Source organism: Kitasatospora sp. NPDC088548, from assembly GCF_044753005.1.
In the GTDB taxonomy this organism is placed as follows: Bacteria; Actinomycetota; Actinomycetes; order Streptomycetales; family Streptomycetaceae; genus Kitasatospora.
This window is the reverse complement of sequence record NZ_JBIVMI010000019.1, coordinates 1-57,671: the sequence shown is the minus strand read 5'-3', so window position 1 is coordinate 57,671 and position 57,671 is coordinate 1. Positions and strand designations below refer to the sequence as shown.

General features: G+C 72.4%; 48 protein-coding genes and 2 tRNA genes (1 of these 50 running past the window's edge). 30 read left to right on the top strand and 20 right to left on the bottom strand.

The window, feature by feature from the left end; all coding sequences use genetic code 11:
- Positions 1-1,586, top strand: partial view of a hypothetical protein gene (locus ACIP82_RS23550; RefSeq protein WP_400655856.1) — the 3' portion only. It extends 346 nt beyond the left edge of the window; 1,586 of the gene's 1,932 nt are visible here — the last part of the coding sequence; the start codon falls outside the window, past its left edge; the stop codon is at positions 1,584-1,586.
- Positions 1,587-1,856: 270 nt separating this feature from the next.
- On the opposite strand, the gene ACIP82_RS23545 is transcribed toward ACIP82_RS23550, so the two are convergent.
- Positions 1,857-2,909, bottom strand: coding sequence for an alpha/beta hydrolase (locus ACIP82_RS23545; RefSeq protein ID WP_400655853.1), 1,053 nt, complete (start codon positions 2,907-2,909; stop codon positions 1,857-1,859).
- Positions 2,910-3,021: 112 nt separating this feature from the next.
- On the opposite strand from ACIP82_RS23545, the gene ACIP82_RS23540 reads away from it, so the two are divergent.
- Together ACIP82_RS23540 and ACIP82_RS23535 are read left to right on the top strand one after the other, a co-directional pair.
- Entirely contained in the window at positions 3,022-3,648 is a 627-nt protein-coding gene (locus ACIP82_RS23540; protein WP_400655850.1) for a TetR/AcrR family transcriptional regulator C-terminal ligand-binding domain-containing protein, read from the top strand.
- A 144-nt stretch (positions 3,649-3,792) separates the two neighbouring features.
- Positions 3,793-5,127, top strand: a complete 1,335-nt coding sequence (locus ACIP82_RS23535) for an NAD(P)/FAD-dependent oxidoreductase (protein ID WP_400655848.1) — start codon at positions 3,793-3,795, stop codon at positions 5,125-5,127.
- 184 nt (positions 5,128-5,311) lie between these two features.
- Here ACIP82_RS23535 and ACIP82_RS23530 read toward each other — a convergent pair.
- Positions 5,312-5,395 (bottom strand) — tRNA-Leu (locus ACIP82_RS23530).
- A 62-nt stretch (positions 5,396-5,457) separates the two neighbouring features.
- Positions 5,458-6,792 (bottom strand): hypothetical protein, encoded by a 1,335-nt coding sequence (locus ACIP82_RS23525; RefSeq protein WP_400655845.1) that lies wholly within the window; start codon positions 6,790-6,792, stop codon positions 5,458-5,460.
- A gap of 396 nt (positions 6,793-7,188) precedes the next feature.
- Between ACIP82_RS23525 and ACIP82_RS23520 the strand changes: the two genes are divergently transcribed.
- Positions 7,189-8,958, top strand: coding sequence for an amidohydrolase (locus ACIP82_RS23520; RefSeq protein WP_400655842.1), 1,770 nt, complete (start codon positions 7,189-7,191; stop codon positions 8,956-8,958).
- A 130-nt stretch (positions 8,959-9,088) separates the two neighbouring features.
- Here ACIP82_RS23520 and ACIP82_RS23515 read toward each other — a convergent pair whose 3' ends face one another.
- Positions 9,089-9,439 carry a hypothetical protein gene (locus ACIP82_RS23515; RefSeq protein WP_400655839.1) on the bottom strand — a complete coding sequence of 117 codons (351 nt, stop codon included), beginning with the start codon at positions 9,437-9,439 and terminating at the stop codon, positions 9,089-9,091.
- Between the two features lie 133 nt (positions 9,440-9,572).
- On the opposite strand from ACIP82_RS23515, the gene ACIP82_RS23510 reads away from it, so the two are divergent.
- Entirely contained in the window at positions 9,573-10,082 is a 510-nt protein-coding gene (locus tag ACIP82_RS23510; protein ID WP_400655837.1) for a hypothetical protein, read from the top strand.
- Here ACIP82_RS23510 and ACIP82_RS23505 read toward each other — a convergent pair.
- The gene (locus ACIP82_RS23505; protein ID WP_400655834.1) at positions 10,079-11,044 is read right to left on the bottom strand and encodes a GlxA family transcriptional regulator; all 966 of its coding nucleotides are present in this window, start codon (positions 11,042-11,044) and stop codon (positions 10,079-10,081) included. The genes ACIP82_RS23510 and ACIP82_RS23505 overlap by 4 nt on opposite strands.
- Before the next feature lie 150 nt (positions 11,045-11,194).
- Here ACIP82_RS23505 and ACIP82_RS23500 point away from each other — a divergent pair, with 150 nt between their 5' ends.
- Both ACIP82_RS23500 and ACIP82_RS23495 read left to right on the top strand, forming a co-directional pair.
- Positions 11,195-11,806 (top strand): cysteine hydrolase family protein, encoded by a 612-nt coding sequence (locus ACIP82_RS23500; RefSeq protein ID WP_363608067.1) that lies wholly within the window; start codon positions 11,195-11,197, stop codon positions 11,804-11,806.
- 904 nt (positions 11,807-12,710) lie between these two features.
- Positions 12,711-13,628, top strand: a complete 918-nt coding sequence (locus ACIP82_RS23495) for a helix-turn-helix transcriptional regulator (RefSeq protein WP_400655830.1) — start codon at positions 12,711-12,713, stop codon at positions 13,626-13,628.
- A gap of 56 nt (positions 13,629-13,684) precedes the next feature.
- Here ACIP82_RS23495 and ACIP82_RS23490 read toward each other — a convergent pair whose 3' ends face one another.
- Positions 13,685-14,203, bottom strand: coding sequence for a DinB family protein (locus ACIP82_RS23490; RefSeq protein ID WP_400655828.1), 519 nt, complete (start codon positions 14,201-14,203; stop codon positions 13,685-13,687).
- 32 nt (positions 14,204-14,235) lie between these two features.
- Positions 14,236-14,811, bottom strand: coding sequence for a nucleosidase (locus tag ACIP82_RS23485; RefSeq protein ID WP_363608070.1), 576 nt, complete (start codon positions 14,809-14,811; stop codon positions 14,236-14,238).
- A 304-nt stretch (positions 14,812-15,115) separates the two neighbouring features.
- Between ACIP82_RS23485 and ACIP82_RS23480 the strand changes: the two genes are divergently transcribed.
- From ACIP82_RS23480 to ACIP82_RS23435, 10 genes are all read left to right on the top strand, one after another.
- Positions 15,116-16,483 carry a hypothetical protein gene (locus tag ACIP82_RS23480; RefSeq protein ID WP_363608071.1) on the top strand — a complete coding sequence of 456 codons (1,368 nt, stop codon included), beginning with the start codon at positions 15,116-15,118 and terminating at the stop codon, positions 16,481-16,483.
- 16 nt (positions 16,484-16,499) lie between these two features.
- Entirely contained in the window at positions 16,500-17,459 is a 960-nt protein-coding gene (locus tag ACIP82_RS23475) for a glutamate ABC transporter substrate-binding protein (RefSeq protein WP_363608072.1), read from the top strand.
- 220 nt (positions 17,460-17,679) lie between these two features.
- Positions 17,680-19,095: a hypothetical protein gene (locus ACIP82_RS23470; RefSeq protein WP_363608073.1), complete on the top strand. Its 1,416-nt coding sequence runs from the start codon at positions 17,680-17,682 to the stop codon at positions 19,093-19,095.
- A 5-nt stretch (positions 19,096-19,100) separates the two neighbouring features.
- Positions 19,101-21,638, top strand: coding sequence for a tetratricopeptide repeat protein (locus ACIP82_RS23465; RefSeq protein WP_400655824.1), 2,538 nt, complete (start codon positions 19,101-19,103; stop codon positions 21,636-21,638).
- Positions 21,639-21,641: 3 nt separating this feature from the next.
- Positions 21,642-22,937 carry a PP2C family serine/threonine-protein phosphatase gene (locus ACIP82_RS23460; RefSeq protein WP_363608075.1) on the top strand — a complete coding sequence of 432 codons (1,296 nt, stop codon included), beginning with the start codon at positions 21,642-21,644 and terminating at the stop codon, positions 22,935-22,937.
- A gap of 77 nt (positions 22,938-23,014) precedes the next feature.
- Entirely contained in the window at positions 23,015-24,370 is a 1,356-nt protein-coding gene (locus ACIP82_RS23455) for a VWA domain-containing protein (protein ID WP_400655822.1), read from the top strand.
- Positions 24,371-24,442: 72 nt separating this feature from the next.
- Positions 24,443-25,771: an FHA domain-containing protein gene (locus ACIP82_RS23450; protein WP_400655820.1), complete on the top strand. Its 1,329-nt coding sequence runs from the start codon at positions 24,443-24,445 to the stop codon at positions 25,769-25,771.
- Between the two features lie 131 nt (positions 25,772-25,902).
- On the top strand, positions 25,903-26,820 hold the full coding sequence (locus ACIP82_RS23445) for an ABC transporter ATP-binding protein (protein ID WP_363608078.1): 918 nt from the start codon (positions 25,903-25,905) through the stop codon (positions 26,818-26,820).
- Positions 26,817-27,977, top strand: coding sequence for an ABC transporter permease (locus ACIP82_RS23440; RefSeq protein WP_363608079.1), 1,161 nt, complete (start codon positions 26,817-26,819; stop codon positions 27,975-27,977). The genes ACIP82_RS23445 and ACIP82_RS23440 overlap by 4 nt, the downstream gene beginning before the upstream one ends.
- Positions 27,978-28,065: 88 nt before the next feature.
- Entirely contained in the window at positions 28,066-28,470 is a 405-nt protein-coding gene (locus tag ACIP82_RS23435; RefSeq protein WP_400655816.1) for a globin, read from the top strand.
- A gap of 54 nt (positions 28,471-28,524) precedes the next feature.
- Here ACIP82_RS23435 and ACIP82_RS23430 read toward each other — a convergent pair whose 3' ends face one another.
- From ACIP82_RS23430 to ACIP82_RS23410, 5 genes are all read right to left on the bottom strand, one after another.
- Positions 28,525-29,217 (bottom strand): hypothetical protein, encoded by a 693-nt coding sequence (locus ACIP82_RS23430; RefSeq protein ID WP_363608081.1) that lies wholly within the window; start codon positions 29,215-29,217, stop codon positions 28,525-28,527.
- Between the two features lie 46 nt (positions 29,218-29,263).
- Positions 29,264-29,737: a thioesterase family protein gene (locus tag ACIP82_RS23425; protein ID WP_363608082.1), complete on the bottom strand. Its 474-nt coding sequence runs from the start codon at positions 29,735-29,737 to the stop codon at positions 29,264-29,266.
- 109 nt (positions 29,738-29,846) lie between these two features.
- A complete protein-coding gene (gene ettA, locus ACIP82_RS23420) occupies positions 29,847-31,511 on the bottom strand; it encodes an energy-dependent translational throttle protein EttA (protein WP_363608083.1) in 1,665 nt (554 codons plus the stop codon).
- A 342-nt stretch (positions 31,512-31,853) separates the two neighbouring features.
- Entirely contained in the window at positions 31,854-33,209 is a 1,356-nt protein-coding gene (locus tag ACIP82_RS23415) for a Cys-Gln thioester bond-forming surface protein (RefSeq protein WP_400655813.1), read from the bottom strand.
- Positions 33,210-33,661: 452 nt separating this feature from the next.
- Positions 33,662-34,336 carry a single-stranded DNA-binding protein gene (locus ACIP82_RS23410; protein WP_363608085.1) on the bottom strand — a complete coding sequence of 225 codons (675 nt, stop codon included), beginning with the start codon at positions 34,334-34,336 and terminating at the stop codon, positions 33,662-33,664.
- Between the two features lie 502 nt (positions 34,337-34,838).
- Here ACIP82_RS23410 and ACIP82_RS23405 point away from each other — a divergent pair.
- Positions 34,839-34,911, top strand: a tRNA-Arg gene (locus ACIP82_RS23405).
- Between the two features lie 491 nt (positions 34,912-35,402).
- Here ACIP82_RS23405 and ACIP82_RS23400 read toward each other — a convergent pair.
- The gene (locus ACIP82_RS23400; protein WP_400655810.1) at positions 35,403-36,050 is read right to left on the bottom strand and encodes a TetR/AcrR family transcriptional regulator; all 648 of its coding nucleotides are present in this window, start codon (positions 36,048-36,050) and stop codon (positions 35,403-35,405) included.
- Positions 36,051-36,146: 96 nt separating this feature from the next.
- Here ACIP82_RS23400 and ACIP82_RS23395 point away from each other — a divergent pair, with 96 nt between their 5' ends.
- The 4 genes from ACIP82_RS23395 (at position 36,147) to ACIP82_RS23380 (ending at position 38,455) form a co-directional block, all read left to right on the top strand.
- A complete protein-coding gene (locus ACIP82_RS23395; RefSeq protein ID WP_363608087.1) occupies positions 36,147-36,695 on the top strand; it encodes a GNAT family protein in 549 nt (182 codons plus the stop codon).
- A 22-nt stretch (positions 36,696-36,717) separates the two neighbouring features.
- Positions 36,718-36,876: a hypothetical protein gene (locus ACIP82_RS23390; protein ID WP_400655807.1), complete on the top strand. Its 159-nt coding sequence runs from the start codon at positions 36,718-36,720 to the stop codon at positions 36,874-36,876.
- A gap of 36 nt (positions 36,877-36,912) precedes the next feature.
- Positions 36,913-37,722, top strand: a complete 810-nt coding sequence (locus tag ACIP82_RS23385; protein WP_363608089.1) for an enoyl-CoA hydratase/isomerase family protein — start codon at positions 36,913-36,915, stop codon at positions 37,720-37,722.
- A 133-nt stretch (positions 37,723-37,855) separates the two neighbouring features.
- On the top strand, positions 37,856-38,455 hold the full coding sequence (locus ACIP82_RS23380; protein ID WP_363608090.1) for a phosphatase PAP2 family protein: 600 nt from the start codon (positions 37,856-37,858) through the stop codon (positions 38,453-38,455).
- A gap of 98 nt (positions 38,456-38,553) precedes the next feature.
- Here ACIP82_RS23380 and ACIP82_RS23375 read toward each other — a convergent pair whose 3' ends face one another.
- Positions 38,554-39,777: an acyl-CoA dehydrogenase family protein gene (locus ACIP82_RS23375; RefSeq protein WP_363608091.1), complete on the bottom strand. Its 1,224-nt coding sequence runs from the start codon at positions 39,775-39,777 to the stop codon at positions 38,554-38,556.
- 220 nt (positions 39,778-39,997) lie between these two features.
- On the opposite strand from ACIP82_RS23375, the gene ACIP82_RS23370 reads away from it, so the two are divergent.
- The gene (locus ACIP82_RS23370; protein ID WP_363608092.1) at positions 39,998-40,663 is read left to right on the top strand and encodes a TetR family transcriptional regulator; all 666 of its coding nucleotides are present in this window, start codon (positions 39,998-40,000) and stop codon (positions 40,661-40,663) included.
- Positions 40,664-40,731: 68 nt separating this feature from the next.
- Here ACIP82_RS23370 and ACIP82_RS23365 read toward each other — a convergent pair whose 3' ends face one another.
- Positions 40,732-42,756: a M3 family metallopeptidase gene (locus tag ACIP82_RS23365; RefSeq protein ID WP_400655802.1), complete on the bottom strand. Its 2,025-nt coding sequence runs from the start codon at positions 42,754-42,756 to the stop codon at positions 40,732-40,734.
- Positions 42,757-42,881: 125 nt separating this feature from the next.
- On the opposite strand from ACIP82_RS23365, the gene ACIP82_RS23360 reads away from it, so the two are divergent.
- Positions 42,882-44,597, top strand: coding sequence for a bifunctional 3'-5' exonuclease/DNA polymerase (locus ACIP82_RS23360; protein ID WP_400655799.1), 1,716 nt, complete (start codon positions 42,882-42,884; stop codon positions 44,595-44,597).
- A 50-nt stretch (positions 44,598-44,647) separates the two neighbouring features.
- Here ACIP82_RS23360 and dhaM read toward each other — a convergent pair whose 3' ends face one another.
- Entirely contained in the window at positions 44,648-45,040 is a 393-nt protein-coding gene (dhaM, locus tag ACIP82_RS23355) for a dihydroxyacetone kinase phosphoryl donor subunit DhaM (RefSeq protein ID WP_400655796.1), read from the bottom strand.
- 139 nt (positions 45,041-45,179) lie between these two features.
- Here dhaM and dhaK point away from each other — a divergent pair, with 139 nt between their 5' ends.
- Both dhaK and dhaL read left to right on the top strand, forming a co-directional pair.
- Entirely contained in the window at positions 45,180-46,175 is a 996-nt protein-coding gene (gene dhaK, locus ACIP82_RS23350; protein WP_363608096.1) for a dihydroxyacetone kinase subunit DhaK, read from the top strand.
- A gap of 22 nt (positions 46,176-46,197) precedes the next feature.
- Positions 46,198-46,890, top strand: a complete 693-nt coding sequence (gene dhaL, locus ACIP82_RS23345; RefSeq protein WP_400655792.1) for a dihydroxyacetone kinase subunit DhaL — start codon at positions 46,198-46,200, stop codon at positions 46,888-46,890.
- Between the two features lie 22 nt (positions 46,891-46,912).
- Here dhaL and ACIP82_RS23340 read toward each other — a convergent pair whose 3' ends face one another.
- Entirely contained in the window at positions 46,913-48,085 is a 1,173-nt protein-coding gene (locus tag ACIP82_RS23340) for a PP2C family protein-serine/threonine phosphatase (protein WP_363608098.1), read from the bottom strand.
- Positions 48,086-48,328: 243 nt separating this feature from the next.
- Here ACIP82_RS23340 and ACIP82_RS23335 point away from each other — a divergent pair, with 243 nt between their 5' ends.
- Both ACIP82_RS23335 and ACIP82_RS23330 read left to right on the top strand, forming a co-directional pair.
- On the top strand, positions 48,329-48,547 hold the full coding sequence (locus tag ACIP82_RS23335; RefSeq protein ID WP_363608099.1) for a cation transporter: 219 nt from the start codon (positions 48,329-48,331) through the stop codon (positions 48,545-48,547).
- 79 nt (positions 48,548-48,626) lie between these two features.
- Positions 48,627-50,942: a heavy metal translocating P-type ATPase gene (locus tag ACIP82_RS23330; RefSeq protein ID WP_400655788.1), complete on the top strand. Its 2,316-nt coding sequence runs from the start codon at positions 48,627-48,629 to the stop codon at positions 50,940-50,942.
- Between the two features lie 72 nt (positions 50,943-51,014).
- Here ACIP82_RS23330 and ACIP82_RS23325 read toward each other — a convergent pair whose 3' ends face one another.
- The 3 genes from ACIP82_RS23325 to ACIP82_RS23315 form a co-directional block, all read right to left on the bottom strand.
- Positions 51,015-51,734, bottom strand: coding sequence for an SDR family oxidoreductase (locus tag ACIP82_RS23325; protein ID WP_363608101.1), 720 nt, complete (start codon positions 51,732-51,734; stop codon positions 51,015-51,017).
- 523 nt (positions 51,735-52,257) lie between these two features.
- Positions 52,258-53,547, bottom strand: a complete 1,290-nt coding sequence (locus ACIP82_RS23320; protein ID WP_363608102.1) for a citrate synthase — start codon at positions 53,545-53,547, stop codon at positions 52,258-52,260.
- A gap of 224 nt (positions 53,548-53,771) precedes the next feature.
- Positions 53,772-56,009, bottom strand: coding sequence for an ATP-dependent RecD-like DNA helicase (locus ACIP82_RS23315; protein ID WP_363608103.1), 2,238 nt, complete (start codon positions 56,007-56,009; stop codon positions 53,772-53,774).
- Positions 56,010-56,189: 180 nt separating this feature from the next.
- Here ACIP82_RS23315 and ACIP82_RS23310 point away from each other — a divergent pair, with 180 nt between their 5' ends.
- Both ACIP82_RS23310 and ACIP82_RS23305 read left to right on the top strand, forming a co-directional pair.
- On the top strand, positions 56,190-56,981 hold the full coding sequence (locus ACIP82_RS23310) for a VOC family protein (protein WP_363608104.1): 792 nt from the start codon (positions 56,190-56,192) through the stop codon (positions 56,979-56,981).
- 146 nt (positions 56,982-57,127) lie between these two features.
- Entirely contained in the window at positions 57,128-57,580 is a 453-nt protein-coding gene (locus ACIP82_RS23305; RefSeq protein WP_400655984.1) for a GNAT family N-acetyltransferase, read from the top strand.
- Positions 57,581-57,671 lie beyond the last annotated feature (91 nt).

The window sequence follows — 57,671 nt, the reverse complement described above, 5'->3', positions numbered from 1 at the left end:
ACACCATGACGGGTGCCGACGTCCCGTTCAAAGGGTCGTCCATCGGCCCGACCGTGTGGTTCCACACCTCCCCGCCGCTCCGGGTGCGGGTCCTGGGGCTGCGCTACACCATGGCCACCGCCGGGAACCCCCCGGTCACCTACACCCCGCGGGACATGGACCACACCTTCCTGATCAGCTGGCTCAGGCGCGCCTACCCGGTGGCCGACGTCGTCGAAGCACCACACGCCGTCATCGACGTCACGGCCACCCCGCCGTTCCAGTGCACCGACACCAACGCCCAGATCGCCGCCATCCGCGCGCTCGACATCAGCGCCGGCGGTGACCGGCGCACCCACTACATCGGCCAGGCGGCCGACGGCGGGTTCTTCATGCGCGGATGCGCCTCCGGGGTGCCCGACACACCCGATCCCACCACCGTCGCCTCGTCGCCGTGCGGTGCGGCCACCTGGGGCTGGGACTTCGACGGCACGTACGCCGACTGGTACGGCGGGCACGAACTCGGCCACACCTACGGCCGCAAGCACCCGGGATTCTGCGGTGAATCGAAGGACGACCTGCAGAACTACCCGTTCCAGAACGGACAGCTGGCCGACGACGCGAACAGCTTCGCCGGATTCGACGTGGGCGACCCCCAGCTGAATCTGCCGATGGCCGCCAAGCCAGGGGTGCCCTGGCACGATGTCATGACCTACTGCAACCTCCAGTGGCCCTGCAGCTACACCTACGAGGGCATCCGCCGGCGCCTGCTGGCCGAGGACTCCCTCGCAGCCGGCGCCCCGGCGCCCACCCCGGTGGCTCCGCTCCGCGAGGCCGCCCACGAACTGAGAGTCACCACGCGGAGCGGTGGCCGCCCCGACGACCGGTTCCCGCAACTCTCGGTGACCACCGCGCCGGCCCCGATACCGGCGGCCGACGAAGCGGCACGGGGAGCGGCACCCGACGCCGGGCAACTCGTCAGCGTGGTCGGGACGGTCAACCTCACCCAGCGTGCCGGTGCCATCCGCTTCGTCAACCCGGTGTCGGCGGCGGCCCAGCAACCGGCCCGGCCGGCCCCGGCCGGACAGGCCGAACAGCCGGACGGCACCGGCCCGGACGGAGGGGTCCCGGTGGTCCTGCGGATCCAGCAGGCCGGCGGCGCACCGCCGCAGGACTTCCCGGTCACGGTCAAGCTGTCGTCGGACCCGGAACCGGGGCAGGATCGCACCGGCCTGGTCGACGCGGTCCTCCCGGTGGGGACCGACCCGGCGTCCGTCGAACTGCTCGTCGGCGGACAGGTCGTGGACACCTTCCGCCCCGGAGCCCCGCCCCCGGTCCTGCGCGGCGCCCGTCCGACGACGGCACAGGACGGGAACGTCGGGCTGGATCTGGACTTCGGCCCGGTACCGCAGGACGGTCAGACCTTTGCGACCCAGGTCAGCACTGATGGGGGACGGACCTGGCAGACCGTCGGGGTCGGCCTGAAGAACCCGACGATCACGATCGACCGAAGCCAGTTCTCTCCGGGGACACAGGTTCAGGTGAGGGTCATTTCGACCAACGGCTTCACGAGCTCGACATCGGACATCCAGAGCTTCCAGGTGTGAAGAGAAGGAGTTGCAGGAAGCGACGGAAAACAACGAGGCCGGTCAACCGTGGGGTTGACCGGCCTCATCTGTTCGTGGCCAACCGACGCAATCCTCCACCAGCAGCAATCCACCGGCGCTCCCGTCTGCGTTCCCGGCCGGATGGAGATCATTTCCCGGACGCCGCTCACCGTTCGGACGCTCACCCGCGGCTGGCTGCTCGCCCGGAGCAGCCCCTTCGCTCTCCTGAGCCGGCCGCCGCGGTGAGCTTCCCGTGGCAGAAGCGCCGAATCAGCCGGTCAGGGTGTCCTTCAGCCAGGGGGCGATCACGGCCATCGCCTCGTCGAAGCGCGAGATGGCGCAGTGGCCGGTGTCCGGGATCAGTTCGACCCGGGTGTCCCGGCGGCCCTCGAACACCAGGGTGTCGTCCTGGGGGACGTGGACGTCCTCGGCGCCGTTGACCACCAGCATCGGCCCGTTGGCGTCCTGGTCCAGCAGCGGGCGCAGGTCGAATGCCGCGAAGGCCTCGTCGAGCTCAGCCCTGGTCGGCACGGCGTCGAAGCCCAGGGCGTTGCCGACGATGCCGTCCATGCCGAAGGCGAAACCGCGACCGGGAGCGAAGGAGCGCTCCACCGGGCCGCCGAGCACCACGGAGGCGTCCACCACCCCGGTCAGTCCGGTCCGGGCGGAGTAGTAGCCGCCCATCGAGATGCCGAAGTGGCCGACCTTCCCGTTGCCGGCCGCGCGGGCGAAGCCGACCAGTGCGGCGATCACCTCGGCCCCGGCGGCCGGGGTCATCGGCAGGTGGGCGGTCTCGCCGGTGCCGGGGAGGTCGAACAGCAGCAGCCGCGCCGGCAGGGTGAACGCGAGCTGCTCCCACATGCCGTGCAGGTCGGTCTTCCAGGAGTCCACGCCGCCGCCGGCGAGGACGACCGGGGCGTCGGCGGGCAGGCCGGGAGCGGCCATCAGGTGGACCGGCAAGGTGGCGTCGCCGCCGCGGTAGGGGACGGTGAGCGTGCGGCGCTCGAACTCCACCGGGAAGCCGGGGGCGGCGAGCACGTACTGCTCGACCTGGCGGGCGAGCGCGGTGCGCTTCGGGTCGTCGGCGAGCGAGGGGAACTTGGCCCAGCCGTACGCCTGCGCGGCCAGGCGGTGGCGCCCGGCCTCGGCGTGGCGGGCGGCGAGGGCGGACCACTCGTACACCCAGCCGCCGGGCCGGTCGGGCCACATCTCGGTGACGGCGGCGCGGACCGCGTCCACCTCGTCGGCGGGCAGGCCGAGGGCCATCTGCGGGTAACGCTCGACGAACAGGTCCTGCGGGTCCAGGGGCCAGGTGAAGGACATGGTGGTGCCTCCTGTCGCACTTAAAGCCGGAATTCCTGCGTTAACGACTATGCGCCCGGGCGACGCCTAACGCAAGCATCCTTGCGTTAATGTGGTGGCCGAGGTGATCCACATGACCGAAGAAGAGCCGGAACCGATCCGCCGCCGCCCGGGCGGCCGTGCCGCGCGCGTGCGCCAGGCCGTTCTGGCGGCCGCCGCGGAGCTGCTGGCCGAGGAGGGCGTCGACCGGCTCAGCATCGCCGGGGTGGCGGCGCGCGCAGGGGTCAACGAGACCACGGTGTACCGGCGTTGGGGCACCCGGGAGAAGCTCGTGCTGGATGCCATGCTCACCGGCAGCAACGAGGGCATCCCCGTCCCCGACACCGGAGCCGTCCGCACCGACCTGGCCGCCTTCGCCCGCGCGCTGGCCCAGTACCTCGCCACCCCGACCGGCCGCTCCGTCGCCCGGGCGGCCGTACTCAGTTCCGACGACCCCGACCTCGCCGAGGCCTGGCAGACCTTCTGGCAGTCCCGCCTCGACCAGGCCGGCGCCATCGTCGGCCGGGCCGTCGCGCGCGGGGAACTCCCCACGGACACCGACACGGCCCTGGCCCTGGAACTGCTCTGCGCCCCGCTCCAGACCCGCGCCCTGCTCGGCCACCGCCCGATCGAGCCCGACCTGCCGGAGCGCCTGACGGACATGGTCCTGGACGGACTGAGGGGGAAGAGCCAGGCCCTCCACTCGTTCGGGCGCAGCTGACCGCCCTTCGGTTTCCGGCCTTCCCCTCAGGTCCATGATCCGCCCGGATGGCGCCCCATCGGACGTCCCGACCCTCCAGGAAAGGCCGGGTGGAGCGCAGGCACCGCCCCGAACGGGACCCCGCCGTCCGCAAGGAGGAGCACGATGCCGAAGCCCACGGCCACGATCACGGCGAAAGCCAAGGACAAGACGGTCGAACGGATCAAGCGGTTTCTGGAACTCGGCGACTACGACGTCAAGGTGACGATCGATCCGAACGCGACGGACACCGTGGTGACGGTCGGCACGACGACTCTCAAAAACCCCACGCCGGCCCAGCTCGCGGCGACGATGGATCTGCTGCTTCCCAAGAAGAGTTCGACGTACGACCTCGTCGTGATCGGGGGAGGCCCGGCCGGCCTGGCCGCAGCCATCAACGCCCGCAGCCTCTACGACCTCACCACGCTCATCATCGAGCAGTACGCCCCCGGCGGAACGGCCGCCACGGCGGTCAACCAGATCGACAACTACCTCGGGTTCGATGAGGGGATCGACGCCGGCGACCTGTGCCACAGGGCCGTCCTCCAGGCGAAGAAGTTCGAGGCGCAGTGGCTTCCCGGCTACGGCGTGACGGCCTTCAAGCCCAGCGACGATCCGAAGACGAAGAAGCACGAGATCACCGCGACGAACTCGGACGCCCCCCACGACGCCGTGACGGTGAGCGCCTCACTGGTCCTGCTCGCCACCGGCGTCATCCCGCGCAAGCTGACCCAGCCCACCGCCGCCGCCTTCGAGGACGAGGGCATCTACTACTACGCCCTGCCCGCGGACGCGGAGGGCGTGACGGCGAAGGACACGATCGTGGTCATCGGCGGCGGCGACTCGGCCGGACGGGCCGCGCTCATGTTCTCCGGCAAGGGCGCCAAGGTTGTCATGCTGATCCGCGACACCTTGACCAAAACGATGCTCAAGGTGATCTCCGACAAGATCAAGGCCGACAAGAACATCACCGTCGTGGAGAACACCGAGGCCACCGAGTTCGACGCCATCAAGACCCCGCCGCCGGACAACCCGAACGCGAAACTGACGGTGGTCGCCAAGGCCAAGTCGTACGCCGTCACCGCCGTCTACGCCCTCATCAGTGCCGACCCCCAGACCAAGTGGATCGAGGACGCGGGCATCACCGTCGTCCGCAAGAACGAGACGGACAAGTACGGACTCGCCGCCACCGGCCTGGACATCTTCCTCGACGCCATCAAGAAGGGGACGTTCAAATACGAGGAGCACAAGAAGGACCTCGAGAACGTGACCGACATGGCCACCAACAAACCCGGCGTCTTCGCGGCCGGAGACGTCCGCTACCGCGCCGAACGCCGCATCGCCACCGCCGCGGGCGAGGGCACGGAGGCCGCCCTGGCCATGCACAACTACCTGAAGGCCAACCCCAAGGTCCTCGACGCCGAGGCAGGCCGGGCGGCCCCCTATTACTACCTGGCCTGACCCCCGGCGCACACCCGGGCCGCGCCCGGCCGCCACCACCCCCCACACCCCACCTGAACAGCGAAAACACGGATCGCCCCTCACGGTGTCGTGAGGGGCGATCCGCGTCTCCTGACATCAAAACGGCCGGTCAAACCGACATGGTGTCGGTTTGACCGGCCGCATTGGGTCGGTTGACCTTTTGTGCGCGAGGGGGGAGTTGAACCCCCACGCCCTTTCGGGCACTGGAACCTGAATCCAGCGCGTCTGCCTATTCCGCCACCCGCGCATCTGGGTGATGGGGTAAATCGTAGCCCATCCGCGGGGGTGCTCCGGACCAGGCCGGAAGGGTCAGGGGGCGATGCGCTCGACGATCCAGTCGATCAGGGCGCCGGAGATGTGGCCGTGCTCGTTGTTGTCGGTGTCGAGGGCGTAGTCGTCCAGGTGGCTCTTCCCGCTGTCGGGCGTGGGGACGGGAGCCTTCAGGTCGACGTCCCACTTCGCCGGGTCGTAGTCGAGCGCCACCGCGCTGACGGCCGGGACGAAGGCGCCGCTGCGGTAGTCGTCGGCGATCTTCGCCTTGAGCGCGTCCGCGACCAGGCCGAAGGTGCCCATCGTGCCGCCGGGCGCGTTGTCCAGCGCCGGGACCTCGGTGGTGGTGCTGCGACGCACCGCCAGGCCGAGGTGCATGCCGCCGATCTTCTGCTTCTCGCCCTTGTCCGGCTGGAACCGGGCGGTGGCGCTGGCGATCAGGGCCTGCCAGTCGAAGGCGACCTCGCCCGTCGGCAGCGGAAGGCCGACGCCGTCGCCCCGGCCGTTGGCGACGCCGAGCTTGAGCGGGCGCTGCGGGAAGTTGCCGATGCTCTGGAAGTCCCGCAGGAAGTCGTCCCGCAGTTCGCTGGACCGCGCGGCCACCGGGCCCTCGTACTTGGAGTTCTCCACCCAGGCCCAGAGCAGCTGCTGCGCGGCGGGGCTCCGGATCAGATCGGCCTGCTTGGCCCCATCGGGCCCGGCCGGGGTGAAGTCCTCGAAGAAGTAGGCCATCTGCTGGAGGATCAGCGGGATCCAGGCGCCGTTGTGCGGCGAGTCGTACGAGAGGTACGTCGCGGTCTGGTGGTCGACCTGCTGGGACTCCAGCTTGGCGAGCGCGTAGCGGGTGACGATCCCGCCCATGCTCACCCCGCCGACGGTCAGCGGCGTGTCGCTCTTGCGCTCCTCGATCGCCCTGAGGATGGCGCTGATCGCGACCTCGGCGTTGGCCTGGATGTGGGTGTGCCGCTCCTCGAAGCCGAGCAGGATCACGTCGATGCCACGGCGCAGCAGCTGGTCGAGGAAGCCCGGCTTGCCGGCCTCGTACTCCTGGTTGAAGTGCGCGAACAGCCCGGGCAGGTCGCTCGGGCCGTAGCTGAAGCCGTCCGAGAAGATGAACGGCCGGCTGAGGCCGAACTTCGGGTTGGCGTAGTAGACCGCGGCCTGGCCCTTCGCGACCTGGCCCTCGTAGGGCGAGGCACCGGTCAGGTCCCACACCACGTCGGGCTGCCGTCCATCGGCGGGGGCGGTCAACGCCGTGGTGAACCAGATCCCCGGCGTCAGCTGGGCGGTCGCCTCCGCCAGCTCCGCCCGGGAGGGCTCCGCCTGGCCCTCCAGGAGGGTGAGGGCGACATCGACCCTGGGTTCCTGTGCCATGAACTACCACCTCTGTTGATCGAACAGGGATCATCCGTGCACGCTGGGCGACGCTAACTGCTCGACTACTCACAGCACCAGCCCAAAACGCAGAGTGATCGAAAATGTTTGGTCAGGATCGCCAGGCGATCAGAAACGGTCAGCCAGGCGGGGAAAAGGAGGGCGGACGCGGGCCACCCCTCGCCAACGAGCCGACCGAGCACCGGGGTTGCCGCCCGGGTGCGGGCGGGATCGGCGAGTTCGCCCGGGCGCCGATCGCCCCCCGCACCCGGGCGCACGGGCCCCGCCTTCGGACGCACGCAGAGCGTGATCACCGTGTGACGAAGCGGGGTTGACGATCGATCACCCGGGGTAGTGCCCGCACGACAGACCGCAATCGGCGCGAGAGGAAGCAGCATGGGCGATCAGCCGCAGGCACCGTACGACGAGGCCGACCTCATCTTCCACAACGGTGAGATCGTGACGGTGGCCGAGCCGCCCACCGCCGAGGCCGTGGCGGTGAAGAACGGCATCATCGTCTTCGTCGGCGACCACGCCGCGGCCCTCGACCGCTGGCGCGGTCCCGCCACGCAGGTGCGTGATCTCGAAGGCCGGGCGCTGCTCCCGGGGTTCATCGACGCGCACGGCCACCTCGGGGGCATCGGCCTCCAGGCCACCATCGCCAATCTGCTGGCCGACCCGGACGGCGACGTCACCGACATCGCCTCGCTCCAGCAGAAGCTGCGGGACTGGGCGGACACACCGGTCGGGCGCGCCTCGGAGTGGATCGTCGGCTTCGGCTACGACGACGCCGTGCTGGAAGAGGGTGTGCACCCCACCCGGGACGACCTGGACGAGGTGTCCACCGAGCGGCCGGTGCTGGCGATCCACCAGTCCTTCCACCTGGGGGCGGTGAACAGCCTGGGGCTGGCGGCGCTCGGCTACACCCCGGACAGCGACGACCCCGACGGCGGCGTCATCCGCCGCCGGGAGGACGTCGAAGCCCCTCCGCACGGCGAGCCGAACGGGGTGCTGGAGGAGACGGCCTTCTCCCCCGCCTCGGCGGCGGCGATGGCGGGCCTGCCGGAGTCCGCGCGGCTCGGCCTGTTCGGCAAGGGGGCGGAGTCGGCGGCCTCGTTCGGCTTCACGACGGTCCAGGAGGGCGGCACCACCCTGGAGAACCTGGACATCCTGCGGGCGATCGCCGCCGCCGTGCCGTTCGAGATCGACGTCGTCGCCTACGCGCGGGCCGACGAGTCCACGGCGGCGGTGCTGAACCGGGACACGATCGGGGACCCGGTCGAGGCAGGCCCGAAGTACGTCAACGGTGTGCGGGCCGCAGGCGTGAAGATGTACCTGGACGGCTCCCCGCAGGGCCGCACCGCCTGGCTCACCAAGCCGTACGCGAAGCCCCCGGCGGGCAAGCCGGACGACTACTGCGGCTACCCCACCATCAAGGACGACGCCGTCGTCCTGACCCAGGTGCGGACGGCGTACGAGCGCGGCTGGCAGGTGCTCGCGCACGTCAACGGGGACGCCTCGATCGACCAGTTCATCGGCGCGGTCAGGGCCGCCACCGAGGAGGCCGGGCCCGGCGACCGGCGGACGGTCGCGATCCACGCCCAGACCGCCCGCCATGACCAGATCAACGACTTCGCCCTGCTCGGCATCATCCCGTCGTTCTTCTCCATGCACACCTACTACTGGGGCGACTGGTACCGAAAGACCGTCCTCGGCGAGGAGCGCGCCGCGAACATCTCCCCGGCCCGCTGGGCGCTGGAGCGCCGCATGATCTACACCTCGCACCACGACGCCCCGGTGGCGCTGCCCAACTCGATCGCCATCCTGTCCAGCCAGGTCACCCGCCGCACCCGCACCGACAAGGTCGTCCTCGGCCCGGACCAGTGCGTGTCGGCCCTGGACGCCGTCCGGTCGATCACCATCAACGCCGCCCACCAGTACTTCGAGCAGGACACCAAGGGCAGCATCGAGGTCGGCAAACTCGCCGACCTGGTCATCCTCAGCGCCAACCCCGTGACGGTCGCCCCGGAGGAGATCCAGCACATCAAGGTCGCCGAGACCATCAAGGCCGGCCGGACGATCCACCCGGCGATCGCCTCCCGCACCGTCCCCCACGGCGCCGTCCGGACTCCCCCGGTCGACTACCAGTGGCACTGCAACTGCTGACCCGCCCCGGGACGGTCGGAGGCCGGCCGCCGCCGCAACCGGCGGCTGCCGGCCTCCGAACACTCACCGACGACGATCCGCGATGGCGCGTCGGCCGACCTGCCGACGCGCCATCGATGCGCTGTGCGACTCAGGGCAGCAAGGTGAGAACGGCGCAATGCGCGGGCTTCACGACCGTGAAGTGCCGACGATCCAACGTCGCCACCCGATCCACGCCCAGCCGCTCGGCAAGGTCCGCCGGACCATCGATGATTCCCGCAAGGGACAGCAGCCGGTCGGAGTGCCCGGCCTCCGCCTCCCGAGTCTCGTCCTCCGCGGTCAGGCCCTCCGCCACCGGCGCCAGTTCCTCGTCCTGCGTGACGAGCAGCATCAATCGCCGCACCTGGGCCGGGGTCATCCGATCCACCAGGTGGTGTATGTCCTCGCAGTCGTGCGCAACGCTCACATCGGCAGTCCAGTTCTTCACACCCTCGGCGGCCACGCGATCACGCTGAGTTCCCACCTCGACGCCTGGACGAACCCTGAGCCAAGGTTTCGAATCCCGTCGACACCCCTCCACGCCGATGGTGTACTTGACCAATGCCTTTCCCATCCAAAGCAATTGGGGTGCATCCATGTTCCGCAGCACCGGCCCGCGCGACTTCCGCATCCCGTCCTCCCGCGAGGTGGCCGAGGATTTCGGCGAGCCGATCGCCGTCCTGCGGCAGCCTCCGGGCGAGTGGTTCACGCTGCTGGGGCGGCAGAATTCCAACGGGTTCCTCTGCCACCTCGACGTCAACTACCACGTGAACAAGGACCTGGTCGCGATCGTCCAGACCTCACGGCCCGTGCCCGAGAGTCACCGGGTGAAGTCGCTGACCACACCCGAGACCCAGCTCCAGGTCTTCCTCGCCAACTCGGATCGGCTCGGGCCAGGTCCGTACCGGGGCCGCGTCATCACTCCGGACTCCCGGCGCACCGAGGTCCGGCTGGACGGGGTCGCCGTCGCCGTCGACGCGTACTCCGCCGAAGGCTGCACCAGCGCCCGGCTCCCGCACGGCGCCGGGTACCTCATCGTCACCGCGCCCGACGAGCACTGGGCGCTCGCCTCCGACCTCGCCCTCCGCCCGCCCGCCGCGTTCTAACCGGCCTCCCGTCCCCGGAAGGTCCGCCGGTACTCGCGCGGGGCGACGCCGACCCGTGCCACGAAGGCGGGCCGCAGGGACACCGCCGAGCCGAAGCCGCAGCGGACGGCGATGGCGTCCACCGGCAGGTCGGTCTCTTCCAGCAGCCGCTGCGCCGCCAGGACCCGCTGCTCCAGCAGCCACCGCAGCGGGGTGGTGCCGGTGGTCTCGCCGAAGCGGCGGGCGAAGGAGCGCTCCGACATCAGCGCCAGCCCGGCCATCCGGCGGACGCTCCACGGGGTGTCCAGCGAGCCCAGGATCTCCGCGCGGGCCCGGGCCAGCGTGTCGTCGCCGCGGCCGGCGTCCTCCGGCACCGGGGAGGGGATGAACTGGGCCTGGCCGCCGGGCCGGAACGGAGCGGTGACCATCGCACGGGCGATCGCGGCGGCGGCCTGCTGGCCGTGCGCGGCGCGGACCAGGTGCAGACAGAGGTCGATACCGGCCGCCACTCCGGCGGAGGTCCACAGGTCGCCCCCGCCGGTGAACAGCACCTCGGGGTGGACGTCCACGGCCGGGAAGCGGCGGGCGAGTTCGGGCGCGAGGGCCCAGTGGGTGGTGGCGGTACGGCCCTCCAGCAGCCCGGCCTCGGCGAGGACGAACGCGCCCGCGCAGAGCGAGGCGATCGACACGCCCCGTTCGTGTGCGGCCCGCAGCGCCGCCAGGACCGCCGGATCGCGCGGCTCCGTCGGGTTCTCCAGCCCGGGCACGACGATCAGATCGCAGTCCAGCAGGGCGTCCAGCCCGAAGTCCGGCACCCGCTCCAGGCCGCCCCCGAGCCGCACCCGGGCGCCGTCCGGTCCGCACACCCGCAGCTCGAAATGGGGCAGCCCGGGCCGGGTGACCCGGTTCGACCACACCTCCCCGATCACCGCGTAGTCGAACGGCCGGACACCATCGAAGATCAGACAACCCACCCTGCGCATGGCAGAAATCTAGCGGCGGCCGACCCCTGGGGCCCGGAACCAACACGTGCCCGGCCGGTGGGACCGGACCGCGCACCCTGGCAGAAATCTATCGATACCTGGCACCACGACCCATCACGGACGGTACACGTCGCGTTGCAGGATGGAGCCATGACCAACACCAGCGCGCTCGACGCGCCACTGACCATTGACACCGACTCCGTCCTCGTCCTGATCGACGTTCAGAAGGGTTTCGAGGACTACGCGTTCTGGGGCACCCGCGACAACCCGGAGGCCGAGCAGCGGATCGGCGAGCTGGTCTCCGCATGGGAGAGCACCGGACGACCGATCGTGGTGGTGCAGCACGCGTCGCAGGTCGGACCGCTGGTGCCGGGGACTTCCGGGTTCGAGCTCAAGGACGTGGTCGCGGGCGTGCGCGCGGACCTGCACATCACCAAGCCGGTCAACAGCGCCTTCTACGGCACGCCGGACCTGCACGCCTGGCTCCAGCAGCGGGGCGCACGGCAGGTGGTGATCACCGGGATCATGACGAACGTGTGCAACGAGACCACCGCACGGATGGCCGGCAACCTCGGCTACGACACCGTCTTCCCGGCCGACGCCATGCACACCTTCGACATGGCCGGCCCGGACGGCGTGACCGTCCCGGCCGCCGAACTCGCCCGCGCCACCGGGGCGGTGCTGCACGCGATGCGGTTCGCCAAGGTCACCACCACCGAGGCCGTGGTGGCGGCGGCCCAGTCGGCCGCCGTGATCAGCTGACCAGCCACTCAGTCGCTCATGGACCGTCCCCTCCACCCCGTCGAGTAGCACGACATCCCGGCCGGGACCGGTGGCCACCTCGTAACGGCGGGCCAACGCATCGACCTTGGCGGGGAGTTCAAGCCAGAGCGCGGCGGCCGCCGCCGCCCGGAACACCGTCAGCGCCAACCCCGACCCGACAACGCGACCGCTCCTGGGGGGACGGCCGCGCTGAACCGCGGCACAGGGTGAGGAACTGACATACAACCAGCTGCTTCGCGGCACGGAAGCGGCACGGCCCCGCAGAGGGCTAGGCTTTTCGCACCACCCGAACGGCCCGCTGAAGCCGCGGCGCAGACACGCCCAGGCCGGACAGCACTCCAACCGGGGCCGTGAGCGCGCGAAAGGGCACTTGGTGTCTCTGCTCGACCTTGACTCGGCCCCGGCCAGAGCCGTCACCGAGGCCGCTTCCTCCCGCCTCGACGTTCGACTCTCCGGATGCGCGGCGGCGCACCCGGCCGGGCGGCATGCCGGACACAGCCCGATGGAGGTGCCCTGGTGGTAGGCGCCCCCCTGTCGCCGGGCGGCCACCCGAAGAAGGAGATTCGGGAGGCGTTGGAAAAGTGGGTGGCCCAAGGCTGGGCCCTCCACCAGGACGGACACTGGGGCAGGCTTTACTGCCCGTGCGCGGCCCGGTGCACCACGATCCCGATCAGCAGCACCCCGAGGAATGCCGGAAACGAAGCCAAGCGGATCAACCGTACGGCCGCCCGCTGCCCACTGCCGCCCGAGGCCGCCAACCGAAGCCTGACAGGGTTGCCCCGCAACTAGTCACACAGCGAAATGTCCACTTTATGGCTATTTAACCGTTGACGAACGACAACACTTCTGCCATCGTGAGGATGTCGAGCAGAAGGGGGACGCCATGGAGTACGAGTTCACCTTCGTTGTCGCCGGTGTCGATGTAGACGACGATTCGGCGGTTGAAACCCTCCGCGAGCAGATGGATGCAATGCTGGCCCGCGCGGGCGGCTTGAATTTGTTGACGGTCGCCTTTGACGGCGCCACTGCTGTCCAGGCCGCACTCGGTGCGGTGTCGGTGGCACACGCGACACTTCCCCAGCTTCGGGTGCTGAGGCTCGACCGAGATCTCGTGGGCATCCACGAGATTGCCGACCGGACCGACCGGACCCGCCAGAACGTGGCCCAGTGGATCAACGGAAGCCGCAAGTCGGGAGGCACCCCCTTCCCCCCTCCGGAAGGTACGGCGGGCCGCTCCCAGGTCTGGCTGTGGACCGAGGTCAATCAGTGGCTGGCCCAGCACGGCCTGGCCGATGACATCGCCTACCCGACACGGGAAGAGATGACCGAGATCGACTTCGCCGTCGCGAACTCGATGTCCCTGAACTTCCGCGCGGCGTCGGACGACCCGTCATTCAATCTGGCGCGGGATGCCGTGATCGAACGTCTCCGGTCGAACGACATCACCGGTTTCATGAACTTCCTCTCCAGCATCGACGGTGGCGCAGGATCCGGTGAGCACGACCTGATCGTGGCGGCCGCCGACGAGCCCGCGCGTCATGTCATGGAACGCATCGGACGGATCGGCCACCAGTCGATCCTGGTAACGATGATCGACAACAGCCTTGTGGCATCCGTGATGTCGCCGCGGCTACCGGCCCGCCCGGTCAGCGTCGTCCCCGTACCGCACGGAACCACGGTCCGCACGTGGATGGAGTTGCTTCGGGAGCATCCGCACGCCGCCTTCGCCCCGGTGGCGGAGGACGAAGAGCCGGGCGGGGCATCAGGGGCGATTCAGCGGGTTCTCTCCATCGCGGCCTGAGCGCTTCGCGGGCCGCTGCCGCCCCCGCCGGCAGCGGTCGGTGCCCGGCCCAAGCCCTAGCGACCGACCGAACCGTCCAGCTGTTCGCGGAGGATGTCGGCGTGGCCGGCGTGCCGGCCGGTCTCCTCGATCATGTGGACGAGCAGCCAGCGCATCGACGGGGCTTCGGCGTCGGGGCGCAGCGAGCGCACGCCGGGGTGGTCGAGGTCGGTGGCCGCGGCGGCGATCACCTCGTTGGCCCGGGCGATCGCGGCCCGGTAGGCGGCGACCGATCCGGCCACCGTCTCGTCGCCGGGCGAGGGCGCGTCGTCGTCCCAGGGTTCGACGTCCGCGCCCCGGTAGGCCCAGACGAACCAGTTGAGTTCGACGGCGGTGAGGTGCCGCACCAGCCAGAGCAGGCTGGTGCCGGAGGCGACGCCGGGCCGCCGGGCGTCCTCGTCGGAGAGCCCCGCGGTCTTGCCGATGACGGCCTCGCGCAGGTAGTCGAGAAAGGTGAGCAGGGTGGTCGGCTCGTCGGCGTTGAGCCCGGGCGGGCGGACGTCGCGGCCCACGGACGGTGTGGTCTTCCCGTTCACTCGTACCCCCCTGAATCGCTCCGGCCGCACCGTCACCAGCCCTGGGTGTGCAGCCAGTCGGCGAGGTGGCGTGCGCAGTCGTCGACCGACTCGCGCCAGGTGTGCCCGGCGTCCGCGCCGGCCTCGTCGCTGACGTGCTTGACCAGCCGGACGGGCACGCCCGCCCGGTGGGCGACGGTGGCGAGGGCGTAGCCCTCCATGTCGACCAGGTCGGCGTGCTCGGCCAGGCGCTCGCGGGCGGCCGGGTCGGAGACGAAGAGGTCGCCGGTGGCCAGTACCGGGCCGTCGCCCTTGCCGACGACGAGCGGCGCGCCGTAGGTGCGGCCGGTGAGGGCGTACAGGGCCGGGGTGTCGATGTCGTGCTGGAGCACCTGGGTGACCTGGTGGGTGCCTTCCCAGCCGGGGCGCAGGGCGCCGGCGGTGCCGAGGTTGACCACCTCGCTGGGGTGCTCCCCCCGGGCGAGGACGGTGGCCAGCGCGGCGGCGGCGTTGACCTTGCCGATGCCGGTGAGCAGCACGGGGAGCCGGTCGCCGAGGTGGGCGGCCTCCTCCCGGACGGCGACGACGAGCAGCGGACGGTCGGCGGAGATGGTTCCAAGCAGGCGCATACGGCCCATGGTACGGAGCGGTCCCCGCCGAACCGGTGCCCGGACACAAGCGGACCCCTCCCCTCCGACTGTCCGGGGAACCGCATAGGGTGCATCCCGCGTCGCAGCGATCGCCGCCCGCCCCGCGTCCGGCGGCAGCGGCCGTTCCGCCGCTCGGAGATGCTCAAGATCGGCGCAAGTCGGGTGTGGCCGCGGGGACTGACGGCCATACTGCTGGCAACGGCCGGGCCCCGGATGACGGGGCGGGCCACAGGGGAGGGTGAGGCGGGTGGCGACACCAGTACGTACACAGGAGCCGGGCGCGGTGGTGCCGGTACCGCCCGGCGGCCCGGCGGCGGCGGTCCCGGCCACCGGGCTGCGCGCCCGGCTCGGCCGGGCCACCGGAACGGCGCCGGGCCGGCTGCGGCTGGCCGGGGCCCTGCTGGCCGTGCTCACCGTGGCGTTCGGCGCGCTCACCGCCTGGCAGGTCAACTCCCGTGCGCAGGCGGCGGAACGGGTGGTCTCGTACAGCCAGCCGCTGAGCCAGGCGGCCGCCGACATCCACCGCTCGCTGGCCGACGCGGACACCACGGCGGCCACCGGCTTCCTGCTGGCCGGTGCGGAGCCGAAGGCCGTCCGGGACCGGTACGAGCAGGACCTGGCGACGGCCTCCCGGCTGATCACCGAGGCCGCGGCGCGGACCACCGCCTCCTCCCCCGCCCAGGGCTGGCTCACCACGCTCAACCAGCAGGTGCCGGTCTACGCCGGTCTGGTGGAGGCCGCCCGGGCGGACAACCGGCAGGGCTTCCCGCTCGGCGGCGCCTATCTGCGGTACGCCTCCGACCAGATGCGGACGGTGCTGCTGCCGGCCGCCGCCCAGCTGACCGCCGCCGAGAACCAGGAGCTGGCGGACGACTTCGCCGAGGCCAAGGCCGTGCCGTGGGCGGCGTACGGGCTGGGCGTGGTGACCCTGGGCGCGCTGGTCTGGGTGCAGATCAGGCTGTTCCGGCGCACCAACCGGGTGTTCAACCCCGGTCTGCTCGGCGCGACCGCCGCCGTGCTGGCCGGGGCGCTCTGGCTGACGGTCGCGGGGCTGGACGCGCACAACGGCCTGGCGCGCAGCGAGTCCAGGGGCGCGGCCCCGCTGCGGGCACTCAACGCGGCCCGGGTGGACGTGCTGACCGCCCGGCTGGCGGAGAACCTGCACTTCGTCGCCCGGGGTTCGAGCACCACGTACGCGGACCTGTGGACGACGACGACCGAGCACCTGGAGAGCCGCAAGGAGGGCGACGGGGATCTCCCCCGCGGCGGCACGCTGGTGACGGCGCTGCGGCTGGCCCCGCCGGACGCGTCCCCGGCCATCGGGGACGCCAGGACGCGGTACGAGGAGTGGTACGACCGGCACGCCGCGGCGAGCAGGCTGGAGAACGTCGACGCGGACTACCAGGGCGCGCTGGACGCCACGGTGACGGTCAAGGAGGCGGACGTGCCGAAGAGCGCCGACGCCTCGTTCAGCGCCGCCGACCAGGGGCTGGCCAACGCCGCCGGGATCGAGCTGAAGGAGTTCCGGCAGGCGGCCGAGGGCATCGACGGGGACCTGCGCACCGCCGCCGTGGCGGTGGCGCTGCTGGCCCTGGTGGCGGCCGTGGCGGCGGCGCGCGGCCTCGGCCGGCGACTGGCCGAGTACCGGTAGAGGGGGAACGGACATCATGCGCAAGGGAAACGTACGGGCCCGGTCGGTGACGGCGGTGGCGCTGCTGGCGTCCTGCGCGGCGGTGCTGGGCGCGGGCGCCCCGCAGGGCGCCGTGCTGCCGGCGGCGGCCGCGGGGCAGCGGGCACCCCGGGCAGAACAGGCGCCGCAGCAGCCGCAGGCCGACTGCGACGTCTACAAGAGCGTGCCGGCGAGCACCGAGGACGGCCCGGCGGTGAAGGCGATCAAGGCCCGGCGCAGCCTGGTGATCGGCGTGGACCAGAACAGCTACCGCTGGGGCGCGCGCAACCCGAACACCGGTCAGATCGAGGGCTTCGACATCGACCTCGCCAAGGCGATCGGCACGGCCCTCATGGGCGACCCGGAGAAGGTGACCCTCAAGGCGGTGCCGACCGCCGAGCGGATCAAGTTCATCCAGGAGGGCCGGGTCGACCTGATCGTCCGGACCATGACGATCACCTGCGACCGGCTGGACCAGGTCGCCTTCTCCAAGCCGTACTTCACCACCAGCCAGCGGGTGCTGGTGCCGAAGTCGTCGCCGGCCAGGACCATAGACGAGGCGGTGAACGGCAAGACCGTCTGCGCCGCGTCGAGCTCCTCGGCGGAGGACGAGCTGAAGGCCCGCCCGAAGGTCGGGAAGATCGTCACGGTGGAGAACCACCTGGACTGCCTGGTGCTGATGCAGCTCGGCAAGATCGACGCGACCATGACCGACGACGGCCTCGCGGCGAGCCAGGCGGCCCAGGACCAGACCGTCCGGGTGGTGGACGGCGAGGTCCGGCCGGCCGTCATGGGCATCGCGATGCTGAAGAACAGCACCGACCTGACGGCCCGGGTGAACCAGGTACTCGCCGACTACCACTCCGGCGGCGCCTGGCGGGCGGGCTACGACCGCTGGCTCAAGCCGTACATGCTGAACGACGCCGACCACTACTGGCCGAAGGAGCAGGCCCGCTGAGCGGCGCCCGACCGGATCGGTGCGAGGCGCGCCGATGAGGGCGTCCTGACGGCCCGCGCCCGGCCCGTCCTCCGGGCCACCGGCTAGGGTCGGGACGGTCGCGGTGCGGCCGACGACCGGAGCGGAGGGACCCGGACAGCGCGGCGGACACCACGGCGGACACCGCAGCGAGCGGCACCGGACGGCACAGCGAGCGACACCAGACAGGAAGGACACGGCGTTGGCAGCATCTGCTGGCCCGGTGCTGAGCCGGGAGGAGGTGGACCGCGCGCTGGCGCGCCTCGGCGCGGAGCGCGACGCGGTCGAGTCGGCCCTGCTCTCGCTCCAGGACCATCCCGGTCTGCGCCTGCTCGACGGCGCCGAGCTGGCCGGCCGCACCCAGGAGCGCTGGACGGTCGCCGGGCAGGGCCTGCCGCTGCTCTGGGCGCTGTTCGACCGCTACTCGGAGGCCCTGGCCTCCGCCCGCGCGGTGCGCGCCCGCAAGGCCAGGCCCGGCACGCCCGAACTCGCCGAACTGAGCGAGCTGCTGACCGGCGAGGCGGTCACCGTGCCCGGCGGTGCGCTGCCGGACGGCCCGCAGCTGCTCGGCGCACCCGCCAGGCTGGTCGAGCGGGTCAGCCTGGACGCGCTGATGGTGCGGATGAACTCCTGGTACGCCACCGTGCTGGAGGTGGTGAGCGCCGCCGACGCCGTCTGGTCCGCGCTGCCGGCCCGGATCGACCTGCTGCTGGCCGAGCTGCACCGGGTACGGAACCTGGCCGGTTCGCTCGGCGTCCGCACCGGCCACCACCCGCTCGCCGACGACCTGGTCGGGCTGGACGCCGATCTGACGGAGCTGCGGGCCGAGGTCCGCAGCGACCCGCTGGCGCTCTGGCGACCGGCCCGGGTGCCCGCCCAGCGCGGCACCACTCCGGACGGCACCGCGCTGGCCACCCCCTCCGGAATGGTGGACACCGAACGGTTCGACCGGGCCGGGCGGGCGCTGGACGGCGTCCGGCTGGAGCTGGAGAACATGCTGCGGCTGCGCGACGACGCCGAGGAGCGGCTGCAGGGCGTCGGCGAGCTGCTGCAACGGGCGGACGCCACGCTGGCGGAGGCCCGCCGGGCGCGCGGCGAGGTGCTGGCGAAGATAGCGGCCACCGAGGTGCCCGCGGTGCCGGGCCCGGCCTCGGCGCTGCGCGAACGGATCGTGCTGGCACTGGAGTTGCGCCAGAGCGGCCAGTGGTACCGGCTGGCACCGCTGCTGGACGCCCTGGAGGACGCCGCCGCCAAGGAGCTGGGCCGGGCCCGGCAGTCGCTCACCGAGGTGACCCAGCCGCTGGCCGTCCGGGCCGAGCTGCGCGGACGGCTGGACGCGTACAAGGCGATGGCGGCCCGGCTTCGGGTCGCCGAGGACCCGGAAGTGGTCGAGCGCTACGAGAAGGCGCGCTGGCTGCTCTGGAGCGCGCCCTGCGACCTGCGGGCGGCGGCCGCCGCGGTGGCCCGCTTCCAGCAGTCGCTGCGGCCCACCCCGGACGCGTCGGAGCAGGACGGGCCCGGAGCGGGTGGGGCCGGAGCCGGCGGGGCCGCGCAAGGAGAGGCCGTGCAGGGAGAGGCCGGCGGGGCGCCGGTCGACGGACAGGTTCAGGGGGGCTGAGGTTCATGGGCGAAGCGTGCGAGCGGCCGGAGTGCACCGGCGGCGGGACGATCGACGAGGACGGCTACTGCGACGAGTGCGGGCTCGCACCGGCGGGCGCGTCCTCGGTGAAGACCGCCGCCTCCGGCAGCCCGGCGGGCACCCCGGCCACCGCCGCGGGCCCGGGTTCGCCCTGCCCGCGCGACTGCGCCGGGACGATCGACGACGACGGCTACTGCGACGAGTGCGGCCTCACCGCCCCCGGCGGCGACACCGGGCTCACCCAGCCGTACCTGCCCTCGGCCCGGGTCGCCCCCGACTCCGGGCGGAGCGGCTCGTCCCGGGCCGGCTCCGGCTCGTCCCACACGATGTCCGGCCGCTCCCGCTCGCACCGCTCCACCCGGACCGGCAGCGGCCGCTCGGTGTCGGTGCGCAGCAGCCGGGGCAGCGTCAGCGCGGGCACCCGCAGCCGGCTCGGCGCCGGCCTGGTGACGGTGCCGAGCGTCCCGGACGCCAACCCGGCGCAGGCCGTGCTGGCCAACCCCGAGGTGCCGGAGCGCAAGCGGTTCTGCTCCAAGTGCGACACCCCGGTGGGCCGGGAGAAGAACGGCCGCCCGGGCCGCCCGGAGGGCTTCTGCACCAAGTGCGGCACGCCGTACTCGTTCACGCCCAAGCTGCGCCGGGGGGACCTGGTCGGCGGGCAGTACGAGGTGGTGGGCTGTCTGGCGCACGGCGGGCTCGGCTGGATCTACCTGGCGGTGGACCGGCGGGTCAACGACAAGTGGGTGGTGCTGAAGGGCCTGCTGGACACCGGGGACGAGGACGCGCTCGCGGTGGCCGTCGCGGAGCGGCGCTTCCTGGCCGAGGTGGACCACCCGAACATCGTCCGCATCATCAACTTCGCCGAGCACCCGGACCTGCGCACCGGCTCCACCGACGGCTACATCGTCATGGAGTACGTCGGCGGCAAGTCGCTCAAGGACATCGCCAACGATCGCCGCACGCCGGACGGCCACCGCGAGCCGCTGCCGGTGGAGCAGGCGATCGCGTACGCGCTGGAGGCGCTGCCCGCACTCGGGTACCTGCACAGCCGGGGCCTGGTGTACTGCGACTTCAAGATCGACAACGTGATCCAGAGCGGCGACGCGCTCAAGATCATCGACATGGGCGCGGTCCGCCACCTGGACGACGACGGCCCGATCTACGGCACCATCGGCTACCAGGCCCCCGAGATCGCCACCGACGGCCCCTCCCCCGCCTCCGACCTCTACACCGTGGCCCGCACCCTCGCGGTGCTCACCTTCGACTTCCAGGGCTACAGCACCACCTACCGCCACTCCCTGCCCGGGTCCGAGGCCGTACCGGTCTTCGCCGCGTACGAGTCGTACTACCGCTTCCTGGTCCGTGCCACCGACCCGGACCCGGCCCGCCGGTTCGCCTCCGCCGAGGAGATGGCCGACCAGCTCACCGGCGTGCTGCGCGAGGTGCTGGCGCTCCAGGACGGCCGGCCGCGCCCCGCCCTCTCCACCCTGTTCGGCCCGGAGCTGCGGGTGGTCGACACCGAGCTGGTACTGCCCGGCACCGTACCCGGCGAGCTGCGGGTGGCCGCCCTCGACCCGGCCGCCGCCGCGCTGGCGCTGCCCGCCCCCCGGGTCGACCCCGCCGACCCCAACGCCGGCTTCCTCGCCACCCTGCTCGGGGCCGACCCCGAGGAGGCGCTGACCGCCCTGGCCGGCGCGCCCGCCGACTCCGTCGAGCGACGGCTGCGCGAGCTGCGCGCCCAGCTGGAACTCGGCCGGCACCGCGAGGCCGCGGACGCCCTGACCGCTCTGGAGAACGACCACCCCGACGACTGGCGGGTGGTCTGGTACCGCGGCCTGACCGCCCTGGCCGGCTCCGCCACCGCGGCGGACCGGGCCCCCGACCCGGGCGGCGTACGCGCCGCCGCCGAGGCCTTCGACGCCGTCTACGACGCCTTCCCCGGCGAGAGCGCCCCGAAGCTGGCCCTCGCCATCTGCGCCGAACTCCTCGGCTCCGGCGGCGACTCGGCCGAGTTCTACCGGCTGGTGTGGAGCACCGACCAGGCCTACCTGAGCGCCGCCTTCGGGCTGGCCCGGGTCCGGCTCGGGGACCTCGACCGGCCGGGCGCCGTCGCCGTCCTGGAGTCGGTGCCGGCCACCTCCAGCCAGTTCACCGCCGCCCGGATCGCCGCCGTCCGGGCCCGGCTGCGCGAACGGCCCGCCACCGACCCGCTCGGCGCCGACCTCGGCGCGAGCTCCGCGCAGCTGACCGCGCTGCGCCTGGACGACCGCCGCCGCGAGGAGCTCGCCGTGGAGGTGCTCGGCGCCGCGCTCGGCTGGGTGACGGCCGGCTCTCCCGGAGAGGGCGGCCAGGCCCGGTCGGCCGGCGAGGTCACCGTACTGGGACGGCCGGCCGTCGAACGGGAACTGCGGTTCGCACTGGAGCAGTCCTACCGGGTACTCGCCCGGTTGGCCGACCGGGCCGAGACCAGGATCGAGATGGTGGAGCGGGCCAACCGTGCCCGCCCCAGGACGTGGGTGTAGCCAATGCCACAGCAGACCGTGTGCCCGAGCTGTTCCGAGCCGCTGGATCCGGAGGACGTCTTCTGCGGCTCCTGCGGGGCCGGCCGGGACGGCCGCCCGGCCCCGGGCGCGATGCCCGCCAGCTGGTCCGCCGCCCGCGGTGAGGACCACCCGCCGACCGTCCCGGCGCAGAGCGCTCCGGTCTGCGTGCACTGCGGCGTGCCGCAGGTCACCACCGACGGCTACTGCGAGGCCTGCGGCGGCGCCCAGCCCCGCCCGCGCGACCACATGGAGAAGTCCCTCGCGGGCGTCGCCGGGGTCAGCGACCGGGGCGTGCGCCACCACCGCAACGAGGACTCCTTCACCGTCGCCGCCACCTCGCTGCCCGGTGGCGAGCCGGTCGTGGTGGCCGTGGTCTGCGACGGGGTCTCCTCCTCCGACCGGCCCGACGAGGCGTCCGAGACCGCCGTCGACACCGCCTCCGAGTCGCTGCTCACCGCGCTGGAGGCCGGCCACGAGCCCAACGCGGCGATGCGCCAGGCGATCGCCGACGCCGCCAAGGCCGTCGCCGACCTCGCCGTGGACGGCGCCTCGCCCACCCGGCCCGACCTCAACGCGCCCGCCTGCACCTACGTCAGCGCGATAGCGTCCGGCGGCCGGGTCACCATCGGCTGGGTCGGCGACACCCGGGCCTACTGGATCCCGGACGACCGGGCCTGCGCCGAGCCGTTCCGGCTCACCCAGGACGACTCCTGGGCCGCCCGGATGGTCGAGGCCGGGCTGATGGCCGAGGCCGAGGCCTACGCCGACCCGCGCGCCCACGCCATCACCGGCTGGCTCGGCGCGGACGCCGAGGAGGTCGTCCCGCACACCCTGGACTTCACCCCGCACGTCCCCGGTGTGCTGCTGATCTGCACCGACGGCCTCTGGAACTACGCCGAGGCCGCCACCGACCTGGCCTACTTCGTCCGCCAGGACGCCCGCGCCGAACCGCTCGCCGCGGCGCAGACCCTGGTGAAGTTCGCGGTCGCGGCCGGCGGGCACGACAACATCACCGTCGCCGTCCTGCCGATCGACCCGACCACCGGGCCGGCCGCCGGGCCCGCCGGCGGGGAGGACACCGGGGAGGACGCCCGGACGGCGACCGCGCTGGACCTGCCGGTGATCGGCGCCGCACCGGAGGGCCCCGAGGAGGAACACGACCCGACCCTCCCCGACCTGCCGGTGATCGGCTCGCCCGCCGCGCCCCTGCCGCCCGCCGCGCCGCCCGCCGCACCGCCGGTCGTCCCCCCGCGACCGCCGCACCCGCCGACGGCCTGACGCACGCGCCGCCCCGGCCCCACCCGCCCCCACCGACCGTTTCGCACCTTCGACCACCCGACGGGAGCCACCGGCCCATGGCAACACTGGCGAAGCCGAACCTGCCCAGGTTCGACGTGGACATCTTCCAGAACGAGTTCCTCGCGGACGGCGCCCGCGAGGTGAACGCCATCGTCACCGTCACCGCGACCGGCGGCGGCACGTCCGGCGGCCGTCCGCTGGGAGTGTCCGACGCGGGGTCGCAGGGCGCGGGCAACCAGTCCGCCGCCGTGGTGATCATGGTGGACTGCTCCGGCTCGATGGACTACCCGGCCAGCAAGATGCGCGGCGCCCGGGAGGCCACCGCCGCCGCCATCGACACCGTCCGCGACGGCGTCGCCTTCGCCGTGGTGGCCGGCACCCACGAGGCCCGCGACATCTATCCCGGGGACGGCACCCTCGCGATCGCCTCCGAGGCCACCCGCGCCCGGGCCAGAGAGGCGCTGCGCCGGCTCAACGCGGCCGGCGGCACCGCCATGGGCACCTGGCTGGCCAAGGCCGACAAGCTCTTCCTCAGCCGCCGCGACATCGCCATCCGGCACGCCATCCTGCTGACCGACGGCAACAACGAGCACGAGTCGGCGGCCGACCTGGACCGCGCCATCGAGCGGGTGACCGGCCACTTCACCGCCGACTGCCGAGGCGTGGGCACCGACTGGAAGGTGGACGAGCTGCGCAAGATCTCCTCCGCGCTGCTCGGCACCGTCGACATCGTCGCCGAACCGTCCGGCCTCGCCGAGGACTTCCGCTCGATGATGGCCGGCGCGATGGGCAAGCAGGTCGCCGACGTCGCGCTGCGGATCTGGACGCCGGCCAACGCGGTGGTCAAGTTCGTCAAGCAGGTCGCTCCCTCGGTGGAGGACCTGACCGGCCGCCGCGCGGAGGCCGGCCCCCGCGCGGGCGACTATCCCACCGGCTCCTGGGGCGACGAGAGCCGCGACTACCACGTCTGCGTGGAGGTCCCGGCCGCCGCCGTCGGCAACGAGATGCTCGCCGCCCGGGTCAGCCTGGTCCTGCCGCCGCAGGCCGGCGGCGGGCCCGAGGTGCTGACCCAGGGCCTGGTCAAGGCGGTCTGGACGGACGACCTGGCCTCGTCCACCCGGATCAGCCCGCAGGTGGCCCACTACACCGGGCAGGCCGAACTGGCCTCCTCCATCCAGGAGGGGCTGGAGGCCCACCGGGCCGGGGACGTGGACCGCGCCACCGCGAAGCTCGGCGCCGCCGTCCGGATCGCCCACGCGACCGGCAACGAGGGCACCTTCAAACTGCTCCAGAAGGTGGTGGACGTGGTCGACCCCAAGGAGGGTACGGTTCGGTTCCGTAAGGACGTGAGCGAGGCCGACTCGATGACCCTTGAGACCCGGTCGACCAAGACCGTACGTGTGAAGAAGTGACCGGTGAGGACGTGACCGGGCCCGAGCCCGGCCTGACGCTGCCCCAGCTGGCTGGAATTGAGGGGGGACCTGATGCCGATCTGCCCGAGGGGCCATGAGTCGCAGGCCGAGGACTGGTGCGACTTCTGCGGCTTCCCGATGACACCACCGCCACCGATCCCGCCGCCGCCCGGCACTCTCCCGGGCGCGCACGGGATCCCTGGGACGCCCGGAGGGCACGCGGCCCCCGGCGGCTACGGCTCCCACAGCTCCCACGGGGCGCCCGGCGGTCACGGCGGAGCGCCGTTCGGCGGACCGGTGGCGCCCGGCGCGGTACCGCCCCCCGCCACGCAGGGCTACCCGGAGCTCACCGAGGGCCTGGTGGTCTGCCCGATCTGCCGCAGCCCGCAGACCGGCCGGTTCTGCGAGGAGTGCGGGTACGACTACGACCTCTCCGCGCCCTCGCACCGCCAGCCCACGGCCGACGGCGGCATCCCCGGGCAGGCGGCCGGGCCCGCCCCGCTGAACATCCCGGCCGCGTACGGCGGCAGCCCGCAGCCCGGCGGCCAGGGACAGCAGCAGCCGGCCCCGCACCAGCAGCCCCAGCACGGCCAGCTGTCGCACGCCCAGCCCCAGCACAGCCAGCACCAACACGGCCAGCACCAACACGGCCAGCACCAACAGGCCCAGCACCAGCCGCAGTTGCAGCAGCCACCGCAGCCGCAGCACCCGCAGGGCCCCCACAGCGGCGCGCCGTCCGGCTACGGCTACCCGCCGCCCCAGCCCGCCAACGGGCAGCAGGCGCCCGCACCCGCGCACGGCTCGCCGTACCAGGAGGACCCGCCCCGCGAGGACTCCGGCCCGGTCTACGCCCAGCCGGGCCCGACCGGTCGCGGCGAGGAGTTCGGCACCTCGTTCAACCTGGCCCCGCCGGTGCCGCCGCAGGTCCAGCAGCAGCCCCCGCTGGGCCACCCCGGCCAACCAGGGCACCCCGGCCGGCCCGAGCCGGTGCGGTCCAACTGGCTCGCGGTGGTCTCGGCCGACCGCGACTACTTCACCGACATGATGGCCCGCAGTGGCCCGGAGGCGGCGGGCCTGTTCTTCCCGCCGTACTGCCCCGAGCGGCGCATTCCGATCACCGGTCGCGGCCAGCTGCGGATCGGCCGGCGAAGCCAGCACCGCGGCACCGTACCGGAGATCGACCTGTCGGTACCGCCGGAGGACCCGGGCGCCTCGCACCAGCACGCGCTGCTCGCCGAACAGGCGGACGGCAGCTGGGTGCTGGTCGACCAGGACTCCACCAACGGCACCACGGTGAACGGCGGCGCCGAACCGATCGCCCCGCACACCGCGATCCCGCTGAACGACGGCGACCGGATCCACATCGGAGCGTGGACCACCATCACCCTGCACCGCGCCTGAACCTCCGTCCCGGGCCGAGCGGTCGTCAACCACCGCTCGGTCCGGGCGTATTACCGCCCCAGGCAAAATGATCTCCCAAAGACCGTGCTCCACCTGCACGGCGTTCCTGAATACCCGTAGGGTCAGGATGTATGACTGCTGCTATATCCGCCGACGGAATCCGTCAGCGGTACGGGGACGTACAAGCCGTCGACGGAGTGTCACTCACCGTCGAGGTCGGCGAGTTCTACGGGATCCTGGGCCCGAACGGCGCCGGGAAGACGACCACGCTGGAGATCCTGGAGGGAATCCGCAAACCCGACGAGGGCCGGATCGAGCTGCTGGGGATGGCTCCCTGGCCGCGTAATCCGAAGCTGCTGCCGCGCATCGGCGTGCAGTTCCAGGCTTCGGCCTTCTTCAACAAACTGACGGCACGCGAGACGATCCGCACCTTCGCCTCCTTCTACGGCGTCGGCCCCAAGCGCGCCGACGCGATGCTGGAGCGGGTCGGCCTGGCCGAGTCGGCCGCGGTGATGACCGACAAGATGTCCGGCGGCCAGGCCCAGCGACTCTCCATCGCCTGCGCGCTGGCCCACGACCCGGAGCTCGTCTTCCTGGACGAACCCACCACCGGCCTCGACCCACAGGCCCGCCGCAACCTCTGGGACCTGCTGCGGGGCATCAACTCCGAGGGCCGCACGGTCGTGCTCACCACCCACTACCTGGACGAGGCGGAGGTGCTCTGCGACCGCGTCTCGGTGATGGACCACGGGAGGATCCTCAGGACCGGCGCCCCGGCCGCCCTGGTCCGGGAGATCGACGACACCGTGCGGGTCAGCGTGGAGTCCGGCCTGCTGAGCGCCGACACCGCCCGCGAACTGCTCGCGGCGGCCGGTGCCGAGATCGCCTCGATCGAGGACGACGGTGTCTCGCTCTCCGTCTCCACCCGGCTCCCGGCCCCGGTGCTCTCCGTACTGGCCGAGCGCAACGCGTTGCGCGGCCTCGAAGTGCGCGGCGCCACCCTGGAGGACGTCTTCCTCCAGCTCACCGGACGGGAGTACCGCGCATGAGCGCCGACCGCACCCAGGCCACCGCAGTGCCCGCGCAGCGGGCCCAGGCCCCGGCCGGCGGCCCCGCCGGAACGCCGGAACGCGAGCGGGTCAGCGCCTTCGGGAGTCTCTCGCGGGTGATGCTGGTCTCCTTCGTCCGGGACCGCGCCGCCGTCTTCTTCGTGATCCTCTTCCCGTTGATGTTCCTGCTGCTGCTCGGCACCCTGCTCAAGGGCGCCACCAGCCCGCACGCCAAGGTCGTCCAGGTCGGCGCGGTCCAGATCCTGGACTCGGTGCAGGGCGACGGCCGGGCCCAACTGGAGAAGGTCCTGACGATCAACCGCAGCGACGACGAGGCCGCCGCGCTGGACAAGGTCCGCAAGGGCGACCTGGACGCGATGATCAAGGAGGGGCCGGACGGCAAGGTGGTACTGCGCTTCAGCGCGGCCGACCAGGTCCGCGCCGGCTCCGTCCAGGGCATCGTCAACTCGGTGGTCCAGCAGGCCAACCAGGCCGCCACCGGCAAACCGCCGGCCTTCGTGCTGGACGCGAGCCAGGTCGAGGACAACTCGCTGAAGCCGATCCAATTCCTCACTCCCGGCCTGCTCGGCTGGGCGGTGGCCACCGGTGCGGTGTTCAGTGCTTCACTGACCCTGGTCTCCTGGCGGCAGAAGAAGGTCCTGCGGCGCCTGCGGCTGGCCCCGGTCAGCGCCGGGTCGATCGTGGCCTCCCGGATCGCGGTCTCGGTGCTGACCGCGCTCGTCCAGACGGCCGTCTTCATCGCGGTCGCCACCACCCCGTTCTTCGGGCTGAAGCTCACCGGAGACTGGTGGCTGATCATCCCGCTGGTGGTGTGCGCCACGATCGCCTTCATGTCGATCGGCCTGCTGGCCGGGTCGGTCGCCAAGACCGAGGAGGCGGCCAACGGCATCTCGCAGATCATCGTGCTGCCGATGTCGTTCCTGTCCGGCTCGTTCTTCCCGGCCGACAACATGCCCGGCTGGCTGAAGACCTTCTCCGAGGTACTACCGCTGAAGCACCTGGTCAGCGCGGCGCAGTCGGTGCTCTCCCGGGGCGGCGGCGTGATGGACGCGCTGCCGACGATGGGCGGGCTGCTGGCCTTCGCCGCCGTGCTCACCGCGATCGCCGGGCGGTTGTTCCGCTGGGAGGACGCGTAGCAGCCGCTCCCCGTCGAGGGGTCCCGCACGGGGTCGTAGGCCGGAAGTCCCGGTGTACGACCCCGTCGGCGTCTGCGACCATGGTCGGGTGAAAGAGATCCGGCGTGGCACGCTCAGCGAGGAGACGTTCTTCGAGCAGGTCGGCGGCGAACCGACCTTCCGTCGACTGGTGCACCGTTTCTACCAGGGCGTCGCCGAGGACGAGTTGCTGCGGCCGATGTACCCCGAGGAGGACCTCGGGCCCGCCGAGGAGCGCTTCGCCCTGTTCCTGATGCAGTACTGGGGCGGCCCCCGCACCTACAGCGAACAGCGCGGCCACCCGCGGCTGCGGATGCGGCACGTGCCGTTCAAGGTGGACCGCGCGGCGCACGACGCCTGGCTGAAGCACATGCGGACCGCCGTGGACGAACTGACCCTGCCGGCCGACGCCGAGCGCCAGCTCTGGGACTATCTCGTCTACGCCGCCGCCTCGATGATCAACACCGAGGGCTGACCGGCCCGGCCTGCCGCCCGGAACGCGACGGGTCGGGTCGCGCCGGGTCCGGTCCTACCGGACCGGGCTGAGCCCCAGACCCGCGCCCGGCGCGGCCGCCGTACGGACCGCCACCGATCCGGCCGGGGCGCTCAGCCGGAGCCAGCCGCCGGCCCGGTGCACGGTGAGCGGGACGGCCGGCTTGAGGAAGCCGATCACATAGGCCGCGTGCACGGCGCGCAGCGGCAGTTCGGGCAGGGCGGCGACCGGCCGGGACCAGATCTCGTCGGCGAGCGCGTCCAGCACCGCACGGGTCCGGTGGTGCTCCGGAACGGCCTCGCTACGCTCGCGGAACTCCCTCACGCCGGCCATCAGTTCGGGGTACACCTCGTCAACGGGGGGCTCACCGGCCGGCCGCCAGCCGGAGCGCGGCGGCAGCAGACCCGCCCAGGCCGGGCCGGTGACGGGCGCGGGCAGCGTGACGGTGTTCGCCTCGCCGTTCACACCGTCCAGCAACTGGCCCGCCGAGACGGTGCGGTCGACGGGCGCGGCGAGCGCGGTCAGCCGCGCGGTGCGGATCGCCAGCGCGCCCGAACCACCCAGCGGCAGCCGTCCGAAGACCGCCAGCACACTGTCGGCCCCGGGCCGGGCCACCGCCTGCAACCGCACCGCCGCCGCCTTGTCGAAGCGCAGCAGGCGGACCAGGAAGGCGGCCAGGTCGGCGGCCTCCCCGGCGTCGGCGAGGGCGAGGGGGGCGGTGGTGGTCAACGCTCGTCAGCTCGAATCGTCAGGTCGTCGGTGGTGGAGCGGATGCTCAGGCGGCCGCGCCGGCCGTCTCCCCGGCCGGGCTGCGGTCGTCCATGCTGCGGTCGTCCATGAAGCGCGTGAGGAACTCCCGCTCCACCGGGCTGATCCGGCGCGGCCGGCCCTCGGCCAGGTCGTAGGGGACGACCACGGTGGACGCCCGGACGTACACCGTCTCGGTGCCGTCCTCGGCGGTGTCCTTGATCTCGTACGAGACCGTCAGCGAGGCGCCGCCGATCCTGGTCACCCAGGTCTCGATGGTGACCGGCTCGGGCCGGTGCACCAGCGGGCGCTTGTAGTCGATCTCGTGGCGGGCCACCACCGAACCGCCCGCGAACTCCCCCGCCCCGGCCGCGGCGGCCTGGGTGAACATGAAGTCGATCCGGGCCTCCTCCAGGTACCGCAGGAAGACCACGTTGTTGACGTGCCCGAAGGCGTCCATGTCGGACCAGCGCAGCGGGCAGGCGTAGATGTGGCGTGCCACGAGTGTTCTCCTCGACGTCCGTTGACCCGCCGGACGGCTGTGGCGGCGGGCCGCGGCCCGGCAGGCCGCCCCGGAGGGCAGTCTGCCGGGCCGTTGTGACAGCTGGATGTCAGCCTCGGGTCAGCTTCTTGTAGGTGGCCCGGTGCGGACGGGCGGCGTCGGCGCCCAGCCGCTCGATCTTGTTCTTCTCGTACGACTCGAAGTTGCCCTCGAACCAGAACCACTTGCTCTCGCCCTCGTAGGCGAGGATGTGGGTGGCCACTCGGTCCAGGAACCAGCGGTCGTGGGAGATGACCACGGCGCAGCCGGGGAACTCCAGCAGCGCGTTCTCCAGCGAGGAGAGCGTCTCGACGTCCAGGTCGTTGGTCGGCTCGTCGAGGAGCAGCAGGTTGCCGCCCTGCTTGAGGGTGAGCGCCAGGTTCAGGCGGTTGCGCTCACCACCGGAGAGCACGCCGGCCGGCTTCTGCTGGTCCGGGCCCTTGAAGCCGAACGCCGAGACGTAGGCGCGGGACGGCATCTCGACCTGGCCGACGTTGATCCAGTCCAGGCCGTCGGAGACGACCTCCCAGAGCGTCTTCTTCGGGTCGATGTTGGCGCGGGTCTGGTCGACGTAGCTGATCTTGACCGTCTCGCCGACCTTGACCTTGCCGGAGTCCGGGGTCTCCAGGTCCTGGAGCATCTTGAACAGCGTGGTCTTGCCGGCGCCGTTCGGGCCGATGATGCCGACGATGCCGTTGCGCGGCAGGGTGAAGCTCAGGTCGTCGATGAGGATCTTGTCACCGAACGCCTTCGAGAGGTTCTCCACCTCGATGACGATGCTGCCCAGACGCGGGCCCGGCGGGATCTGGATCTCCTCGAAGTCCAGCTTCCGCATCTTGTCGGCCTCGGCCGCCATCTCCTCGTAGCGGGCCAGACGGGCCTTGGACTTCGCCTGGCGGCCCTTGGCGTTGGAGCGGACCCACTCCAGCTCCTCGCGGAGCCGCTTGGCGCGCTTGGCGTCCTTCTGGCCCTCGACCTTGAGGCGCGACTGCTTGCTCTCCAGATAGGTGGAGTAGTTGCCCTCGTAGCCGATGGCGCGGCCGCGGTCGAGCTCCAGGATCCAGCCGGCCACGTTGTCCAGGAAGTACCGGTCGTGGGTGACGGCGACGACGGTGCCGGCGTACTTGGCCAGGTGCTGCTCCAGCCAGTTCACCGACTCGGCGTCCAGGTGGTTGGTGGGCTCGTCGAGCAGCAGCAGGTCGGGGGCCTCCAGCAGCAGCTTGCAGAGCGCCACGCGGCGCTTCTCGCCACCGGAGAGCTTGGTGACGGCCCAGTCGCCGGGCGGGCAGCCCAGCGCGTCCATGGCCTGCTCCAGCTGGGCGTCGAGGTCCCAGGCGTTGGCGTGGTCCAGATCCTCCTGGAGCTTGCCCATCTCGTCGAGCAGCGCGTCCGAGTAGTCGGTGGCCATCAGCTCGGCGATCTCGTTGAAGCGGTTGAGCTTCCCCTTGATCTCCTTGACGCCGTCCTCGACGTTCTCCAGGACGGTCTTGGTCTCGTCGAGCGGCGGCTCCTGGAGCAGCATGCCGACGGTGTAACCGGGCGAGAGGAAGGCGTCGCCGTTGGAGGGCTGCTCCAGACCGGCCATCATCTTCAGCACGGTGGACTTACCCGCGCCGTTGGGGCCCACGACGCCGATCTTCGCTCCGGGGAGGAAGCTGAGCGTCACGTCGTCAAGGATGACCTTGTCTCCGTGCGCCTTGCGTACCTTGCGCATCGTGTAGATGTATTCCGCCACGTGAGATCGCTCCGGCGTCGTCGGGAGTAATTCGGCTTGCAGCCTTCCATTGTGCCGCACCCGCCGGGAGCCCCGAACCGCCCCGGCTGCCCCACCGGGGTATCCGCCCGGGCCACCGGACACGGCTGCGCGAGGGCAGGGGCGGCGGACGCGGCTGCGCGAGGGCAGGGACGGGCATGACGGCGGGGCGCCCCGGACGCGAAGCGGCCCGGCCCCCCGCAACAGGTGCGGGGAGCCGGGCCGGGAGTACAGCCGCCTTCGGCGTCCGGCGCCGGTGGCGTTCGGGCGCTCTCGGCGCCCCGGCTGCCTCAGTGGGCCGGCAGCCTCAGTGCCTCAGCGGCCTCAGGCGGCGCTGCGACCGTGGCGGCCGCGACGGCGCAGGACGAAGACCGCGGCACCGCCGGCCACGACCAGACCGCCGGCGGCGGCGGCGATCATCGGGGTGGCGTCGTTACCACCGGTCTGGGCCAGGTCACCGGTGGTGCCGGGGGCCGAGCTGCTGCCGGCCGGAGTCGGCTGCCCGGCCGCGGTGCTGGGGGCGGCCGACGGCGTACCGCTGGGGGTGCCGGTCGGGGTGCCGGTCGGGACCGGGGTGGCCGACGGGCTGGAGGTCGGCGGGGTCACGCTGGAGACCTTGCAGTCCAGGATGCCCTTGAACTCCTTGCTGAAGCCGTTCGGGCCGGTGACGGTGATGTCGTAGGCGGTGTCCTCCGCGACCGGGACGACGACGCTCTCGGCCTTGCCCGGCTGCACGGTGAGCGACTTGCCCGGCTTCACCGTGACGGTGGCCGCCTCGTCACCACCGTTGGTCACGGTGACCCGGACGCCGTTGGAGTCGCACTCGACCTGGGCGGTGCTGTCCAGCAGCGCGCCCTTGCCCTGCTTCCAGGAGCCCTTGGCCGCGTCGGTGACGCTGAGCTTGGTGGAACCGGCCAGGATCATGGTCTGGCTGTGCTTCTCGGGGGTGTAGCCCTTGCTGAGGAAGACCCGGCCGCTGGGCACCACGGTGTCGGCCGCGGCCGTGACGGTGGCCGCGCCGTCCGGGGTGCCCGCGGGCACGTCCAGGAACAGCTGGGTGTCCTTGGCGACCGGACCGGTCAGGCCGGTGACCGGCTTGCCGTCCTTGTCGACCAGCTTCACCTTGTCCGCGGCGTCGCCGGACAGCGCCAGCTTCACCTCGGAGGCGCTGGAGTTGATGGTGAACGGGCCGAGCTTGTTGCCCGGCTTGCCCGACGCCGAGTCCGGGGTGAGGCTCAGCGAGGGCTTGGGCTCGGCGGCGATGCCCTTGTTCTTCTCGCTGACCAGGTAGTCGCGCAGTTGCTTGGCCTGCGAGTCCTTCGGGATGGCGTTCTTGCCGTCCGAGAAGCGCCAGATCGCGGCCTGGGTGCCGGCGGCGGCGTCCTCCTTGGTGAGCTCGCCCTGGACGCCGGCGTCCGTGGCGAGCTTCTTGAGGTCCGTCACCTGCGGGTAGGAGTTCTCCAGGATCCAGCGGATCTTGGCGGCGTCCTGCGCCTTCTCCTTGCGGCCGAGCGAGCTCGACTTCCAGTCCGACTCCTGGTACTCCACCCCGCTGGTGATGTTGACCGGGTGGTCGATGTCGATGCAGTACGTCTGGATCACACCGTTGGCCGTCTTGAGCGTGAACAGACCGCCCTGTATGGAGTGACCGCCCTCGATGGCGATCTCCTCACTCGTCATCGTCGGCTGAATGACAGCCGTGACGCCCGCACCGGGCGCGTCAGCCGCAGCCGCCGCACCGGCCGCGAGCAGGCTTCCGCCCAGCACCAAGCTGGTCGTGAGCATGACAGTGGTGACGCGCGGAAGACTCCGCCCCTGCCTGTGGAACATCTGGGATCCCTCCGGGCCGGGCCATGCCGATGGGCAGCCCGCCTTGCATTGCCGCGCCCCCTGTGACGCAGCCGCATGTGTGTGAACCAGACGAATCCTATTGAGTCCAGGAGGCGCGCAAACCCCCATGCGAAATCAGGACGATTCCGTATCTGTATCGTTATCAACACTCCCAGCTTCCACACAAGCTGACGCTCAGCCAGAAAGTCTGGATCTTTCGGTAAACCGATCCGGGATTGCGCGTGCGGGCACAACAACCGTCTCGATCAACATATTTGTCGACAGTTAAGATCACCCGCCGGTCAGATCAGGGCAGCCTGCTCGCCACCCCCATTCCCCTCGTCGGCCACCTGGGTGCCCGTCACCGACGCCATCGCCGACGCCTTTCGCGCCTCCAGCGCGTCCGCGATCCAGCCCGGCACGGCCTCCCCGACGAGCACACCGGCCGCCGGCCCGGCACCGCCCACGGACTCGCCCCTGACCCCCGACGACCAGCGGAAGACCGTGGTGCCGCGAGTGAGATCGTGTCCGACCGACCGGGCGTCGATCTCGACCCTGCTGCGCCGTGCCTCCCCTTCGGTCCACTCACGCACCCTCAGCCGACCGTTCACCACCACCGGATCACCCTTGGCGAGAGAGCCGATCAGATGCACCGCCAGCGCACGCCAGGCCGTCACCGTCACCCACTGGGTCTCGCCGTCCACCCAGCCGTCCTTCTGCCGGTCGTAACGGCGCTCCGTCGACGCCAGCCGGAAGTTGGCCATCGGGACACCGCCGGCCGTCTCGGCGTAACTCACCTCGGTCGCGACATTGCCGATCACCGTCACCTGGGTCTCGTTCACAGAACACTCTCCGTTCTCCGCGATGCACCGTACGGAATCGATCGGCGCGAGTTGAGAGTGCTCTTCCCCGGAAATCAACGCCAGCGAGATCGGAAATCCTGTGGACAACTCGGGCCTGTGGAAAACCGGGGTCACTCGCAGGAGTGAATTTGAGCCCTTCAAGAGTCCGCTTCACACCCACTTCCGCGCGGCCATGACAAGAAACCGGCCGCTTCCCGCCCCGACCGCACACCCCGAAGGGTGGTTCACTCCACCGTCCGCGCACGTCATCCGACCGAACGAACCCGAATACGACCCCCCACCCGCGTTGGCCGCGACACTTTCTCCGTGCCGAATCCATAACGGGTGGGGCGGCAGCCCCGTAACGACTGCACAACGTCCGGCACGGAAGGCCGCCAGACCGCTGCACTCACGGCCTTCACCTGCGATTATCGGACCGCTCCACCGAAGCCGACACACCCGCGACGGTGTTGTTACACCCGGCCGAGGAACTGGACACCCTTATCCTGTCCCCGACAGGGCAAGGGTCCGCCAACCCCCACCCGCACCCTCAGGCACGGGGCCGGACAGCGGGCGCAGCACGCGCCCGTCGCCCGACCCCGGCAACGGTCACGCCCGCCAGGGCGCCGCCCGTCCCGCCCCCATAGCTCAGCGGATAGAGCACCCGCCTTCTAAGCGGTAGGTCGCAGGTTCGAATCCTGCTGGGGGCACACCTCACCTCTCACCTGGGAAGTCGCCAGGCGTTCGGCACTTTGGCCCAATACGCGGCGGTTGGACACCAACCGCCCGGGCAAATTGGCCATCACTACCCAGCGTGACCGCACAGCAACGCCGGCGCCGGTTTCACCGAATCCCCCCGCCCGTTCCGCCCGACTCTCCCATTACCTCCCGGGTCCGATCCCCGCACGCCCGGAACCCACCCGCGGACACTCGGTGAAATCAGCGAACACGAGGCGTCGCAGCCCGCTCACTTTCTGCTGGCATATGCACGACGGAGAAGCGGAACACCCGCACCCGGGGTACCGGAGGACATTCGCCGCGAACACAGCGAAGCTCACATCACCGACCTCCCCGAGCGGGCCTCGGGACGGAAATGCGCACCTGGCATTCCGCAGCCCGAGAACCGCCCCCGAGCGGCCGGTGGATGACACCACGGTTCCTCCCCGCCCGGCAGCACACCACGAAGCGGGCACCGCCCCGCTCAACCCGCCGTCGCAACCGCCGGGTCCGCCGGGTCCGCCGCCGTCGGCAGACAGGCCAGATAGCCGTCCAGCAACGCGGTCTGCCGCTCGGCCGGGAACTCCCCCGGGGCGAACAGTGCCTGGACCACCAGCCCCAGCACGAAGGCCTGCGCGCCCGCCGCGAGCCGCGCCGCGTCCGCGCCGGCCGGCAGCTCGCCGAGCCGCTGGGCGTCCGTGATGTGCCCCGCCAGCGCCTCCCGTGAGCGCCCGTAGCGGCCGGCGTGCGCGGCCGCCAGCTCGGGGTCGGCCAGCGCCACGTCCCAGGAGCCGACCCAGATCCGGTTGCCCGCCACGGCCGCCTCGTCCAGCGGCAGGACGTCCAGCAGCGCCGCCCGCAGCCGGGCCAGCCCGGCCGGCGGCGGGGGGCCGTCCACCGGGGCGGCGCGGCGCGGGCGCTCGCCGGACCGCCGGTCCAGCACGTCGAGCGCATACGCCACCAGGGCCCGCTTGTTGGCGAAGTAGTGCGTCAACAGCCCGGTGGAGGCGCCCATTTCGGCGGCCACCGCACGCAGCGTCAGACCTTCGAAGCCATGGGCCGACAGCACCCGCCAGACCGCTTCGGAGACTTCCAGGCGGCGGGCGGCATGGTCTCCACGGGCTGGCGTCATGCCGCTATCTTACGTACCAAACGTTTGTTATGTATATATGACTCAACCGGTTCGCACTCCGGCCGCACCCCGACCCTCGCTCCGAAAGGCCCGCCCGTGTTTGCCGTACCGCTCGCCGAGAACGCCGAACTGCGCCCGCTGGAGCCGTGGCAGGCGGCCGAGTTCCTGGCCCACATCGACCGGGCCCGCGCCCACACCGACCCCTGGATCCCCTGGGCCTCCCGCTCCACCGACCTCGACTCGGCCCGCGCCACCCTCCAGGGCTACGCCGACAGGCAGGCCGCCGACACCGGCCGGATCTACGGCATCTGGCTGGACGGCACGCTGGTCGGTGGCGTGATGTTCGTGCACTTCAGCGCCGACGCGGGCAACTGCGAGATCGGGGTCTGGACGGAACCCGCGGGCGAGGGCCGGGGTCTGGTCGGCGCCGCCGTCCGCCATCTGATCGACTACGCCTTCGGCACCCGGGGCCTGCACCGCGTCGAGTGGTACAGCAGCTCGGCCAACGCCCGCAGCCGGGCGGTCGCCCAGCGCATGGGCATGAAGCTGGACGGCACGCTGCGGGAGTTCTTCCTGCACAACGGGGTCCGCCACAACAAGGAGGTCTGGTCGATCCTGGCCCCCGAGTGGAAGCCCGCGGGCTGACGCCGACCCCGGACGGGGCCCGGTGGACGCACCACCGGGCCCCGCCGCACCCGCCCGGCGTCCGGCGTCCGGCGTCCGGCGTCCGGCGTCCGGCGTCCGGCCCGAGGCCACCGAGAACGTCCTGCGCGCCTTCGCCCTGATCGAACGGGGGCTCGGCGACCACTGCGCCGCCACGCCCTGAGAGAGTGGGCCCCACCACGATCTCCCGGAGGTACGCATGGCCCGGCCGCCGCTCACGCGGGACCGCTCCCCGTTCCCGACCCAGGTCGAGGGCCTCAACGCCTTCACCGGCGAGGACGGCGTGGCCGTCCTGGAGTTCGCCCGCCCGCACCGGCGCAACGCCGTCACCCTGGCCATCTGGCAGGCGCTGCCCAAGGTCCTGCTCCGGCTCGCCGAACAACCGGGCGTCCGCGCCCTGCTGGTCACCGGGGCGGGCGGAACCTTCAGCGCGGGCGCGGACATCGCCGAACTCGTCGAGGTCTACGCCGACCCGGACCGGGCCGACGACTACCACGCCGTCAACGTCGCCGCCGAGGAGGCGCTGGCCGCCTTTCCGCACCCCACCGTCGCGGTGGTGCACGGCGCCTGCGTCGGCGGAGGCTGCCAGCTGGCCGTCGCCTGCGACCTGCGCTTCGTCGCCGAGGACGCCCGGCTGGGCATCACCCCGGCCAAGCTCGGCGTGGTCTACCCGGCGGTGCCGACCCTGCGGCTGGCCCGGCTGGTCGGCCCGGCCCGGGCGAAGTACCTGCTGTTCTCCGGGGAGTTGGTGACCGGGCGGGACAGCGCCGCGATCGGCCTCGCCGACCGGGTCGCGCCGGGCGCCGAACTGGACGCCGCCGCACTGGAGTTCGCCCGGCTGCTGACCCGGCGCTCGGCGCAGACGATCGGCGCCGTCAAGGCCGCGCTGGCGGTGCCGCCGGAGCACGCCGCGGCCGCCCTGGAGCCCTGGGAGCGGCGGTCCCGCGAGGCCGGGGACGTCCGCGAGGGCCTCGCCGCCTTCCTGGAGGGCCGCCCGCCCCGGTTCTGATCGACCTCCGCCGGTTCCGAACGGCCTCGCCCCGGGCCCCTCGCCCCGGCTTCCGGGCATCGGGCATCGGGCATCGGGACATTACGATCATCCGACCACCCCGCACCCGATCCCGCCTGGAGCACGCACCCCGATGGCCGAGCCGACGACCGAGCCGACGACCAGGACGACCTGGGCCCGGCGAGTCACCGACGGCGTCGAGCCGAAGAACGTGATCATCGCGATGCTGCCGCTGCTGGGCGTGCTGCGCTACGGCTGGAAGGGCCTCGGCTGGGCGGCGTTCGCCGCGCTGTTCGCGGCGGTCGTCCCGACCCTGTTCATCCAGCGCGGCATCCGCAAGGGCACCCTGGAGGACCGGCACGTCGGCCACCGGCAGCGGCGCCTGGTGGTGATCCCGTTCATCATGCTGTCGGTGCTGACCAGCCTCGCGGTGATGCTCTGGCTGGACGCGCCCGCCGACCTGACCGCGATGGTGCTGGCGATGTTCGCCTCACTGGTCCCGATCCTGGTGATCACCGTCTGGTGGAAGGTCTCCATCCACACCGCCGTCGCCGGCGGCGCGGTGGTCTGCCTGGCCGTCGCGCTCGGCCCCTGGTGGCTGCTGCTCGCCCCGGTGGTCGCACTGATCGGCTGGTCCCGCGTGGTGCTGCGGGACCACACCGCCGCGCAGACCGTCGCCGGCGCGGCGGTGGGTGCCCTGACCGCCGGACTCACCTTCTGGGCCGCCCGGTAACAGCTGCCGGAGCGGCCACCCGTGGCCGCCCGAGACCACCCGGAGTCACCCGCGCGATCACCCACCCGAACCACCCGCCCGAACCGCTTCGCGACCGGTCACCGAATCGGCAGGCCGGAGATCGCCCGGGCGATCACCAGCCGCTGGATCTCGCTGGTCCCCTCGAAGATCGAGTAGATCGCGCTGTCCCGGTGCATCCGCTCCACCGGGTACTCCCGGGTGAACCCGTTGCCCCCGAGGATCTGCATCGCCTGCGCGGTGACCCACTTGGCGGTCTCACCCGCGTACAGCTTGGACATCGAACCCTCGGCCGAGGTGAACGGCTGGTTGGTGGCCGCCATCCAGGACGCCCGCCAGACCAGCAGCCGGGAGGCGTCGATCCGGGTCCTCATGTCGGCCAGTTGGAAGGCCACACCCTGGTTGTCGATGATCGGACGGCCGAACTGCACCCGGGTCTTCGCGTAGTCGAGCGCCACCTCGTACGCGGCCCGGGCGATGCCGATCGCCTGCGCGCCGACCGCCGGGCGGGAGGCCTCGAAGGTGGCCATCGCGGCGTTTCCCCGGCCGCCGCCCTTCCGGGCGCCCTCGCGGGCCCGGGCCAGCCGCTCCGTCAGCTTCTCCCGGCCACCGAGCAGGCAGTGGCCGGGCACCCGGACACCGTCCAGGACGACCTCCGCGGTGTGCGAGGCGCGGATGCCGTGCTTCTTGAACTTCTGGCCCTGACTCAGCCCGGGCGTACCCGGCGGGACGACGAAGGACGCCTGCCCGCGCGCGCCGAGCCGCGGATCGACGGTGGCCACCACCACGTGGACGGCGGCGATCCCGCCGTTGGTGGCCCAGGTCTTGGTGCCGTTCAGCACCCACTCGTCCTTGGCCTCGTCGTAGACGGCGCGGGTGCGCAGCGCGGAGACGTCGGAGCCGGCGTCCGGCTCGGAGGAGCAGAACGCGGCGACCTTGACGTCGCCCGGCGTGCCGAACATCTGCGGCGCCCAGGTGCCGATCTGCTCGTCGGTGCCGTTGGCGAGCACCGCGACGGCGGCCAGCGTGGTGCCGACGATGGCGAGGCCGATGCCCGCGTCGCCCCAGAACAGTTCCTCCATGGCGATCGGGATGCCCACGCCGGAGGGGTCGAAGTACTGCTGGGCGTAGAAGTCCGGGGAGTAGATGCCCAGCCTGGCGGCCTCCTGGATGATCGGCCAGGGGGTCTCCTCGCGTTCGTCCCACTCGGCCGCGGCGGGCCGCATCACGTCGGCGGCGAAGCCGTGCAGCCAGTCGCGTACGGCGAGCTGGTCCGCGCCCGGGTCCAGCGAGAAGGTGCCCATGGTGCCTCCGGTCGAAGGGGTCGAGGGGGTCCGGACGGTGCGGGAGGGTCTGCGGCGGCACCCGCGGCGGGCCCGGGGAACGGGCGCCGGCGAGCGGCCCCCGGGGAGCGGGCGCCGAAACGGTGTCGGGCCGGTGTTACCGGCGGTAACATCGCCGGAGTCTGCTACTGATGGGCAACACGTGTCAACGCCCCCGCCCGGACCAGCCAGGAGCCCCCGTATGCCATCCGCCGCCCCCGCCAACCCCGGCGAGCCGCGCCGCGAGCAACTGCTCAACGCCGCCGACCGGGTGATCCGGCGCGACGGGCCGGCCGCCAGCATGAACGCCATCGCCGCCGAGGCGGGGATCACCAAACCGATCCTCTACCGCCACTTCGGCGACCGGAACGGGCTGATCCGGGCCCTGACCGAGCGCCACACCCGCAGTCTGCTGGCCGCCGTCCGGGCCGCACTCACCGAACCGCTGGAGCGCCGGGACCGGGTCGAACACGTACTGGACACCTACCTGGCCGGCATCGAGGCCCGCCCTCAGGTCTACCGGCTGCTCACCCACCCCGAGCCCGGCGACCCGGGCGGCGCGGGCAACGCGCTCGCCCCGGCCCTGCGGCAGATCGCGGAGGAGATCACCGGGGCCGTGCGGAGCCAGGTGGACCTCGGCCCCGACCGCGACCTGCTCGCCGAGGCCTGGGGCCGGGGCATCACCGGCATGGTGCTGGCGGCCGGCGACTGGTGGCTGGAGTCCCGGCCCTGCTCACGCCCCCGGATGGTCCAGGCGCTCGCCGACCTGCTCTGGGGCCGGCTGGCCGCGGCCGCCGACCTGCCGACCGCCGTCCCGCCCACCGCACCGGCCCCCGATCCCGCCGCGCCGGCGTCCGACCCGCGCTGAGGCCCCCGGCCCGTGGCCCGGCACCGGTGGCCCGCCGACGAGGGGCGGGCCACCGGACGGGCGCTCCCCTACGCCAGGCCCCGGCGCGCCAGCAGCGGCCCGGTCTGCGGGTCCCGCCCGATCACCGCGCGGAAGGAGTCCAGCGCGTCCCGGCTGTCGCCGCGCGACAGCAGCTCGGCCCGGAACACCTCGCCGCTCTCCCGCACCCCGCGGCCGTTCCCCTTGAACCACTCCACCGTCTCGGCGTCCAGCACCTCCGACCAGATGTAGGCGTAGTAGCCCGCGCTGTACCCGCCGGCGAAGATGTGCGTGAAGTAGGCCGTCCGGTAGCGCGGCGGGATCGCCGCCACCGCGAGCCCGGCCTTGGCCAGCGCCCGCGCCTCGAACTCCTCGGCGTCCGCGATCTCCTGGCCGGCCGGCACGGTGTGCCAGGCCCAGTCCAGCAGCGCCGCCGCCAGGTACTCGACCGTGCGGAAGCCCTGCCCGAAGCCCTCCGCCGCCGCCATCCGCTCGACCAGCTCGGCCGGCAGCGGCTCGCCCGTCACATGGTGCTTGGCGTAGTTGGCCAGGACGGCCGGCCAGACCATCCACATCTCGTTGACCTGCGAGGGGAACTCGACGAAGTCCCGCGGCACGGCCGTCCCCGCGAAGTACGGGTAGCGGACGTCCGAGAACAGCCCGTGCAGCGCGTGCCCGAACTCGTGGAACAGCGTGCGCACCTCGTCCCAGGAGAGCAGCACCGGCTCGCCGGACGCCGGGCGGGCGATGTTCAGGTTGTTCATCACCACCGGCCGCCGGCCGAGCAGCCTCGACTGGGTGACCAGCTCGTCCATCCAGGCGCCGCCGCGCTTGGACGCCCGCGCGTGGAAGTCCCCGAGGAACAGGCCCAGCGAGCCGCCGTCCGCCTCGAACACCTCGAAGACCCGCACGTCCGGGTGGTACGCCGTCAGGTCCGGCCGCTCGGTGAAGGTCACCCCGTACGCCAGGTTCGCCGCGAAGAAGACGCCCTCGTGCAGCACCCGCTCCAGCTCGAAGTACGGGCGCAGCGCCGCCGCGTCCACCTGGTACGAGGACTGCCGGACCAGCTCCGAGTAGTACGCCCAGTCGTGCGCCGCGATCTCGTCGATCCCGTCGGCCGCCGCCAGGGCGGCCAGCTCCGCCGCCTCCCGGCGCGCGTTGGCCACCGCCGGCGGCACCAGCCTGGCCAGCAGCCCGTCCACCGCCTCGACGGTGCCGGCGGTCTCGTCCGCGACCACGTGGGCGGCGTGCGTGCCGTACCCGAGCAGCCGGGCCCGCTCGGCGCGCAGGGTGGCCATCCGGATCGCCAGTGGGCCGTTGGCCCGGGCCGCGCGGCCCAGCGAGGCGGCCATCAGGCGTTCGCGGACCGAGCGGTCGGTGAGGAAGGCCAGCTCGGTCTGGTTGGAGAAGTTCTTCAGGCTCAGCACGTACTTGCCGTCGTGCCCGAGCGCCCGCCCGTTCTCCGCCGCCGCGGCGATCGCGTCCGGGGAGAGCCCGTCCAGCTGCTCGGCGGAGTCCAGCACCAGCGCCCTGGCCTGCGAGTCGGCCGACACGTTCTGCCGGAACGCCGTCTCGGCGGCGGCCAGTTCGGCGTTCAGCCCGCGCAGCCGCTCCTGGTCGGCGGCCCCCAGCCGGGCGCCGGCCCGGACGAAGGCGGTGTGCCGGCGCTCCAGCAGCCGCAGCGACTCCCCGTCCAGGCCGAGCCCGTCGCGCCGCCCGTACAGCTCCTCGATCCGGGCGAACAGCTCGGCGTCCAGGTGGATCGCGTCGTCGTGTGCGGCGAGCTTCGGGCTGACCTCGGCGTCGATCCGGTCGATCACCGGTGTGGTGTCGGAGGAGGACTGGTTGAGGAACACCGCGTTCACCCGGCGCAGCAGCGACCCCGAACGCTCCAGCGCGATCACCGTGTTGTCGAAGGTCGGCGGCTCGGGGTCGGCGGTGATCGCGGCGATCTCGGCGAGCTGGTCGGCCATACCGCGCTCGAACGCCGGCAGGTAGTGCTCCTCCCGGATCTCGGCGAACGGCGGCAGTTCGTAGGCCAGGGTGCTGGCCTTGAAGAACGGGTTCTCGGTCATTTCGCCGACCCTACGCGGTGTCACCCGGGCTGCCTACGCCCCCCGCCCCGAGCCGGACGCCGGTTGTCGTACCCACCGGCTACCGTCGAGGTCACACGCCCGTACGCCCGAGAGGAGGAGCCCCCGTGGCACCCCGGATCGCCCTCGTCCCCGACCCGCACGGCCCGGGTGGCCGGCTCCAGCCCCTCGACGACTCCGGCGCCCCGCTCGGTCCGCCCGCCGCCACCGCCGACCTCGCCGCCGCCGTCGCCGAACGGGAGGCGGCCGAGCACCCGCGCTGGGTCTGGGCCGCCGCCGACAGCGGCTACGCGCCGCTGCTCCCCCGACTGCCCGACCGGCTCGCCCGCTGCCACGACCTGCGACTGGTCGAGGCGCTGCTGCTGGCCCACGAGGGCCGGTTCGGCGCACCGCGCTCGCTCGGCGCGGCCTGGGCCCGGCTGAAGGGCCTGCCCGTCCCCGCCGATCTGCCCGAGCCGGGCTCCGCCGACTCCGGCGACGGGCAGGACACCCTGTTCGCCCCCGACCGCCTGCAACTGCCGCCGGGCGCCGACCCACTGGCCGCCGTGGTCGCCGTCCACGCCGAGCAGCAGCGCCGGCTGGCCGCCATCGCCGACCCGGCCGCCCGGTCCCGGTTCCGGCTGCTGGTCGCCGCCGAGTCGGCCGGCGCACTGGTGGCCGCCGAGATGGCGGACGACGGCCTGCCCTGGCGCGCCGACATCCACGACCGGCTGCTCACCGAGCTGCTCGGCCCGCGTCCGACCGTCCCCGGCACCCAGCCGAGGCTGCTGGCCGAGCTGGCCGTCGAGCTCCAGCAGGCGCTCGGCGGGCGCCCGTTCAACCCCGACTCGCACAGCCAGGTACTGCGCGCCTTCGCCGACCGGGGCATCCAGCTCGGCTCCACCCGCTCCTGGGAGCTGAAGGAGGTGGACCACCCGGCCGCCGCGCTGATGATCCGCTACAAGGAGCTGTCCCGGATCCACGCCGCGCACGGCTGGGCCTGGCAGGACGCCTGGGCCCGCGGTGGCCGGTTCCGCCCCGAGTACGTGGTCGGCGGCGTGGTCTCCGGCCGCTGGGCCAGCCGGGGCGGCGGCGCCCTGCAGATCCCGCGCATCCTGCGCCGCGCCGTGGTCGCCGACCCGGGCTGGCTGCTGGTCGTCGCGGACGCCGCCCAGCTGGAGCCGCGGGTGCTGGCCGCCCTCTCCCAGGACGCCGGGCTGGCCCGCACCGCCGCCGGCGGCGACCTGTACGAGGCGCTGGCCGCCAGCGCCTTCCAGGGCGACCGCGACAAGGCCAAGCTCGGCCTGCTGGGCGCCATGTACGGGCAGACCAGCGGCGACATCGGCCCGCTGCTGAACACCCTGCGCCACCGCTACCCCGCCGCCATGGGGTACGTGGAGGCGGCCGCCCGTACCGGCGAGGACGGCGGCGTGGTCGTCTCCCGGCTGGGCCGGGCCTGCCCGCCGCCCTCGGCCGACTGGCTCGACCTCACCGAGGCCCCCGAGAACGCGGCGGACGCGGGCGGCCGCTCGGCCCGCGCCCGGGGCCGCTTCACCCGCAACTTCGTCATCCAGGCCAGCGCCGCCGACTGGGCGCTGGCGCTGCTCGCCGCGCTGCGCCGCCGACTGAACGCGCTGCCGGCGGCCGGCCCGGACGACCGCCCGCACCTGGTGTTCTTCCAGCACGACGAGGTGGTGGTGCACACCCCGGCCAATCTCGCCGACCAGGTGGCGGCGGCCGTCGCCGAGGCGGCCGACGAGGCCCGGCAGCTGGTCTTCGGGGACACCCCGGTCCGTTTCCCGCTGACCACCGCGGTGGTGGACTGCTACGCCGACGCCAAGTAGCGCCTGAGCCGCCCCCTCGCCCACACCTCCCGGGCCACCGCCTTCCGGCCCTACACCTTCCGGAAGGCCCGCGCTTCCTCGGCCGCCGCGACCACCTCGGCCAGCGCCGCCCCGGTGGAGGCCGTCACGGCGGCGGCGACCGCACCCTCCACGAACGGCGCGTCCACCAGCACCGTGCCGGGGCGCGGCTCGTCCTCCAGGACCGCGACGGCGGTCAGCACCGAGCTCCCCAGGTCGGGCAGCACCACCACCCCCGCCCCGCCGTCCGCCGCCACGACGGCCCGCGCGATCAGGTCGTAGCTGGTGCCGAGCCCGCCGTCCTCCGTCCCGGCCGCCACCACCACCCGCACCGCGTCCGAAGCCAGTTCGCCCAGCAGCTCGCGCAGCCCGGCGGCCAGCTGCGCGCTGTGCGAGACCAGGACGATGCCCACGTAGTCGCTCATGGCCCCGACCCTACGACCGGCCCGCTGCTCCGGCGGAGTGATCCGTCCGACCCCGTCCTCCGCGTGTCGCAACCGGTGCCGACCACCCCCGTCTGGCGTAGCGTCGGGGCAGCACCGTCTGCCGAGGGAGCGAAGCGCTGTGAAGAAGCTGATCAACACCCCGGAGAGCGTCCTGGAGGACGCGCTGGCCGGAGTCGCGGCCGCCCACCCGGAGTTGACGGTGGACATCGCGAACCGGGTGATCACCCGCGCGGTCCGCCCGGAGGCGTCCAAGGTCGCCCTGGTCTCGGGCGGCGGGTCGGGCCACGAGCCGCTGCACGGTGGCTTCGTCGGCCCGGGCATGCTCGACGCGGCCTGCCCGGGCGAGGTGTTCACCTCCCCGGTGCCGGACCAGATGCTGGCCGCCGCCAGGGCCGTGGACTCCGGCGCCGGGGTGGTCTTCGTGGTGAAGAACTACACCGGCGACGTGATGAACTTCGAGCTGGCCGCCGAACTGGCCGCCGAGGAGGGCCTGGAGGTCCGTACCGTCCTGGTCGACGACGATGTCGCGGTCGAGGACTCGACCTGGACGGCGGGCCGCCGGGGCACCGGAGCGACCGTGCTGGTGGAGAAGGCGGCCGGTGCGCTGGCCGAGCGCGGCGCGACGCTGGACGAGGTGGCCGCCCTGGGCGAGCGGGTCAACGCCGCCTCCCGCTCCTTCGCGGTCGCGCTGACCGCCGCGACCGTCCCGGCGGCCGGCAAGCCCGGCTTCGACCTGCCGGAGGACGAGATCGAGGTCGGGGTCGGCATCCACGGCGAGCCCGGCCGGCGCCGCGAGAAGCTCCGCCCGGCCCGCGAGCTGGCCGCCGAGGTGGTCGAGACCATCCTCACCGACCACGACCTGACCGCCGGGGACGAGGTGATCGCCCTGCTGAACGGCCTCGGGGGCACCCCGCTGCTGGAGCTGTACATCGTCTTCGGCGAGGTCGCCGCCCGGCTGGCCGGACGCGGTATCACGGTGGCCCGCAGCCTGGTCGGCAACTACGTCACCAGCCTCGACATGGCGGGCTTCTCCCTCACCCTCACCAAGGCCGACGCCCAGCTGCTGGAGCTGTGGGACGCCCCGGTGGACACCCCCGCCCTCAAGCGGGCCTGAACGGAAGGCGGACACCACCGTCATGGACAACGCAGTCAGGGACGACGGGGCCGAGGGCTTCGGCACCGCCCGCGCCGAGGCCTGGGTCCGCGCGATCGCCACGGCCGTCGAGAAGGAGCAGGATCGGCTCACCGAACTGGACTCGGCGATCGGGGACGGCGACCACGGCAGCAACCTGCGGCGCGGCTTCGCCGCCGTGCTGACCGCCCTGGACGGCCTCGACCCGGCCGGCCCGGGCGCACTGCTGAACAGGACCGGCACCACGCTGATCTCCAAGGTCGGCGGCGCCTCCGGCCCGCTGTACGGCAAGGCCTTCCGCGCCATCGGCGCCGCCCTGCCCGACACCGCTCTGCCCGACACCGCTCTGCCCGACGCCGCTCTGCCCGACGCCGCCGCACTCGGCGAGGCGCTGGCCGCCGGCCTGGACGCGATCCGCGCCCTCGGCAAGGCCGAGCCCGGCGACAAGACCATCGTCGACGCGTACACCCCGGCGGTGGCCGCCTACCGGGCGGCGGTGGCGGCGGGCGCCGGGCTGCCCGGGGCCGCCTCGGCGGCGGCGGCCGCGGCCGAGCAGGGGGCGCGCGACACCGTACCGCTCCAGGCCCGCAAGGGGCGCGCCTCCTACCTCGGCCCGCGCAGCATCGGCCACCAGGACCCGGGCGCCACCTCGACCGCGCTGATCTTCCGCGCCCTCGCGGAGGTCACCGCGGCCTGAACCGGGAGCCGGCCGGTGCCCGCTACCGGTCGGTGCGGGTGATCAGCAGCAGCAGCGCGTCGTCGCGCAGTTCCCCGCCGGTGTGCTCCAGCAGGTCGGCGTAGATCCGGCCGACCGCCGCCTCCAGCTCCGCCGCCGAGCGGGCCGCGCCCCGGACCAGCGGGCCGGCCCGCTCCGCCAGCGGGTAGAACTCGCCGTTCTTCCGGTGCCGGGCCTCGACCACACCGTCGGTGCAGAGCACCAGCACGTCGTCGTGGCCGAACGGCTGGTCCCAGGTGGCCGGCTCACCGGGGGCCAGCCGGCCGAGGCCCAGCGGCACCCACGGATCCGGGGCGTCCAGCACGTGCGCCCGGCCCTCCCGGTCCACCCGGATCGGCGGGACGTGCCCGTACTGGAGCAGTTCCATCACCCCCGGCGTCCGGAACTCGGCGAACAGCGCCGTGGTGAACTCCCCGGCCGGCGCGTGCCGCTCGACGCTGGCCTCGATCCGCGCGGCCACCCCGCGCAGCCCGGCCTCGTCGTACGCGGCCTCCCGGAACGAGCCGAGCACCACGGCGGCGGTCTGCACCGCCCCCAGCCCCTTGCCGCGGACGTCCCCGACCGCCACCCGGGTGCCGTGCGGGGTCTCCAGCACCGAGTAGAGGTCGCCGCCGATCCGCGAGGCGTCGGCGGCGGAGACGTACCGCACCGCCAGATGCAGCGGTCCGACCACCGGGCCCGGCAGCCGCAGCAGCGCCCGCTGGGCGGCCTCGGCCACCGAGCTGACGGCCGCGAAGGCCGCCGCGCGCCGCATCCGGATCTTGGCCACCCAGGCGGAGAACAGCGTCAGCATCAGGTAGCTGACCATCGCGCCGTACAGGAAGCGGTCGTCGTTGACGTCGGCGACCTCGTCGTAGTGGCTGAGCCCGAAGACCGAGAGCAGCCCGAGCGAGCAGACCATCAGCAGCTCGACCGGCCGCAGGGTGAGCGCGGCGATGGTCGGGACGACGGACATCAGCGGTGCGAGGTAGCGGTCCTTGCCGGAGAGGAAGTCCGCGAGCGCCACCAGCAGGATCGCGATCAGCGCCGGGGTGGCCCGCCGCCAGAACGGCACGTCCTGGAGATCGGCGGCCAGCAGGGCGCCACGTCGCCGGTCCGGCGGGAGTCCCGAGGCAGTCGGGACCGCGGGCGACTGGGCACGGCGGATCGGAAACACATATCGAACATAACGGACGATCAACGCACTCACCCACCCACCCGCCCCATCGCCCCGCCCGCCCCCGGCGTGGATTCCGGCACGACGTAGTCACACGCATACGCTCTGCACTCGGATCGCACCGCAATGCGATCCACGCCACACCACTCACTCTCCCGAGGAATACCCCTTGGGGGTATGGTGTTATCAGAATCAGAGTCCGGGCGCAGACCCGTGGCAGCGCAAATCCTTTCGGAGGCCCCGATGTCCAGCACCATCACCTACACCGTGACCGGCATGAGCTGCGGCCACTGCGAGAGCTCGATCAGCAAGGAGCTCTCCACCCTGACCGGCGTCACCGAGGTGGCCGCCGACGCCAAGGCAGGCACCGTGACGGTCTCCTCCGCCACCGAGCTCGACGACGACCAGGTCCGCGCCGCGGTCGACGAGGCCGGCTACGAGCTGGTCGGCCGGTCCGCCTGAGCCCCCCGCAGTACGGCGGGGGCCGGACGAGCCCCACCCCGCGCCCCCGCCGTACGCTCTCTTCAAGGAGCTGATCAGCATGAGCACCTCCACTCCGGGCACCAGCGCCCCGGGCGCGACCGCCGGCATAGGCGGCCAGGACGGCCGGGCCGCCGTACAGGACCGGGTCGAGCTGTCGATCGGCGGGATGACCTGCGCCTCCTGCGCGGCCCGGATCGAGAAGAAGCTCAACCGGATGGACGGCGTCGAGGCCACCGTCAACTTCGCCACCGAGAAGGCCCGGGTCGACTTCGGGCCCGGAGTGAGCGTGGCGGACCTCATCGCCACCGTCGAGAACACCGGGTACACCGCCGAGCTGCCCCCGCCGCCGGCCACTGCGGCCACCGCTCCCGGCACGGCCGCCGCCGAGGAGCAGCCGCCGGCCGACCCGCTGCTGGACCGGCTGCTGATCAGCGCCGTCCTCAGCATCCCCGTGGTCATGCTGTCGATGGTCCCGTCCCTGCAGTTCACCAACTGGCAGTGGCTGGCCTTCGCACTCACCGGCCCGGTCGTCGTCTACGGCGGCCTGCCGTTCCACAAGGCCGCCTGGACCAACCTCAAGCACGGCGCCGCGACCATGGACACCCTGGTCTCGCTCGGCACCCTGGCCGCCTTCGGCTGGTCGTTCTGGGCCCTGTTCTGGGGCGAGGCGGGCATGGCCGGGATGCGGCACGACTTCTCGTTCTCGATCGGCGACACCGACGCCTCCTCCACGCTCTACCTGGAGACGGCCGCCGCCGTCACCGTGCTGATCCTGCTCGGCCGCTACCTGGAGGCCCGCTCCAAGCGCCGCGCCGGCGCCGCCCTGCACGCCCTGCTCGACCTGGGCGCCAAGGACGTCGCCGTGCTCCAGAACAACCGCGAGGTGCGGATGCCGGTGGCCCAACTGGCCGTCGGGATGCGCTTCGTGGTCCGCCCGGGCGAGAAGATCGCCACCGACGGCGTGGTCGTCGAGGGCGCCTCCGCCGTGGACGCCTCGATGCTCACCGGCGAGTCCGTGCCCGTCGAGGTCGCGGTCGGCGACTCCGTCACCGGCGCCACCGTCAACGCCGGCGGCCGTCTGGTGGTCGAGGCCACCCGGGTCGGCGCCGACACCCAGCTCTCCCGGATGGCCCGGCTGGTCGAGGACGCACAGAACGGCAAGGCCGCCGCCCAGCGGCTGGCCGACCGGATCTCCGCCGTCTTCGTGCCGGTCGTCATCCTGATCGCGCTCGGCACCCTGGTCGGCTGGCTGCTGGTCTCCAACAGCCCCACCGAGGCGTTCACCGCCGCCGTCGCCGTCCTGATCATCGCCTGCCCCTGTGCCCTGGGTCTGGCCACCCCGACCGCGCTGATGGTCGGCACCGGGCGCGGCGCCCAGCTCGGCATCCTGATCAAGGGCCCGGAGGTACTGGAGACCACCCGCCGGGTGGACACCATCGTGCTGGACAAGACCGGCACCGTCACCACCGGCCGGATGGCGCTCGCCGCCGTGCACACCGCCGACGGTGTCACCGAGACCGAGGCGCTGCGGCTGGCCGGCGCGCTGGAACACGCCTCCGAGCACCCGATCGCCGCCGCGATCGCCGCGGCCGCCGCCGAGCGGACCGGCGAACTGCCGCCCGTCGAGGGCTTCGAGAACGTCCCGGGCCGGGGCGTGCAGGGCGTCGTCGAGGGCCACGCCGTGGTCGCCGGGCGCGAGGCGCTGCTCGCCGACTGGGCCCAGCACCTGCCGCCGGCCCTCGCCGCCGCCAAGGCCGCCGCCGAGGCCGCCGGCCGGACCGCCGTGGCGGTCGGCTGGGACGGCGAGGCGCGGGCTGTTCTGGAGGTCGCCGACGCGGTCAAGCCGACCAGCGCCGAGGCGATCGCCGACCTGCGGGCCCTGGGCCTGCGGCCGGTCCTGCTGACCGGCGACAACCGGCTGGTCGCCGAGGCGGTGGCGGCCGAGGTCGGCATCGCCCCGGAGGACGTGATCGCCGAGGTGCTGCCGGAGGACAAGGTCAGCACCGTCAAGCGCCTCCAGGCCGAGGGCCGCTCGGTCGCGATGGTCGGTGACGGCGTCAACGACGCCGCCGCGCTCGCCCAGGCCGACCTGGGCCTGGCGATGGGCACCGGCACCGACGCCGCGATCGAGGCAAGCGACCTGACCCTGGTCCGCGGCGACCTGCGCTCAGCGGCGGACGCCATCCGGCTCTCCCGGCGGACCCTCGGCACCATCAAGGGCAACCTGTTCTGGGCCTTCGGCTACAACGTCGCGGCGATCCCGCTCGCTGCGGCCGGCCTGCTCAACCCGATGATCGCCGGTGCCACGATGGCCTTCTCCTCGGTCTTCGTGGTCACCAACAGCCTCCGGCTGCGCCGCTTCCGGGCCGCCTGAACCTACGGACGCCGAAGGACCCGTACCAAGCGGTGCGGGTCCTTCGGCGTCCTCGACCGCGCGGCCGGGCCGTCAACGGCCGAGCAGCTCGCCGCCGTTGCAGTGCAGGATCTCGCCGGTGATGAACCCGGCCTCGGGCGAGGCCAGGAAGTAGACCGCCGCCGCGACCTCGCCGGTCTCGCCGACCCGGCCGAGCAGCGTCCGGGCGGCCCGGCGGGAAACCTCCGCCTCGTCCAGCCGCGGACCGAAGAACTCGGTGCCGGCCACCGTTCCCGGGGCGACGATGTTGGCGGTGATGCCCGAGGTGCCCAGCTGCGCGGCCAGGAAGTGGTTCCAGGCGTGCAGCGAGGCCTTGGCCGCCCCGAACGAACCGGCGCCGCGCAGCGCCGCGATCGAGCTGATGGTGACCACCCGGCCGGCGCCCGGGGTGAGCCGGTCGCGGATGGACTCGGTGAGCATCACCACGGTCAGCACATTGCGCTCGAAGTCCCCGCGCCAGCGGGCCAGCAGGGCGTGCGGCCCGGCCCCGATCACCGTCTCCCGGCTGCCCGCGTTGTTCACCAGGACGTCGATCCGCTCCGGCAGCGCGGCCAGCGCGGCCTCCACCGCGTCCGGGTCGGCGAGGTCGCAGACCAGCGGGGTGACGTTCGGCCCGAGGTCGGCGGCGGACTGTTCGAGCACCGCCCGCCGGCGGCCGACGATCACGACCTGTTCGCCCGCCTCGGCGAACCGCCGCGCCACCTCGTACCCGATACCCGTGCCACCACCGGTGACAACGACGTTCCTGGCCATCTGCGCGCTCCCTCCCCAGTTCCGCCGCCACGCTGCGAGGGTGCGGGACGGTCCCTACCGGAATGCCACGATTCCTATCACGCTCGGTTGCCGTGACTGCGGGGAGGGTGACGTCGCGCGCGCGGGAAGGTGTGGTATGGGCGCGGCACCACGCGCACACGGAGCGTGGCGAGAGGCAGCTCACACCCCCCCGGCGTAACTTCTCGCACCCTGATACGTCTTAGGTTGGTAGTGCGGCAGTTTTTTTGGTGGGCGGAGACGTGGCGAACGGCATCATGTCACCGCGTTGCCACCGCTGCCGCCGACGGGGCTCCGGCGGGCCCCGGGTCGGTCGTCGACTTCGACGGCCTTCGCGCACGACGCCGGGGTGTGGCGGGTCAGGGACGCTTTGAGCGGCCGTCCCGGGCTGCGGCCGGCCCCGGAGTCGTGCGCCGTACGTGTGCGGCCCCGCGAGGGACGCGGAAGGGCCCGGTCGCACTCCCCGGAATCTCGGGAGTGCGGCCGGGCCCTTCCGGTGCCTGGGTCAGCGGGCGTCGAGAGCCACGTAGTCGCGGATCGCGGTGCCGGTGTAGATCTGGCGCGGACGGCCGATCCGGCTGGTCGGGTCGTTGATCATCTCGTGCCAGTGGGCGATCCAGCCCGGCAGCCGGCCGAGGGCGAACAGCACGGTGAACATGCTGGTCGGGAAGCCCATGGCGCGGTAGATCAGGCCGGTGTAGAAGTCCACGTTCGGGTACAGCTTGCGGGAGACGAAGAAGTCGTCGCTGAGCGCGTGCTCCTCCAGCTTCAGCGCGATCTCGAGCAGCTCGTCGGACTTGCCGAGCTGGCCGAGCACCTCGTGCGCAAGGATCTTGACCTGCGCGGCGCGCGGGTCGAAGGCCTTGTAGACGCGGTGGCCGAAGCCCATCAGCTTGACGCCGTCCTCGCGGTTCTTCACCTTGCGGATGAACGCGTCGACGTCGCCGCCGTCCTTCTGGATGCTCTCCAGCATCTCCAGCACGGCCTGGTTGGCGCCACCGTGCAGCGGGCCCCAGAGCGCCGAGATGCCGGCCGAGATGGACGCGAACTGGTTGGCGTGGCTGGAGCCCACCAGGCGGACGGTGGAGGTCGAGCAGTTCTGCTCGTGGTCCGCGTGCAGGATCAGCAGCTTGTCCAGCGCGTTGACGATCACCGGGTTGAGCTCGTAGTCCTCGGCCGGGACCGCGAAGGTCATCCGGAGGAAGTTCTCGACGTAGCTCAGGTCGTTGCGCGGGTAGACGAACGGCTGGCCGACCGACTTCTTGTACGCGTAGGCCGCGATCGTCGGCAGCTTCGCCAGCAGGCGGACCGTCGACAGGTGGCGCTGGGCGGCGTCGAAGGGGTTGTGGCTGTCCTGGTAGAAGGTGGACAGCGCACCGACCACCGAGGACAGCATCGCCATCGGGTGGGCGTCGCGCGGGAAGCCCTGGTAGAAGCGCTTGACGTCCTCGTGCAGCAGGGTGTGCTGGGTGATCTCGCGGTTGAACTCCGCCAGCTGGTCCGGGGTCGGCAGCTCGCCGTTGATCAGGAGGTACGCGGTCTCGATGAAGCTGCCCTGCTCGGCGAGCTGCTCGATCGGGTAGCCGCGGTACCGCAGGATGCCGTTGTCACCGTCCACGAAGGTGATCGCGGACTTGTACGCGGCGGTGTTACCGAAGCCGTTGTCCAGGGTGACCAGGCCGGTCTGCGGGAGCAGCTTCGAGATGTCGAAGCCGGCGTTGCCCGCAGTGCTCTCGACGACGGGGTACTCGTACTCGCCGTCCTGGTACCGCAGTACTACCGAGTTGTCGCTCACGTCTTCCTCACCGACGAAATGAATCCTCTTCCAAGGTGCCCTGACTGTCTCTACCATCCCCCATCTGGCGGACAGCCGCGCACCCGGGGTGGCCCGGAAGGGCCCGCCCCTACAAAACCTTCTGCCGCAGCCGGTACGAACCGGACAAGATCGGCACCACCCTAGGCTCTGTCGTAAATCTCTTCACGTCAAGAGAACAATAGAGGCAACCATCCCTTGGAGAATCATCCAGTTGCCAGCCGGTGATCCAACGCGGCATGCCTCCTACCTGCACTGACGGTTCGAACAGCCTGAGCGATCGCCTTCCGTGACCCGACCAGCACAACCAGTTTCCGCGCCCTGGTCACAGCGGTGTAGAGGAGGTTCCGCTGGAGCATCGTCCAGGCGGACGTGGTGACCGGAATCACCACCACGGGATACTCGCTGCCCTGCGACCGGTGGATCGTCACCGCGTACGCGTGGGCCAGCTCGTCCAGCTCGTCGAAGTCGTAGGGCACCTCCTCGTCCTCGTCGGTGAGCACCGTCAGCCGCTGGTCGTCCACGCTGAGCGCGGTCACCACTCCCACTGTGCCGTTGAAGACGCCGTTCCGCCCCTTGTCGTAGTTGTTCCGGATCTGGGTGACCTTGTCCCCGACCCGGAACGTCCGCCCGCCGAACCGCCGCTCCGCCAGCCCCTCCCGGGCCGGCGTCACCGCCGCCTGCAGCAGCGTGTTCAGGTTCCCCGCGCCCGCCGGGCCCCGGTGCATCGGCGCCAGCACCTGTACGTCCCGCCGCGCGTCGAACCCGAACCGCTGCGGAATCCGCCGCGCCACCACGTCCACGGTCAGGCCCGCCGCCTGCTCCGTGTCGTCCTCCACGAACAGGAAGAAGTCCGGCAGGCCCTCCGTCAGCGGCGGCAGGCCCTCGTTGATCCGGTGCGCGTTGGTCACCACCCCCGACTCCTGCGCCTGCCGGAAGATCCTGGTCAGCCGCACCGACGGGATCGGCCCACCCGGCGTCAGCAGATCCCGCAGCACCTCGCCGGCGCCCACCGACGGCAGCTGGTCCACATCCCCCACGAACAGCAGGTGCGCCCCCGGCGCCACCGCCTTGACCAGCTTGTTCGCCAGGATCAGGTCCAGCATGGACGCCTCGTCGACCACCACCAGGTCGGCGTCCAGCGGGCGGTCCCGGTCGTACGCCGCGTCCCCGCCGGGCCTCAGCTCCAGCAGCCGGTGAACGGTGGACGCCTCCACCCCGGTCAGCTCCGACAGCCGCTTCGCCGCCCGGCCGGTCGGTGCCGCCAGCACCACCTTCGCCCGCTTCGCCAGCGCCAGCGTCACGACCGACTTCACCGTGAACGACTTGCCGCAGCCGGGGCCCCCGGTCAGCACCGCGACCTTCTCGGTCAGTGCCAGCCGCACCGACTGCTCCTGCTCCGGCGCCAGCTCCACCCCCGTACGCTTCGCCAGCCAGCCCAGCGCGGCCGGCCAGTCCACATCCGCGAACCACGGCATCCGGTCCACGTCCGACCGCAGCAGCCGCAACAGCTGGTTGGCGAGCGAGATCTCCGCCCGGTGGAACGGGACCAGGTACACCGCGGTGATCGGCTCACCGCTCTCCCCCGGCACCGACTCCCGCACCACTCCCTCCGCGGCCACCAGCTCCGCCAGGCAGTCGATCACCAGCCCCACGTCCACCTGGAGCAGCTTCACCCCGTCCGCGATCAGCCGCTCCTCCGGCAGGAAGCAGTGCCCCTGGTCACTGCTCTGCGACAGCGCGTACTGCAGCCCCGCCTTCACCCGCTCCGGACTGTCGTGCGGGATCCCCACCGCCTGCGCGATCCGGTCCGCCGTCAGAAAGCCGATGCCCCACACGTCCGACGCCAGCCGGTACGGCTCGTTCTTCACCACCCCGATCGAGCCGTCCCCGTACTGTTTGTAGATTCGTACGGCCAGCGAGGTCGACACCCCGACCCCCTGCAGAAAGACCATCACCTCCTTGATGGACTTCTGCTCCTCCCAGGCGGCCGCGATCTTCTTGGTCCGCTTCGGCCCGAGCCCCGGCACCTCGATCAGCCGGCCCGGCTCGTTCTCGATCACCTCCAGGGTGTCCACCCCGAACCGCTCCACGATCCGCTCCGCGAACCGCGGCCCGATCCCCTTGATCAGCCCCGAGCCCAGATAGCGCTGGATCCCCTGCACCGTGGCCGGCAGCACCGTCGTGTAGTTCTCCACCACGAACTGCTTGCCGTACTGCGGATGCGACCCCCACCGCCCGTGCAGCCGCAGCGATTCCCCCGGCTGCGCCCCCAGCAGCGCGCCCACCACCGTCAGCAGGTCGTTCGCGCCCCGGCCGGTGTCCACCCGGGCGACGGTGTACCCCGTCTCCTCGTTGGCGTACGTGATCCGCTCCAGCACGCCCTCGACCTGGGCGAGCTGGCGCGGCGCGGCTACCTGGCCCGCCTGCGCCTGCCTGGCCACCGGACCCCCTTCACCAGTGCGGGTGGACCATTCCGCTACGCACCGTACCGCCCGGCCACGACAGCCGGGTCCGGGCCCTGCGGTGCAGCGGTCCGGCCGAGGTGCCAGGCTGGGAGAAAACCACGGGGGGCACCGACCGCACCCGCGTCACGGCGTGCCCGTCCAAGGAGCAGTGCCACCATGCTCACCACCGCCTTCGTCCCCGGCTCCCCCAACTGGCTCGACCTCGGCAGCCCCGACACCCGGGCCTCCGTCGACTTCTACACCGCCCTGTTCGGCTGGACCTTCGACTCGGCCGGCCCCGAGGCCGGCGGCTACGGCTTCTTCCAGCAGGAAGGGCGCACGGTCGCCGCCCTCGGCCCGCTCACCGAGGAGGGCTCGACGCCCGCCTGGACGCTCTACTTCTGCACCCTCGACGCCGACCGCACCGCCGAACTCGTCGAGGAAGCCGGCGGCCGGGTGCGATTCACCCCGTTCGACGTCTTCACCAACGGCCGGATGGCCGGTTTCACCGACCCCACCGGCGCCGAGTTCGCCGTCTGGCAGCCCCGCGACACCAGGGGCCTCGACGCCGTGACCGACGAGAACACCCTCTGCTGGGCCGAGTGCTACAGCATCGACGCCGAGGCCGCGAAGACCTTCTACCGCCGTGTCTTCGGCTGGCAGGAGCAGGACGTCCCGCTCGAGGGCGCGCTGTACACCGTCCTCACCCCGGCCGGCGGCGGCACCGACGACGCGCTCGGCGGCATCATGCAGCTCGGCCCCGAGCAGACGGCCGCCGGCACCTCCTCGCACTGGCTCCCCTACTTCGAGGTCCCCAACGTGGACGCCAGCCTCGCCATCGCCGACAAGCTGGGCGCCACCACCCGGATCCCGGCCATGGACGTCCACGGCGTCGGCCGTCTCGCCCAGCTGATCGACCCGCACGGCGCGGTCTTCGCCGTCATCACCAGCGCGGCGCCCGGTGAGTGACGCCCACTCACCCCTCACCGCGGGCGTGGACGGCCCCTGAGCGGCCCTGGGTGGCCCTGGACCCTCGGCCCGGGGCGAGAGAGGGCCACGGTCGCGGGGCCGGGTCCCCGGGGTGGCCCTACGCTCTGGTCATGGACAACCTGATCATGGACAGCCTGACGATCCGCCGCGCCACCGCCGACGACGTCCCGGCGATCGTCGCGATGCTCGCCGACGACCCGCTGGGCGCCACCCGCGAGAGCCCCGGCGACCTCACCCCCTACCACGCCGCCTTCGCCCGCATCGACGCCGACCCGCAGCAGCACCTGGTGGTCGCCGAACGCGCCGGCCGGACCGTCGGCACCCTCCAGCTCACCGTCGTCCCCGGTCTCGCCAGGAAGGGCGCCACCCGCACCATCATCGAGGCCGTCCGGATCCACGCCGACGAACGGGGCACCGGCCTCGGCAGCGAGCTGATCACCTGGGCGATCGACCGCTCCCGCGAGCTCGATGCCGATCTCGTCCAGCTCACCTCCGACGCGACGCGCACCGACGCGCACCGTTTCTACGAGCGCCTCGGCTTCGTCCCGTCGCACCTCGGTTTCAAACTCGCGCTGTAAACGCAGAGAACCCCCACCCGGAATCGGGTGGGGGTTCTCTGGAATGATTGTTCGGCGGCGTCCTACTCTCCCACAGGGTCCCCCCTGCAGT

Coding starts and splice junctions, on each gene's coding strand:
- ACIP82_RS23545 (WP_400655853.1), bottom strand. CDS start 2,909: ATGTCCTTCACCTGGCCCCTGGACCCGCAGGACCTGTTCGTCGAGCGT.
- ACIP82_RS23540 (WP_400655850.1), top strand. CDS start 3,022: ATGACCGAAGAAGAGCCGGAACCGATCCGCCGCCGCCCGGGCGGCCGT.
- ACIP82_RS23535 (WP_400655848.1), top strand. CDS start 3,793: ATGCCGAAGCCCACGGCCACGATCACGGCGAAAGCCAAGGACAAGACG.
- ACIP82_RS23525 (WP_400655845.1), bottom strand. CDS start 6,792: ATGGCACAGGAACCCAGGGTCGATGTCGCCCTCACCCTCCTGGAGGGC.
- ACIP82_RS23520 (WP_400655842.1), top strand. CDS start 7,189: ATGGGCGATCAGCCGCAGGCACCGTACGACGAGGCCGACCTCATCTTC.
- ACIP82_RS23510 (WP_400655837.1), top strand. CDS start 9,573: ATGTTCCGCAGCACCGGCCCGCGCGACTTCCGCATCCCGTCCTCCCGC.
- ACIP82_RS23505 (WP_400655834.1), bottom strand. CDS start 11,044: ATGCGCAGGGTGGGTTGTCTGATCTTCGATGGTGTCCGGCCGTTCGAC.
- ACIP82_RS23500 (WP_363608067.1), top strand. CDS start 11,195: ATGACCAACACCAGCGCGCTCGACGCGCCACTGACCATTGACACCGAC.
- ACIP82_RS23495 (WP_400655830.1), top strand. CDS start 12,711: ATGGAGTACGAGTTCACCTTCGTTGTCGCCGGTGTCGATGTAGACGAC.
- ACIP82_RS23485 (WP_363608070.1), bottom strand. CDS start 14,811: ATGCGCCTGCTTGGAACCATCTCCGCCGACCGTCCGCTGCTCGTCGTC.
- ACIP82_RS23475 (WP_363608072.1), top strand. CDS start 16,500: ATGCGCAAGGGAAACGTACGGGCCCGGTCGGTGACGGCGGTGGCGCTG.
- ACIP82_RS23465 (WP_400655824.1), top strand. CDS start 19,101: ATGGGCGAAGCGTGCGAGCGGCCGGAGTGCACCGGCGGCGGGACGATC.
- ACIP82_RS23460 (WP_363608075.1), top strand. CDS start 21,642: ATGCCACAGCAGACCGTGTGCCCGAGCTGTTCCGAGCCGCTGGATCCG.
- ACIP82_RS23455 (WP_400655822.1), top strand. CDS start 23,015: ATGGCAACACTGGCGAAGCCGAACCTGCCCAGGTTCGACGTGGACATC.
- ACIP82_RS23450 (WP_400655820.1), top strand. CDS start 24,443: ATGCCGATCTGCCCGAGGGGCCATGAGTCGCAGGCCGAGGACTGGTGC.
- ACIP82_RS23445 (WP_363608078.1), top strand. CDS start 25,903: ATGACTGCTGCTATATCCGCCGACGGAATCCGTCAGCGGTACGGGGAC.
- ACIP82_RS23440 (WP_363608079.1), top strand. CDS start 26,817: ATGAGCGCCGACCGCACCCAGGCCACCGCAGTGCCCGCGCAGCGGGCC.
- ACIP82_RS23415 (WP_400655813.1), bottom strand. CDS start 33,209: ATGACGAGTGAGGAGATCGCCATCGAGGGCGGTCACTCCATACAGGGC.
- ACIP82_RS23400 (WP_400655810.1), bottom strand. CDS start 36,050: ATGACGCCAGCCCGTGGAGACCATGCCGCCCGCCGCCTGGAAGTCTCC.
- ACIP82_RS23385 (WP_363608089.1), top strand. CDS start 36,913: ATGGCCCGGCCGCCGCTCACGCGGGACCGCTCCCCGTTCCCGACCCAG.
- ACIP82_RS23380 (WP_363608090.1), top strand. CDS start 37,856: ATGGCCGAGCCGACGACCGAGCCGACGACCAGGACGACCTGGGCCCGG.
- ACIP82_RS23375 (WP_363608091.1), bottom strand. CDS start 39,777: ATGGGCACCTTCTCGCTGGACCCGGGCGCGGACCAGCTCGCCGTACGC.
- ACIP82_RS23370 (WP_363608092.1), top strand. CDS start 39,998: ATGCCATCCGCCGCCCCCGCCAACCCCGGCGAGCCGCGCCGCGAGCAA.
- ACIP82_RS23365 (WP_400655802.1), bottom strand. CDS start 42,756: ATGACCGAGAACCCGTTCTTCAAGGCCAGCACCCTGGCCTACGAACTG.
- dhaM (WP_400655796.1), bottom strand. CDS start 45,040: ATGAGCGACTACGTGGGCATCGTCCTGGTCTCGCACAGCGCGCAGCTG.
- dhaL (WP_400655792.1), top strand. CDS start 46,198: ATGGACAACGCAGTCAGGGACGACGGGGCCGAGGGCTTCGGCACCGCC.
- ACIP82_RS23335 (WP_363608099.1), top strand. CDS start 48,329: ATGTCCAGCACCATCACCTACACCGTGACCGGCATGAGCTGCGGCCAC.
- ACIP82_RS23330 (WP_400655788.1), top strand. CDS start 48,627: ATGAGCACCTCCACTCCGGGCACCAGCGCCCCGGGCGCGACCGCCGGC.
- ACIP82_RS23325 (WP_363608101.1), bottom strand. CDS start 51,734: ATGGCCAGGAACGTCGTTGTCACCGGTGGTGGCACGGGTATCGGGTAC.
- ACIP82_RS23310 (WP_363608104.1), top strand. CDS start 56,190: ATGCTCACCACCGCCTTCGTCCCCGGCTCCCCCAACTGGCTCGACCTC.
- ACIP82_RS23305 (WP_400655984.1), top strand. CDS start 57,128: ATGGACAGCCTGACGATCCGCCGCGCCACCGCCGACGACGTCCCGGCG.